Consider the following 57,167-nt stretch of genomic DNA (forward strand, 5'->3'; position numbering starts at 1 on the left):
CGGCGACGAGGCGTTCGAGCTGCTTCCAGCCGACGTCGTCGACGGCGGCGTCGAGCTGGCGGTCCACGAACTCGGCCGCCTCGGGACAGAGGGGGTGGGTGAGGTCGGCGATGCGCTGGGCCTTCCACGTGTCCACCCGCCCGGCGACGACGGCCTTGTAGAGGCGGGGCAGTCGCCAGGCGCACTCGATCACCTGGCCGACGTAGGCACGACCGCCGACGGGTGAGCGGCCGAGGACGGCGATGAGCTCCATCAACGCGAACTCGGACACGAGGGGTGCACCGGGGCCAGCGATGGGCACGCCGGTGTCGACGACCCCGTCGAGCAACGTGGCCGCACCTTCAGGGGAGTCGAGGACGTTCTGGTCGGCCCAGGCGACGATCGCGGTCCACTCGTCGATCCAGAGGTTCTTGCGGGCGTCGACTCGTGAGCGGATCTCGCCGAGGAGCTCGGGGACGGAACGGCCGTCATACTGGCCGATCGATGTGTTGGTTCCGAGATCCATGACTGGATTCTTCCAGAGACCACCGACACTTTGATTGGCCGGAAACCCGCCTGTGGACTGGGGATTCTCCCGATTCTCCATCCACAGTCCGCCTTGGAGGCCCGGTGGTTTCGAGGCTCCTCGCTGGCGCTCGTCGCACCTCAACCACCGGGAGCTAGCCACTCCGCCTACGGAACCGCGAGCCGACAGGCGGACCCGACCACCTCCCCAGTCCTCTCGTCGCTGCCTTTCGCAGCTGTACCGGCTACGTCACCGCAGCCCGGCGGGGACCAACCACGCCCTACCTACGCAACCGCAAGCCGATAGCCGGACCCAGCCGACCGCCGTACGCCCTCGTCGCCGCCCGTCTGCACCGCCTCTACGCCTCCCTGGCCGCAGCAGCAGCCCGCTCGACCCACCTCGGCACGTCGCCGTACCGCTGCGGCGGGACGAGCTCGCCGGCGGCGGAGCACTCGACCAGCTGGGTCATGCGGCGGTCGCGGGTGGACTCCTGCTTGGCACTGAGCACCCAGTTGGTGCAGAAGCGGCGGTAGGTGCGGGTGGCCTCGCCCCAGAAGGCGGTGGCGGCGGGGGAGGCGGCGAGCTGGGCGGCGTAGGGGTCGGGCAGGACGAGCTCGCCGTCGACCTCGTGCGTGTACGGCGCCGGGGTCGGTCGACGGGCCTCCCAGATCGCGAGGCCGCTGGGCTGCATGCGGCCCTCGGCGCGCAGCTTCTCGACGAGGTCGAGGTTGACCTGGCTCCAGTTGCTGGTCTTCTTGCGCGGCGTCCAGCGCTGGCGCCTGGAGTCCTCGTCGATGCGTTGCGCGACGGAGTCGATCCAGCCCCAGCACAGGGCTTCGGGGACGGCCTCGGCCCAGGTGAGGCCGCGGTCGGGGACGTGCTTCTTGTGCAGCCCCATCCACAGCTCGGTGGCCGTGTCGTGGTTGCGGGCGAGCCACGCGCCGAACTCCGCGGCGTCCGTGAAGAAGCGGGCCGGTCGCTCCGCCGTGCCGCCCATCCGTCCGGGCTCGTCGTCCTTCGCCATGCACCCCAGCCTGCCACCGGGCGCCGACACCGGCCGGGCGACAGGGATGATGGGCCGCATGCCCACGCCCACAGTCGCCATCGGTGCGCTCGGCGGCACCATCGCCTCGACGTCCAGCACCGCGGCCGGGGGCGAGGTCGTCCCGACGCTGACGGCGGAGCTGCTGGTGGCGGCGGTGCCGGGCCTCGACGCGGTCGCGTCGATCGAGGCCGAGACCCTTGCCCGGCTGCCCAGCCCGTCCCTCGACGAGCCGACGATCGTGCGCACCCTGCGCTGGGCGCAGCGCGCGGTCGACGCGGGGGCGCGGGGCGTGGTGGTCACGCAGGGCACCGACACCCTCGAGGAGTCGGCCTACCTGCTCGACCTGTTCTGGGACCGCCCGGAGCCACTCGTGGTCACCGGAGCGATGCGCTCCGCGGAGGCCCCCGGTGCCGACGGGCCCGCCAACATCCTCACCGCGGTCCGCTGTGCCGTGGCGCCCGCTTCCCGTGAGCGCGGCGTGCTCGTCGCGTTCGGCGACGAGGTGCACGAGGCGCGGTGGGTGGCGAAGACCGACTCGGTGTCGGCGGGGGCCTTCCGCTCGCCGGCGTTCGGACCGGCTGGCCGCTGCGTCGAGGGCGAGGTCGTGTACGGCGCCCCGCCGCACCGCGTCGCACCGCTGGACCTGCCGGCCGACGAGCGTGACCTACGGGTGCCGCTGCTGGCGACCTGGCTGGGTGACGACGGGTTCGTCCTCGACGCGATCCGTCCCGACGAGGTGGCTGGTGTGGTCGTCGCGGGGTTCGGGGCCGGGCACGTGTCGGCGGCGATGGCCGAGGCGGTCGGTCGGATGGCTGCCCACGTGCCGGTGGTCTTCGCGACGCGCACCGGCTCCGGCCCGACGGGGCGCGCGATGTACGGCTACCCGGGCGCGGAGATCGACCTCGTGGCGCGTGGCGCGGTCGGGGCCGGCTGGTTGTCGCCGGTGAAGGCGCGGCTGCTGCTGTGGGCGCTCGCGCTGCGCGGTCCGGTGGACCGTGACCTCCTCGCTGCCGAGCTCGCGGTGCGCGGCACCCCCTGATCCCGGCCCGACCCATCGGTCGGACGCCGGCTCAGGCCAGGTCCGACGTCGAGTCCGGCGGCCGCTTCGGCAGCACGTTCTCGACGTAGTCCTGCGCGGCGTCGTAGATGTCGACCTCGTGGCTGGCCTCCTCCGACATCGCCCACCGGTGCTCCATCACCTCGGCGAACAGCTGGGGTGAGGCGATCCGCCCCCGCAGCTCGTCGGGCACCAGGGAGACGATCGGCGTGTAGACGGTCGAGAGCCAGCGCCGTGCCACGACGGCGCGGTCCTCGTCCTCGTAGCCGAAGTGCGCGGTGAACGCCGCGAGGTCGTTGAGCAGTGCGCGGGCCTGCTTGTTCTCGGCCCGGATCCCGGTCAGGTCGTGCAGCTCGCGCCGGTGGTGGCCCGCCTCGACGACCTTCGGCTGGATCCGGACCCGGTCCGACTCCGCCTGCACGTCGAGCTCGTCGACGTCGAAGCCGAGGTCGTTGAGCCGCGCGATCCGCTGCTCGACCCGGGACCACTCGTCGGTGCCGAACTCCTCGGCGGCGGTGAGCTCCTCCCACAGCGAGTGGTACTGCTCGCCCAGGTGCGCGACCACGCCCATGGCGTCGACCTCGACGTCGGTGTCACCGCTGGCCTGCAGGTCCATCAGCTCGGCGAAGATGTTCTCGCAGCCGACCGTGACGTCGTGCTCGCGCATCGCGTCGGAGACCTTGTCGCGCAGCTCGCCGGTCTCGGCGTCGACGAGGAAGGCCGTGAAGCCCCCGGCGGAGCGGCGGAAGAGCGCGTTCGACAGCGACACGTCACCCCAGAAGAAGCCGGCCAGGTGGAGCCGGACCAGCAGCACGACGAGCGCGTCGACCAGGCCGTGCACCTGCTCCGGGCGCAGACCGTGCTGGAAGACGGTGCGATAGGGGAGCGAGTAGTGCAGGTGCTCGGTCAGCAGCGCGGCGGGCAGCGGGTTCCCGTCGAGGTCGGTGCGGCCGGTGACCACGCCGCGCGGCTTGACGCACGGCTGGTCCATCCGCTGCAGCTCGCGGAGCAGGTTGTACTCCCGCAGCGCGATCGCCTCCTCGGTCTCCTTCACCGCGAGGAACTGCCGGTTCACCTGCACCACCCGCACGACGTGCCGGGACAGGCCGAGGGGCAGCGGCACGACGTACCAGTCGTCCCACTCGGCCAGCGGGCGCGACCACGGGAGCTGGAAGAGCGCCGGGTCGGTACGCGCGGCGACGACGTGGAGCGCCATGGCGGAAACCTACGACGTCTGCAATCCGTCGTCACGGGCACTTGGCTCTCGCGGACTCCTGAAAGGACGACTGTGGACAAGTCAACCGTGGACAAGACACCCGTTCCTGCGGTAGACCGTGTGACGCGGGCCACACTCTTGGAGGGGTGATCTGGACGATGAAGTCGAGATGGGGAAGGCCACGACGCGTGGCGGCCGCGGCCGTCACAGGTGTCCTGGCCAGCGCCGCGCTAGCGGCATGCGGGGGGTCCGACAAACCGGTCCTCAACTGGTACGTCAACCCGGACGGCGTGCCGATCTTCGAGAAGTACGCCGAGCAGTGCAGCACGGACGACTACGACATCGAGGTCCAGCAGCTGCCCAACTCGGCGACCGACCAGCGCACGCAGCTGGCCCGTCGCCTGGCGGCCAAGGACTCCTCGACCGACCTGATGAACCTCGACCCCGTGTTCGTGGCCGAGTTCGCGAACGCAGGCTGGTTGAAGGAGGTCACCGGCTCGATCGCCGACGACGTGACCCAGAGCGTCGAGGGTGAGGGCAAGTACCTCTCCGGGGCCGCGGAGACGGTGACCTGGGACGACAAGGTCTACGCGATCCCGCTGTGGGCCAACACGCAGGTGCTCTGGTACCGCAAGTCCCTCGCCGAGGCAGCGGGCCTCGACATGACCAAGCCGGTCACGTGGGACCAGGTCATCGACGCGGCCGCCTCCGAGGGCGGCACCGTCGGCGTGCAGGCGAACAAGTACGAGGGCTACGTCGTCTGGATCAACGCGATGATCCAGGGCGCCGGCGGCAACATCGTCACCGACACCGAGGCCGGGCGCGACGCCACGGTGGAGGTCGACAGCGACGCCGGCCGCAAGGTCGCCGAGATCATCCAGAAGCTCGCCGACTCGACCGCCGCGCAGCCGGACCTGACCGTCTCCAACGAGGGCACCAGCCTGGGCCAGATGTTCCCGGAGGGTGGGCCTGGCGAGTTCATGGTCAACTGGACGTTCGTCTACAAGAACTACGAGCCCGGTGACGGCAAGCCGACCACCGAGGAGCAGTTCAAGGACCTCGGCTGGGCGCGCTACCCGGCCTCCGTGGAGGGCGAGCCGTCCAAGCCCCCGGTCGGCGGCATCGACATCGGGGTCGGCGCCTACACCGAGAACACCGACTGGGCGTTCGAGGCGGCCGAGTGCATCACCTCGGTCGAGGCGCAGGTCGACCTCGCGCTCGAGGGGGGCCTGATGCCGTCGACCAACGCGGCGTACGACGAGGTGGCGGCCAGCGGCCAGTACCCCGAGGACCTCATCGAGCTGTTCCGCACCAGCGTCGACGAGGGCGGGCCCCGGCCCAAGAGCGCCTTCTACTCGATGATCTCCAACGCGCTCCAGTCGCGGTGGCACTCACCGAACTCCGTGAACCCCAAGAGCACTCCTGAGGAGTCCGCGAAGTTCCTGAAGGACGTCCTGGAAGGGAAGGCGCTGCTATGAGTGCCGTCACCGCTCCCGCACCCGGCAAGGCGGGCAAGGCAGCCGTGAGCGACCGCGCGAAGGCGGAGACGCGGCTGGGGCAGAAGCTGGTCGCCCCGGCGATCATCCTGATGCTGCTCGTCACCGCGTTCCCGATGCTGCGGGCGATCTACCTGTCCGTCTTCGACTACGCGCTGACCGCCCCGGACGACCGGAACTTCATCGGCCTCAACAACTACCTCACCGCGCTGAGCGACCCGCTCTTCTGGAAGACCACCGCGATCACGGTGCTCTACATGGTCGTCACCGTCGCGGTCGAGCTGGTCATCGGCTTCATCTTCGCGATGGTGATGCACCGGGTGATCTTCGCCCGGGGCGTCATCCGGACCTCGATCCTGGTGCCCTACGGCATCATCACCGTCGTCTCCGGCTTCGCCTGGCAGTTCGCGTTCTCCTACCAGAACGGCTTCGTCAACGGCTGGCTGCCGTTCATCGGTGACGACTTCAACTGGTTCGGCGAGTCGACGCCGGCGATCATCGCGATCATGGTCTCCGAGATCTGGAAGACCACCCCGTTCATGTCGTTGCTGCTGCTCGCCGGGCTCGCCCAGGTGAGCGAGGACATGATCGAGGCCGCGAAGGTCGACGGCGCCACCTGGTGGCAACGGTTGACCAGGGTGATCCTGCCGAACATGCGGGCGGCGATCATGGTCGCCGTCCTGTTCCGGGCGCTCGACGCCTACCGGATCTTCGACAACATCTTCGTGATGACCTTCGGCGCCCAGAACACGGAGTCGATCAGCTTCCTGACCTACCGGCAGACGATCGAGCAATTCCAGCTGGGGATGGGTTCAGCCCTCTCGGTGCTGCTCTTCCTCTCGGTGCTCCTGGTGGCCTTCCTGATCGTCAAGCTCTTCCGCGTCGACCTGGCGCAGGCACGGCAGGAGTCCTGACATGAAGAACCGCATCGGAACCATCATCGGTTGCCTGCTGATCCTCGTCTGGTGCCTGCTGCCGGTCGTCTGGATCATCTCGCTGTCCTTCAAGTCGGAGGCCGCGATCACCAACGGCAGCCCCGGCTTCTTCCCGTCCGACGGCGGCGGCGCCGGCTGGGCGAACTACCAGGCGGTCTGGGACAACGAGCAGTTCCGCCGGGCGATCCTCAACTCGATCGGGATCAGCCTCATCGCGACCCTGCTGTCGGTCATCGTGGCCACGCTGGCGGCGTACGCCATCGCCCGCCTCGAGTTCCGCGGCAAGAAGCTCGTCCTGACCGTCTCGCTGGCCATCGCGATGTTCCCGGTGGTATCGCTGGTCGGGCCGCTGTTCGACATGTGGCGGGCGGTGGGGCTCTACGACACCTGGCCGGGCCTGATCATCCCGTACATGTCGTTCACGCTGCCGCTGGCGATCTGGACGCTCTCCGCGTTCTTCCGCGAGATCCCGTGGGAGATGGAGCAGGCGGCGCAGGTCGACGGGGCGACGTCGTGGCAGGCGTTCCGCAAGGTGATCGTCCCGCTCGCGGCGCCCGGTGTGTTCACCGCCGCGATCCTGACCTTCTTCTTCGCGTGGAACGACTTCGTCTTCGGCATCACGCTCACGTCCACCGAGAACGCCCGACCGATCCCGGCGTCGCTGTCGTTCTTCGTCGGCGCCGACCCGTTCAACCGGCCGGCGTCCCTGCTGGCCGCGGGAGCGGTCATCGCGACCATTCCGATCATCGTCATCGTCCTGATTTTCCAGCGCAAGATCGTCGCCGGCCTCACCTCCGGCGCGGTGAAGGGGTAGGGGTCCTGTCATGGCAGCCATCACGATGAACAACATCGTCAAGAAGTACGGCGACGGCTTCCCTGCCGTGAACGACGTCTCGATCGACGTCGCCGACGGGGAGTTCATGATCCTCGTCGGGCCTTCCGGGTGCGGGAAGTCGACGCTGCTGCGGATGATCGTCGGCCTGGAGGACATCACCTCCGGCGACATGATCATCGGCGACCGCCGCGTCAACGACCTCGCCCCGCGCGAGCGCAACCTGGCGATGGTGTTCCAGAACTACGCGCTCTACCCGCACCTGACCGTCTACGAGAACATCGCCTTCCCGCTGCGCCTGGCCAAGACCCCCGACGAGGAGGTCGACAAGCTGGTCCGCGACGCGGCGGAGACGCTGGAGCTCAACGAGCACCTCGAGCGCAAGCCCGGCAACCTGTCGGGTGGCCAGCGCCAGCGCGTCGCGATGGGTCGGGCGATCGTCCGGCAGGCCGACGCCTTCCTCTTCGACGAGCCGCTGTCGAACCTCGATGCCAAGCTGCGCGGGCAGATGCGCACGGAGATCGCGCGGCTGCAGAAGCGCCTGGGCATCACCACCGTCTACGTCACGCACGACCAGACGGAGGCGATGACGCTCGGTGACCGCGTCGCGGTCCTCAAGCGCGGCGTGCTGCAACAGCTGGCCACCCCGCGGGAGCTCTACGAGAACCCGGGCAACCTCTTCGTCGCCGGCTTCATCGGCTCCCCGCCGATGAACTTCCTGCCCGCGACCGTCGAGGGGAGCTCGGTGAAGCTGCCGTTCGGCTCGGTCGAGATCCCGGCGGAGAAGGCCGAGCGCGCCAGCGGCAAGGGCCTGCTCATCGCCGGCATCCGCCCGGAGCACTTCGAGGACGCGTCGCTGGCCTCCGCCGACAACCGGTCGGGCTCGACGTTCACCGCCGCGGTCGACGCCGTGGAGTGGCTGGGCAACGAGACCTACGCCTACATCCCGTTCGAGGCGCCGCCCGAGGTCGCCGAGCAGCTCAAGCAGCTCGAGAAGGACCTCGACGGCGAGGCGATGCGCACCCAGCTCGTCGTCTCCCTCGACGGCGCGAGCCGGATCAAGGAGGGCGAGGAGGCCGAGATCTGGGTCGACGGCCGCCGCATCCACCTCTTCGACCCGTCGACCGGCGAGAACCTCACCGTCGACCACGAGAACGCCGGCCGCATCGGCGGCGCCGCGCAGCAGACGCCCGCCTGAGCAGCCGTCCGCCTGACCGAGCGCCGGCCGCGCCTCAGGAGGCGCGGTCGGCGTTCCGGCGGATCTCGCGGGTGAGGGTCGCGAAGAGCGGTTCCGGCAGGTCGTGGCCCCAGCCGTCGACGTAGACGACGCGCGCGCCGGGGACCGCGGCCGCGGTGGCGCGGCCGCCCGAGACGTGCACCATCTTGTCGGCCAGGCCGTGCATGACCAGGGTCGGCACGGTGAGCCGGCCGAGGGCGGCGGTGCGGTCCGGCTGGGTGAGCACGGCCATCATCTGGCGCAGCACGCCGGCCTCGTCGATGCCGCGGTCGTAGGTGTCGCCGGCCCGCTCGCGCAGCTCCTGCTCGTCGCTGGGGAAGCCGGGGGAGCCGATGATCCGCCACACCATCAGGCTGCGGCGGATGTAGGCCTCGCGGTCCGGGCCGCGCGGGGCGAGGAGCGTCGGGATGAGGGTCGGGCTCTGCCAGCCGACGGCGCGCCGGCCCGTGCTGGACATGATGCTGCCGAGGCTGCGCACCCGCTCCGGCGCCTCGAGCGCCATCGTCTGCGCGATCATGCCGCCCATCGAGATCCCCGCGACGTGCGCCGCCGGGAGCCCGAGGTGGTCGAGGAGGCCGAAGGCGTCACCGGCCAGGTCGCCGATGGAGTACGGCGCGCGCACCCGGCTCCGGCCACCCGCGAACGCGCGCACGAGGTGTCGCGTCGTCACCCGTCCGGACATCCGCGTCGAGCGGCCGGTGTCGCGGTTGTCGTAGCGGATGACGTGGAAGCCGGACGCCGCCAGCGAGCGGCACAGGTCCTCGGGCCACCAGGTCATCGGCCCGCCCAGGCCCATCACCAGCAGCAACGGCTCGTCGTCGGGGTCGCCGAACGTCTGGTAGCAGATCTCGACGCCCGAGGTCAGCGGGGCGAGCAGCTCTGCCGAGGTGGTCACTTCGGACCATTCCGTGCCGTCCTGTCGCATCGACATGCCATGAGTGTGCCAAGTCCCGTGTAGTAGCCACGTCAACCGGGTAACTTCTGTGATGTGAACAACACGTTGGCGCCCTGGCTCCTGCCGGACGGCTACGGCCGCCCCGCACTGGCCGCGCTCCTGCGCGAGGGCAGTCTGGTGACCGAAGCCGGTCGTTTCGCCGTGCGACGCGGCGCGAGCATCCGGGTCCGCCGCAGCACGCCGTACGCCGCCCGGGCCGCTGCCCGGGCCGCCGAGCCCGTGCTCCTCATCCCCGGCTTCCTCGCCGGGGACTGGACGCTCAAGGCCATGGCCGCCGAGCTCCGCGGGCGCGGGTTCCGCACCTACCGCTCGCACATCCTCGCCAACATCGGGTGCACGATGACCTCGGCGCTCGCGCTGGAGGCGCGGATCGAGCAGATCGCCGAGCGCCGCGACTCGCGGGTCCAGCTGGTCGGGCACAGCCTCGGCGGCATGATCTCCCGCGGGCTGGCCGTGCGCCGCCCGGACCTGGTCTCCGGCATCGTCACGATGGGCAGCCCGATGCGGGCGCCGGCAGCGCACCACGCGGTGCTCACCCGCGGCGTCCGCGTGCTCAACCGGCTCTCCGACGCCGGCCTCACCGCCCTGATGTCGACCGACTGCGTCGCGGGTGAGTGCGCCCACCTGTCGTTCTCCGAGTCGCAGGAGCCGCTGCGGCCCGAGGTGCAGATGACCAACATCTACTCCCGTCGCGACGGCATCGTCGACTGGCGGGCGTGCACGGACCCGCAGGGCGAGGCCGTCGAGGTGCGGGCCTCCCACATCGGCATGGCGGTCGACCCGCGGGTCATCGACGAGGTCACCTCGGCGCTGCTGCGCCAGAGCGACTCCGTCGCGGCGTCGCTGAGCGTGGTCGAGACGGCCTAGGCGAGATTCCGCGAAACCGGGACGGGCTGCTCCTGCCCGTGCCATGGTCGCTGCGTTCGTCGGCGTCCATGGGGAGGAGGCGGCTGTGCTCCTGCGCGCGTTCCTGGCGTCGGTGCTGGCACTCGGCGTGCTCGGTGCTGCCCCGACCGTGGCGCAGCCCGCCGCCCCTCTGCGCGTGATGGTGGTCGGTGACTCGATCTCGCAGGGCTTCGGCGGCGACGCCACGTGGCGGTACTGGTTCTGGCGAGAGGCGTCGCGCCAGGGCAGGGCGATCGACCTCGTCGGCCCCCGGCGCGGCTTCCGGGTCGGCTACGGCACCAGGTACGAGTCGCCAGGCCTCCGCTTCGACGCCGACCACGCCGCGTGGGGCGGCTCGACGGTCAACTTCCACCTCGGGGTGATCGACGGGCTGATGGACGACTACTCGCCGGACGTGGTGGTGGTCCAGCTCGGGGTCAACGACGCACTGCGAGGCGTCTCCGGGCGGACCATCGCCGGCGAGGTCCAGGCGTTGGTCCGCAAGATCCTGTCCGCTTCCTTCCGTACGCGCGTCGTGCTGGCCGAGGTCCCGCTCCACCCCACCCGGGCGGACACTGCCGAGGCGGCAGCAGACGCGAACGGGTGGCTGGTCGCGCTCTACCGCTGGAACCCGCGGGTCACGGTCGCACGCAACGTGAGCGACGAGCGGGTGCCCTGGCGAGCGGCGAACTTCACCTTCGACGGCCTGCACCCCAACGCCACCGGCCAGACATTGATCGCGCAGCGGTTCGCCGAGGCATTCCACGGGGCCGGGTACCTGCCGGACAGCCCTGCGATCTACCGTTCGCGGACGTGGAACCCCCGGGTGGTGCCGCGGGTCAGGCAGTCGCGGGGAGTGGTCACCTTCGACTGGTCGAAGGCCGCGACCGAGGTCCGGATGGCCTCCGTACGGGTGAGCATCCGCCGTGCCGGATCGACGACCTGGCGCAGCACGCCGTGGTTCCGCGTCAAGCAGCACCGGGCGACCCGCCGGCTCGCCAAGGGCACGTACGCCGTGCGGCTGGTCCCGCGCCGCGGGACGATGGTCGCGCGGCCGGGCCCCCTGTCGTGGTCCGCGTGCGCTGAGCGTCAGTCGAAGTCGATCGAGCTGAAGCCGCGCAGCTTCGAGAGCTGGTGCTCGGAGGTGATCGTGCGGATCGTGCCGCTGCGCGAGCGCATGACCAGCGACTGGGTGACCGCGCCGCCGCCGCGGTAGCGCACGCCGCGGACCAGCTCGCCGTCGGTGATGCCGGTGGCGACGAAGAAGCAGTCGTCACCGGTGACCAGGGTGTCGGTGGTCAGCACGTGGTCGGGGTCGAGGTTGTGGCCGGCGTCGATGGCGCGCTGGCGCTCCTCGTCGTCGGTCGGCCACAGCCGGCCCTGGATGGTGCCACCCATGGCCTTCATCGCGCAGGCCGCGATGATGCCCTCCGGGGTGCCGCCGATGCCCATCAGCAGGTCGATGCCGGTGTCCGGGCGCGCCGCCATGATTGCGCCGGCGACGTCGCCGTCGGTGATGAACTTGATCCGGGCGCCGGTCGCGCGGATCTCCTCGACCAGCTTGTCGTGGCGGGGGCGGTCGAGCAGCACGACGGTGACGTCGGAGGTGTTGGAGCCCTTGGCCTTGGCGACCTGGTGGATGTTCTCCGCGACGGGGTAGCGGATGTCGACGACGTCGGCCGCCTCCGGGCCGGTCACCAGCTTCTCCATGTAGAAGACGGCGGACGGGTCGTACATGCTGCCCCGCGGCGCGACGGCGAGCACCGCGACGGCGTTCGCCATGCCCTTGGCCGTCAGCGTGGTGCCGTCGATCGGGTCGACCGCGACGTCGCACTCCGGGCCGGTGCCGTCGCCGACCTGCTCGCCGTTGTAGAGCATCGGGGCGTTGTCCTTCTCGCCCTCGCCGATGACGACGGTGCCGTTCATGCTGACCGTCGAGATCATCACGCGCATGGCCTGCACGGCCACGCCGTCGGCGCCGTTCTTGTCGCCCCGGCCGACCCAGCGGCCCGCTGCCATGGCCGCGGCCTCGGTGACGCGCACCAGCTCGAGGGCGAGGTTGCGGTCGGGGGCGGGCGGCTCCACGGCGAGGGCGTTCATGGGGCGAACCTTATCGGTCCGGGCCCGCCCCACGGGAGTCAGCCGACGCCCGGCGGACAGCCCGGCGGACGGGTCAGCGGGCGTAGAGGTCGACCTCGGTGGCCTTCACGACGAAGCTGACCTCCTGCCCGGGCGCGAGCCCGAGCTCGGCGACCGCCGACACCGTGACGTCGGCAGCCAGCTCGCCGGCGCGGACCCGGACGACGTCGCCGAGGGGCTCGAGCTCGTCCACCCGGACCGGCAGCACGTTGCGGGGGCTGCCGCCCGGTGGCACCCGGTGCACCGCCACGGCCGACGGCCGGAACACCGCGACGGCGTCGCTGCCCGTGGCGGGTGCCGGGTCGCCGGCGGTGCCGTGCAGGACCGTGCCGTCCGGACGACGCAGCCCGTCGGCCGTCGCGGTGCCGGCCACCAGGTTGAGCCCCGCGAAGCGGGCGGCGAAGGCGCTGCGCGGTCGCGACAGCACCGCACCCGCCGGTCCCTGCTCCACGACGCGGCCACCCTCGAGGACGACCACCCGGTCGGCCAGCAGCAGGGCGTCGAGGACGTGGTGCGTGACCACCACCGCGGTCCGCTCCGCGAGGACACCGCGGAGCAGCTGGCGCAGCACCGGTGCGACGGAGACGTCGAGCGCCGCCATCGGCTCGTCGAGGAGCAGCACGCGGGGGTCGGCTGCGAGCGCCCGGGCGACCGCGACCCGCTGGGCCTGCCCGCCGGAGAGCCGCGCCGGGCGCCGGTCGGCCAGGTCCGTCGCACCGACCTCGGCCAGCCAGCGCCGGGCCGCCTCCCGGGCGCCCGCCCGGCCCGCCCCGCGGCTGCGCGGGCCGAAGGCGACGTTCTCCAGCACGCTCAGGTGCGGGAAGAGCAGCGGGTCCTGGGCGAGGAGCGCAGTACGACGGGCGTGCGGCGCCACCCAGCGGCCGGCCCCGGTCAGCACCTCGCCTTCGAGCACGACCCGGCCACCGTCGGGACGCAGCAGGCCACCGACCACGTCGAGGGTCGTGGACTTCCCCGCCCCGTTGGGACCGAGGAGTGCGACGGTCTCGCCGGCCGCCACCTCGAAGGACACGTCGACGTCGCGGTCCGCGACCTGCACGTCGACGACGAGGCTCACACCGCACCTCGCGGCCGGACCAGGCCGATCACCACGACGGCGACGGCGACGAGCAGCAGGGACATCGCGACCGCGGCGTCGGCGTCGGTGACGCGGAGGTTGTAGATCAGCAGCGGCAGGGTCCGGGTCGTGCCCTCGAGGCTGCCCGCGAAGGTGACCGTCGCGCCGAACTCCCCGAGCGAGCGGGCGAAGGCGAGCACCGCGCCCGAGGCCAGGCCGGGCAGCACGAGCGGGAGCGTGACCCGGCGCAGCACCGTCGTCGGCGCCGCGCCGAGCGAGGCCGCCACGACGTCGTACCGCTCGCCGGCGGTGCGCAGCGCGCCCTCGAGGCTGACGACGAGGAAGGGCAGGGACACGAAGGTCTGCGCCAGCACGACCGCGATCGTCGAGAAGGCGACCTGCACGCCCAGCGCGTCGAGGTGCTCGCCGAGCAGGCCGCGTCGGCCGAAGGCCGCGAGCAGCGCGATGCCGCAGACGACCGGCGGGAGCACGAGGGGCAGCAGGACCAGCGAGCGCAGGGGGCCGAGCCAGCGCGCACCGCTGCGTGCGAGCACCACGGCCAGCGGGACGCCGAGCACCAGGCACAGTGCCGTGCTGGCCGCCGAGGTGCGCAGGCTGAGCCCGAGCGCGGTCAGCGCCGCGTCGGACGTGACGAGGGAAGGGAAGTCGGCCCACGAGATCCGGGTGGCGAGCGCGGCGACCGGCAGCACGACGAAGGCGCCCGCCAGCAGGGCGGGCACCAGCAGCCAGCGGGGGACGCCGACGTGGCGGGTGCGGCTCACCGGCTCATCCGCCCGGCGGCCCGAAGCCGGCCTCGGCGAGCACGGGCAGGCCTTCGTCGAGCAGGAAGTCGACCCACGCGCGGGCGAGCGCCGGCTGCAGGGCGTCCTCGAGCACCGCGACCGGGTAGTGGTTGACCACGCGGGCGGCCTCGGGCACCGGGACCGACTCGACGCCGTCGCCCGCGGCGACGGCGTCGGTGACGTAGACGAGTCCGGCATCCGCCTCTCCGGACTCGACCTTGCCGAGCACGTCGGTGACCGACTGCTCCTCGCTGTCGCGAGCCAGCGAGACGCCGGCCTCCTCCGCGAGCAGGGCGGCCGCGTTGCCGCAGGGCACCTCCAGCGCGCAGACCACGACCCGGAGGTCCTCCCGGGCGAGGTCGGCGAGGCCCTCGACGTTGCCGGGGTTGCCCGGCGGCACGACCACCACCATCGTGTTGGTGGCGAGCTCGACCGGGTCACCGTCGACCAGGCCCGCGTCGACGAGGAGGTCCATCGTGATCGGGTCGGCCGTGGCGACGACGTCGGCCGTGGCGCCCTCGGCGACCTGGGTGACGAGATCCGCGGAGCCGCCGAAGGAGAGCTGCACGGTGACGTCGTGCTCGGCCTCGAAGTCCTCGGCGAGCTCCTCGAGGACCGAGGTCAGCGAGGCCGCGGCGAGGACGGTGAGCGTCGGCCGGTCGTCGGCGTCCTCGCCGCACCCCGCAAGGGCAGGCACGAGGAGCGCCGCTGCCACCGCGAGCGCGACGCGGCGGGTCACGACCGCCTCCCGGGGACGGGGCGCTCGACGACGACGTTGGTCGACTTCACCGACGCGATCGCGCGCGCCCCCGGCBCGAGGCCGAGCTCGGCCGCCGCCTCGGCACTCATCAGCGACACGACGCGGTAGGGACCGCACACCATCTCCACCTGGGCCATCACGGTGTCGGCCACGACGCGGGTGACGATGCCGGTCATCCGGTTGCGGGCGCTGACCTGCCCGGCCCGGGTGCGCTCCTTCTCCGCGTCGTCCACCAGTGACGCCGCGAGCCCGGCGAGGTCGGTGCCGGCGATCGTGGTGCGCCCCTCGTCGGTCGAGGCAGCCACCCGCCCGCCGTCGATCCAGCGCCGGACGGTGTCGGTGGAGACGCCGAGCAGCTCGGCGGCCTCGGCGACGCGATAGGTGGTGCTCACGCAGTCACTCTGCCGCAGGTGCGACACAATTGCACGGGATATCGACGCAGATGAGACCACCCGGGCCCGGATGCTGGGGCGTCGGCGCCGGGCTGGGACACTGGGGGCGTCATGAGCACCGAGCAGGCACCCAGCACCGGCCCCTCCCGCAGCGGCAGCCCCGGGCGCTACCAGCGCTCGGCCGCCGGACTGGTCATCTCCCTCGTCGTCACCGTCGCGGCGATCGGCGCGCTGCTCTACTTCATGGGCGTCTTCCGCCCCGACTTCGAGACCAAGCCGACGGCGATCGACTATCTCGAGACGGTCGAGGGCATGCAGCTCGCCGACCAGGAGCCGGTCTACCCGGCCGAGCTGCCGGAGGGCTGGATCGCGACGTCGGTCAACGTGCCGACCGACAAGGCGCCGTACTTCATGGTCGGCATGCTCACCGACGACAACCGCTTCGTGGCGGTCCGCCAGGAGGACACCTCCTTCGGCGCGATGCTCTCGGCGTCCGTCGACAAGGAGACCACGCCGACCGACGACTACACCGTCCCGGCCGACGTACGACGCCCGGTCGCCCGCGAGTGGGAGGGCCACACCGACGAGGGTGGCGACACGGCCTACCTCGCCGAGGTCGGCGAGCAGAGCGTCATGGTCTACGGCTCCGCGCCGGCGAAGGACCTGCGGGCGATCATCGACAGCCTCACCGTCGCCGAGCTGCGCTGAGGGGGAACCGGACGGGCCCGCAGGACGTCGAGTCAGCATGGCCCGCCTCGCCCTGCTGCCCGCCGTCGCCCTCGGCCTGACCCTGCTGGCCGGGTGCGGCGAACAACCCGCCGAGGCCGGCGCGGTCCGCTGGGAGCGCCTGCCGGACCTCCCGCTCGCCGAGCGCGAGGGACCGGTCGTGGCGTGGACCGGTGAGGTCGTGCTGGCCGTGGGCGGCGACACCGGCGAGGAGTGCCCTCCGACGGCCGACTGCGAGCAGCCGAACGCCGCGGCCACCGACGGCGCCGCGCTCGACCCCGCCACGGGCACGTGGCGCGCGATCGCCGACGCGCCGCGGCCGGTGCCGGCGTACTCCTCCAGCGCGCTGGTCGGCGACGAGCTCTTCGTCCACGTCGACCGTGCCCTGCTCGTCTACGACACCGTGCGAGACCGCTGGCGGGTGCTGCCCCGCCGCGTAGACGGCTGGTACCGCCCCGTCGCGGACGGGGACCGGCTCGTGCTCGTCCACGGCAGCGACGAGCAACGCTCCCGCCCCGACCTGGTCCTCGACCCCGCGACCGGGCGCTGGGCGAGGCTGCCCGACGACCCGCTCGGGCCGTCCTTCGACCGCACCGTCGTCAGCACGCCCCCCGGACTGCTGCTCGGCGCGCACGACCTCGTGGACAGCCCCGGCGCCGGCGCGGACCCGTCCTACCTGCGGGCGGCGCTGCTCGACCGGGAGACAGGGGAGTGGCGCACCTTCGGGCCCAGCGGCCAGCTGGGTGCGCCGGTCTGGGCGGCGGTCGGTGACCGCGTCGTCGGGCTCAGCCTGGAGACGAGCGACGGCGGCGGGCCCGAGCCCGGTGACTACGGGCGGGACGTGCCCCTCGGTGGCCGGCTCGACCTGGTGTCGGGGAAGTGGTCGGCGCTGCCGTCGGCGCCCGACCCGGAGTCCGGCGGGTGGCCGGTCCTGGCGGCGGGCGAGCACCTCGTCGCCGCCTCCGGCTTCGTGTACGACGACGCGTCGGCCGCGTGGACCACGCTGCCCCGCCCGGACGGCGCGGCCGACGTGGCCGGTCCAGCGGTGTGGGCGGATGAGCGGCTCGTGGTCGTCACCGGCCGCGACCGCGGCGACACCCACGCGGAGACCCGCAGCAACGAGGTGTGGATCGCGACCGTGGGGTGAGCGGGCCGCTCAGTCCTCGGCGTCGTCGGCGTCGTCGGCCTCGTCGGACTCCGCCAGCACGGCCTCGAGCCGCTCGCGGGCGCCGTCGATCCAGTCCTGGCACACGGTGGCCAGCCGCTCGCCGCGCTCCCACAGCGCGAGGGACTCCTCGAGCGTCGTACCCCCGGCCTCGAGCTGGCGGACCACCTCGACGAGCTCGGCCCGCGCCTCCTCGTAGGACGGCTTCTCGCTGGTCGCGTCAGTCATGGCTCTCCTCGGTCGAGGTGGTGGTCACGTGGATGCGTCCGTCGGCGACCCGGACGGACAGGGCGGCGCCGGTGGCGACGTCGTGGACGCTGGTGACGACGTGGCCGTCGGCGTCCTGGAGGACGGAGTAGCCGCGCTGGAGGGTCGCGAGCGGCGACAGCGCCTGCACCCGCGCACGGTGGTGGCTGACGTCGTCGGCGGCGCGGTCGAGCTGCCAGCCGAGCTGGCGGCGGATCCGGGCGCGCCACTCGTCGAGCTCCCCGGCGCGGGCGTCGAGCAGCGACGTCGGGTCGGCCATCGACGGCCGGGAGCGGAGCGCGTCGAGGCCGGCCTGCTCGCGGTCGAGGCGGGCGACGACCAGGTGCCGCAGCCGGGCGCGGGTCTCCAGCACGCGCCGGCGCTCGTCGGCCATGTCGGGCACCACGGTCTTGGCGGCGTCGGTCGGGGTCGAGGCGCGGCGGTCGGCGACGAGGTCGAGCAGGGGCGAGTCCGGCTCGTGGCCGATGGCCGAGACGACCGGGGTGCGCGCGGCGGCGACGGCGCGGATCAGGCCCTCGTCGGAGAACGGCAGCAGGAGGTCCTCGACCGAGCCGCCGCCACGGGCGATGACGATGACGTCGACCTCGGGGTGTGCGTCGAGGCGGCGGACGGCCTCGATCACCTCGGGGGCGCACCGCTGGCCCTGCATCGCGGCGTAGGCGACCTCGAACCGGACGGCGGGCCAGCGGCGGGTCGCGTTCTCGACGACGTCGCGCTCGGCGGCGGACCTCGGCGCGGTGACCAGCCCGACCCGGGTGGGCAGGAACGGCAGCGGCCGCTTCAGCTCCTGAGCGAAGAGGCCCTCGGCAGCGAGCAGCTGGCGACGCTGCTCGAGGCGGGCGAGGAGCTCGCCGAGGCCGACCAGCCGGATGTCGCGCGCCTGCAGCGACATCGACCCGCGGTTGGCGTAGTAGGAGGGCTTGGCGTGGATGACGATGCTCGCGCCCTCCTGCAGCGGCGTCGGCAGGCCGTCGAAGAGGACGCGGGAGCAGGTCACCGGCACGGAGATGTCGGCGACCGAGTCGCGCAGGGTGAGGAACACCGTCTGCAGGCCGGGACGTCGGTTGATCTGGGTCACCTGGCCCTCGACCCAGACCGCGCCGAGCCGGTCGATCCAGCCGGAGATCGCGTTCGCGATCGCCCGGACCGGTGCCGGCTTCTCGGGGGAGGTCTCCAGGGCCACGGCGGCGACTCTATTTCATGCCCGGGACAGAACCACGCCGCGATGCCTCTTAGGCTTCTCGGGTGCGCCTGCGGATCGACCTCGCCTACGACGGCGGTGACTTCCGTGGCTGGGCGGCCCAGCCCGGGCTGCGGACCGTGCAGGGCGAGCTCACCGCCGCCCTGACGACGGTGCTGCGGCTGCCGGAGGGCTCGCTGCTGGTCACCTGTGCCGGCCGCACCGACTCCGGCGTCCACGCCCGCGGCCAGGTCGCGCACGTGGACGTGCCCGACGACCACCCGGCCCTCGCCCGCCTCGACGTGCTCGCGCGTCGGGTCAACGGCGTGCTCGACCGCGACGTCCGGGTGCACCGGATCGGCGTCGCGCCCGACGGCTTCGACGCCCGCTTCGCTGCGCTGTGGCGCCGCTACGCCTACCGGATCTGCGACGACCCCGCCCGGGTCGACCCACTGACCCGCAACCACGTCCTCGCCCACCCCCGGCCTCTCGACGTCGCCGCGATGGACCAGGCCGCCGCGTCGCTCGTCGGGCTCCACGACTTCGCCGCCTTCTGCAAGCACCGCGAGGGCGCCACGACCATCCGCACCCTGCTCGCGTTCGGCTGGACGCGCGGCGAGGACGGCGTGCTGACCGGCCACGTGCAGGCCGACGCCTTCTGCCACTCGATGGTCCGCGCGCTGGTCGGCTGCATGATCGCCGTGGGCGAGGGGCGCAAGGACCCCGCCTGGGCGAAGGAGATCCTCACCGGCCGCCGCCGCGACCCGGGCGTGGTGGTCGTCCACGCGCACGGCCTCACCCTCGAGGAGGTCGCCTACCCGCCCGACCACGAGCTGGCAGCCCGGGTGCAGCAGACCTCTGCTCGTCGTACCGCCGAGGAGGCGGGACGGTGAACGACGAGCACTACTTCTCCGCCGACCCCTCGGTCGTCTTCCAGCGCACCGAGGTGGAGACCGAGGTCTGGGGTCACGAGCTGCGCCTGACGAGCGGCTCCGGCGTCTTCGCGCAGGGTCGGCTCGACGTCGGCACGTCCGTGCTGTTCCGCGAGACCGAGCCGCCCACCGGCGGCCGGATCCTCGACCTCGGCTGCGGGTACGGCGTGATCGGGCTCGCCTGCGCCGTCGCCGCCCGGAACGCGGTGGTGACCGCCGTCGACGTCAACCAGCGCGCGGTGCTCCTCGCCAACGAGAACGCCGAGGCGCTGGGCGTCGCCGACCGGTTCACCGCGTCCGTGCCCGAGGCCGTGCCGGCCGACGCGGAGTTCGACGAGATCTGGTCGAACCCGCCGATCCGCATCGGCAAGGCCGCGCTGCACGAGCTGCTCCTCACCTGGCTGCCGCGCCTCGCGCCGGGCGGCCGCGCGGTGATGGTCGTCGGCAAGAACCTCGGCGCCGACTCGCTCCAGCGCTGGCTCGGCGAGCAGGGTTTCCCGACCGAGCGGCTCGCCAGCGCGAAGGGCTTCCGGGTCCTCAAGACCCGCCGCGCCTGACCTGCGGGCTCCTACAGTGGGCGCATGCCCACCGAGCTCACCGTGCGCGGGTCGCACACCGCCTTCCAGCGTCCCGAGCGTGGCACCGTGCACGTGACCCTGTCCCTCCAGGGGCCGAAGCCGCAGCCGGTCTACGACCGCGTGGTCGCGGACCTCGAGGCGGTCACGGCGTCGGTGAAGCAGCTGCACGACCCCGAGCGCGGCCCGGTCACCTGGTGGTCGACCAAGCACGTGCGCACGTGGGCCGAGCGGCCGTGGAACCAGGACGGCAAGCAGCTGCCGCTCGTCCACCACGCCGCCGTCGGCGTCGAGGTGAAGTTCCGCGACTTCGCCGCCCTCGGCCGCTGGGTGAGCCAGCACGTCGCCGTGACCCCCGGCTTCACCCTCGACGGCGTCGTGTGGGCGCTCACCGCCGCCAACCGCCAGGACCTCGAGCGCGCCGTGCGCACCCGTGCCGTGCAAGACGCGGCCCGCCGGGCCCAGGAGTACGCCGACGCCCTCGGTCTCGGCACCGTCCGTCCGGTCGCGGTCGCCGACGCCGGGATGCTCGGCAACGGCCTGCACGCCGCCGGCGGGAGCGGTCCGGCGCCGTACCTGCGGATGGCGGCGGCCAAGGAGGGCGGCGGCAGCACCGAGCTGGAGCTCGCGCCCGAGGACATCGAGGTGTCGGCGCAGGTCGACGCCCGCTTCGTGGCGGAGTGATGGCCGCCCCCACCCTCTCCGACGTCGCCCGCCTCCTCGACCGCCGCGGCGAGCTCACCCACGAGCGCGCCGCCGTCCTGCAGCTCGCCAGCGCCACCGAGCGTCCCGAGGCCTACAAGTGCGTGCACCCCGAGCTCGGCGGCGCCGGCTGGTCGCACCCGTGGCCGGACGAGGAGATGTACCCCCACGCCTGCTGCCGCGAGCACGAGCACTGCCCACCGGAGTGGGTACGGGGCTGAGGCCTGCTTGGTGCTGCTGCGGTGCCCATGGCGTCGTGGGGCGCGTCGCACCTCAACCAGGGTCGGTTGGTCTCTGTCGTAGTTGGTGTCGGCGGCCGCGCACCGTAGCCGMCGTCTTCGTGAGGAGGTCATACGGCTCGTGGGCTCAAGGCCACGGATCGTATGACGTCCCCGGGTGTCTTCTCCCGGTGGTTGAGGTGCGACGAGCGCTAGCGAGGAGCCTCGAAACCTACGGGCCTGCATGGCGGGCCGTTGGGGCCAGAGTCCGGTGCAACGGGGCCGGTCTGGCGACGTGGCTGGTCCGGCGGCCGCGCAACGTAGCCGACCGGCCCCCGCCGTCAAGGACGTCGCTGCGCTCCGCCGCTMCGCGGTCGCTTCGCGATCCTTGACCCCGGGGCCCTGCCGGTCGGCTATCCGGCGCGGTTGCCGGCACGGACTTCGTCCGCGCCGCCGCTGCGCGGCCGCCGTCCTCGGGACGTCATGCGGATCGTGGGCTCAAGGCCACGGAACGTATGACGTCCCCGGGTGTCCTCTCCCGGTGGTTGAGGTGCGAGGCCGCCCGCGGCCGAGCCTCGAAACCTCCGGGCCTGCATGGCGGGTTGTGCCCGGCATAGTCCGGTGGACGGGAGCCGGAGGTTTCGAGGCTCGGCGCTGGGGCGCCCCGCACCTCAACCACCGGCGGGTCGGTCGGCGCTGGGGCGCCTCGCACCTCAACCACCGGGTTCGCGACCTCCGGGCATGGTGATGACCCCGCCGGGTGGCGGGGTGTGGGGCGGGGTCAAGGTCGTTCGGGTTCGGGGGMGTCGATCGGGTCGATCACGTCCGTTCCTGCCGGTGTGACGAGGAAACGGGCGCCGGTGGGGCTGGTCCACACGTAGTGGCCGGGGCGGAGCACGCGGTAGCCCCAGGTGCTGTGGGTCTTGGCGCGGTGGTGTCGGCGGCAGAGGGGGACGAGGTTGCAGGGGCAGGTGGGGCCGCCCTTGTTGTGYTCGRTCGCGTGGTCGAGGTCGCACCTGGTGGCGGGGGTGGTGCAGCTGGGGAAGCGGCAGGTGTGGTCGCGCAGCTGCACGCGCACCCGGTGGCGGTCGGGGATCTCGTAGGAGTCCACCGGCGTGCAGTCCGCCAGGTCGATGACCGGGCGGACGATGATCGTCGAGCCCGGGAGGGAGAGCCACTCCCTGATCTGTCCCGCGAGGACCGGTCCCCGGGTTTCCTCGCACCGCCCGACCGGGTTCTCACCCGTCAGGGTGGTGTCGGTGATGTGGAGGTTGAGCACGCTGCGGCGGCCCGGGGACTTGGCGAGGACTTCGCCGGTGTCGGGATCACTCAGGATGAGGTCGAGCGACAGGTCCTGGCGGGCGAGCTCGCCGGCGGCCTTGGACCTGCGGACGTCGAGGGAGTCGGTGTCGCCGAGCTGGGCCAGCAGGAGCGCTCGGCGGGTGATGGTCTGGTTGAGGTCGTGGCCGTCGGCTGCGTCCATCAACGCGTCGACGTAGACGAGACCGTTGTCGTCGACTTCGGAGATGGTGAACCTGCGGCGGTCGGCGGCCTCCTGTCGTTCCAGCTCCGCCCGCTCCGGGTCGAACCGGGCAATCGCCTCCGCAACCAAGCGGTCGATCTGTGCCCAGGTCACGGACTCGACGGCGATGGCGAGCTGGTGGTCCACCCAGGCTGCTGCCCGCTGGGYCAGCGGGTGGGTGAGCTCGGCGATCCGCAGCGCCCGCCACGGAGCCAGGCGCCCGTCCAGGACCGCGGCGTAGAGCTCCGGCAACCGCGAGGCGCACTCGAGGATCTTGCCGACGTAGAGCCGGCCGCCATCGGGGGTGCGGCCGAGGACGGCGATGAGCTCCATCAGCGCGAACTCCGACACCAGCGGCGCGCCGGGTCCGGCGATGGGGATGCCGGTGTCGAGGAACCCGTCCCGCACGGTTGCGGCTTCGTTGGTGCGGTCGACGGTGTTGGCCTCGGCCCAGGCGACGATGTTGCGCCACTCGCTGACCTCGAGCTGGTTGCGMGCCTCGGACTCATCAGCGATCCGCGACAGCAGTGATGCTGTCGACGGGGTGCTGGTTCCGAGCTCCATGACTGGATTCTTCCAGAGACCACCGACACYTTGATTCGCCGGAAACCCGCCTGTGGACTGGAGATTCTCCGTCCACGGACCGGCTTGAAGGCCCGGTGGTTTCGAGGCTCTCAACCACCGGGAGACCACCGGCGCCCGGCACGACCAACCCAACCCAGTTACGCGACCGCAGGCCGACATGCGGACCCGACCACCCGCCGTACTTCCTCGTCGCTGCCTTTCGGAGCTGTACCGGCTACGCGATCCGAAGGTCGCGGGCACCCGCCACGAAGCTGCCGGACTGCAACCCGACCGCCGGACCCAGCCACCCGCCGTACTCCCTCGTCGCTGCGGTTGAGAACTGCACCGGCTACGAGACCGCAGCTTCTGGAGATGCCCCGGCCTGCAGGCGCCGGAGCCGACGTCGACGACAAGACCCCCGTAGGAGAATTCACTCGCACAGAACCCGCCGAGGCCGGACAATCGACGGTTGTGGGTCACGTAGAGGTTGCCGGCGTCCGGTACGAGCTCCCCGACGGTCGGGTGCTCCTCGACGACGTCTCCTTCCGGGTCGGGGAGGGGGCGAAGGTGGCGCTGGTGGGGGCCAACGGGGCAGGCAAGACGACGCTGTTCCGGATCATCACCGGCGAGCTGACGCCGCACGCGGGGACCGTGGTGCGCTCGGGCGGGCTGGGGGTGATGCGGCAGATGGTCGACCGCGAGCTGGGGGAGCGGCCGACGGTCGCGGACCTGCTGCTCGCGCTGGCGCCGGAGCGGGTGCGCCGGGCGGCCGCGGGGGTCGACCGGTGCGAGCTGGCGCTGATGGACACCGACGACGAGCGGACCCAGATCGCCTACGCAACGGCGCTGGCGGAGTACGCCGACGCGGGTGGGTACGACGTCGAGGTGGTCTGGGACGTGTGCAGCGTCAAGGCGCTGGGCGTGCCCTTCGACCGCTCGAAGTACCGCGAGCTCAGGACGCTCTCGGGTGGGGAGCAGAAGCGGCTGGTGCTGGAGTACCTGCTGGCCGGTCCCGAGGAGGTGCTGCTCCTCGACGAGCCGGACAACTTCCTCGACGTGCCCGGAAAGATCTGGCTGGAGCAGCGGATCGCCGGCTCGGAGAAGACGATCCTGTTCATCAGCCACGACCGCGAGCTGCTCGCCAACTGCGCCACGCACGTGGTCACCGTCGAGCTCGGTGCGGGCGGTGGCGGCAACAGCGCCTGGACGCACGCGGGCGGGTTCACGTCGTACCACGAGGCCCGCAGGGATCGCTTCGCCCGCTTCGCGGAGCTGCGGCGGCGCTGGGACGAGGAGCACGCGAAGCTCAAGGCGCTGGTGCTGCGGCTGAAGGTGAAGGCGGAGTACAACGACGGCATGTCGTCGCAGTACCGCGCGGCACAGACCCGGCTCCGCAAGTTCGAGGAGGCCGGGCCGCCGACGGAGCAGCCGCGCGAGCAGCAGGTGACGATGCGGCTGTCCGGTGCGCGCACCGGCAAACGGGCGGTCGTCTGCGAGGACCTCGAGCTCACCGGGTTGATGAAGCCGTTCGACCTCGAGGTCTGGTACGGCGACCGGCTGGCCGTGCTGGGCTCCAACGGCTCGGGCAAGTCCCACTTCCTGCGGCTGCTCGCCGCGGGCGGGAGCGACCCCGACGTGGAGCACCGGCCGGTGGGTGACGTGGAGATCGCGCCCGTGCGGCACTCCGGACGGGCACGGCTCGGGGCGCGCGTGCGGCCGGGCTGGTTCGTGCAGACCCACGAGCACCCGGAGCTCGTCGGCCGCACGCTGCTGGAGATCCTGCACCGCGGCGACGGCACCCCCAACGGACGCCAGGGCATGCCGCGCGAGCAGGCCAGCCGCGTGCTGGACCGCTACGAGCTGGCGGCGAGCGCGGAGCAACGCTTCGAGTCGCTCTCCGGTGGCCAGCAGGCGCGCTTCCAGATCCTCCTGCTCGAGCTGTCCGGAGCCACGCTGCTGCTGCTCGACGAGCCCACCGACAACCTCGACGTGCAGTCGGCCGAGGCGCTCGAGGAGGGGCTCGAGGCGTTCGAGGGCACGGTCGTCGCGGTGACCCACGACCGCTGGTTCGCCCGCGGGTTCGACCGGTTCTGCGTGTTCGGCTCGGACGGATCGGTCTACGAGTCCGACGCGCCTGTGTGGGACGAGGGCCGCGTGGAGCGGGTCCGATGAGTGCCGGGGGGACGGTGGACGTCGTCGAGCTGACCGCGGCCGACGCCGACGCCCTGCGTGACTGGGCGGCGGTCACCGCGGAGTCGGCACGCCACGAGGTCGGCGACCACGCGACGGCGTGGGCCTACGAGGAGCTCCTCGCCGTGCTGCAGAACCCCTCACGGGCGCGACGCGAGCAGTTCTTCGTCGCGCGCCGCGACGGCGAGGTCGTCGGGACGACCTGGCTGGCCATGCCGCTGCTCGACAACCTCGACTCGGCGCAGGTCGACGTCCACGTCCGGCCCGACCAGCGCCGCCGCGGCACCGGGTCGGTGCTGCTGCGCCACGCCGAGCACGTCGCAGCCGCGGCGGGCCGCACCCGGCTCGACGCGGAGGCGCAGTGGCCGCACACCGGTCCCGCCGACGGAGCGGGTACGCCGGGCGTGGAGCTCCTCCGGGCCCACGGCTACGCGTTCGGGATCGGCGACGTGCAGCGGGAGCTGCCGCTCCCGGTCGACGACGCACTGCTGGCCGAGCTGGCCGGGGAGACCGCACCGCACCACCGCGACTACCGCCTGGAGTCGTGGGCGGGGCCGGTGCCCGACGACCTCGTCGAGGGCTGGCTCGCGGTGGTCAACACGCTGATGACCGAGGCGCCGACCGGCGGGATGGAGCGCGAGGAGGAGGCCGTCGACGTCGCCGCCTTCCGGGCGTCCGAGGCGCTCCTCGCGGCCCAGGGCCGCACCGCGTGGCGCACCGCCGCCCTCGACCGCGACGGGACGGTCGTCGCCTACACCGAGATGATCCTGCCGTCGTACGAGACGCGCTTCGTCTACCAGTGGGGCACCCTCGTGCGCCGCGACCACCGCGGCCACCGGCTCGGCACGGCGGTGAAGGTCGCCAACCACCGGGCGCTCCAGGCCGGCGCCGACGTCGCGGGACGTCGCGTCGTCACGTGGAACGCCGAGGTCAACGACCACATGATCGGCATCAACGAGCGGCTCGGGTTCGTCGTGACCTGCCGCGCGGGGGAGCTGCAGAAGAGGCTCACCGGGTAATTCGCTTGGTTCTGGCCGACGCGGGTGCGACGGTGGTCGTGGTCACCGAAGTGCGACGGAAGGACGGCCCATGGCTGCCAGCAACGCGAACGACGACCTCAAGGCCAAGATGCGCGAGGCCCTGGACCGCAAGAACCAGAAGGAGCAGGGCGTCCACGAGGACGGCCCGGTGCGCGAGAAGGCGCACGGCTCCGAGGTGGTGGGCGGTGCCCCGAAGATGCACCGTCGCAAGGCGGGTGGCGGCGGGTCCTGACGCAGGACCGTCCGGCTCAGCCGTCCGAGCCGAGCTCCAGCTCGGTCGTCCCCTCCTCGCCCCCGCGGACGTAGGTCACCTCGACGGTGTCCCCGGGGCGGTAGGAGCGCACGGTCGCGATCAGGGCCTCCGTGTCGTCGATGCGGTGGTCGTCGATCGCGATGATCACGTCACCGTCGCGCAGGCCGGCGTCCGCGGCAGCCGAGTCGYCATCGATCCGCTCGATCCGGGCGCCGCGCACCGACGGGTCGCTCGATCCCGCCTGGCCCGCGGCGTCGGAGACCTGGATGCCGAGCCGGGCGTGGGTCGGCGCCTCGCCGGCGCGGATCTGCTCGATGATCGGCAACACCTCGTCGATCGGGATCGCGAAGCCCAGGCCGATGGAGCCGGCCTCGCTGCCGAACGCCGACCCGGTCGAGCGGATCGAGGCGTTGATGCCGACGAGCTGGCCGTCCATGTTGACCAGCGGGCCGCCGCTGTTGCCGGGGTTGATCGCGGCGTCGGTCTGGATGGCGGGGTACGCCGTCACGTTGCCCTGCTGGTCGCGGCCGACCTCGACGGGGCGGTCCAGGGCGCTGACGATGCCGCTGGTGACGGTCGCGTCGAGCCCGAAGGGTGACCCGATCGCGACGACCTGCTCGCCGACGTCGAGGTTGCCCGACTTGCCGATGGTGACGGGCGTGAGGTCCTCGACGCCGTCGACCTTCACCAGGGCGGTGTCGGTGAGCGGGTCGGTGCCGATCACCTTCGCGCTGGTCCGGGTGCCGTCGCTGAAGGCCGCGGTGATCCGGGCCTGGTCGGCGGGGATCGCGCCGCCGAGCGTCACCACGTGGTCGTTGGTGAGGATCGTCCCGTCCGAGTCGATCACGACACCCGACCCGCCGCCGCTCCCCCCGGGCGCCGAGACCTCCAGCGCGACGACGGACGGCAGGACCGTCGCCGCGACGGACTCGACGCTGCCGTCGGCGGCAGGTCGGTCGCCGTTGTCGGCCACCTGGAGCGGTGCGCCGGGCCCGCTCGCGGGGACCGCGTCGTCGTTCAGCGCGTCGTAGAGCGCCGCTCCGCCGACCCCGGCCCCGCCCCCGACCAGGAGCGCACCCGTCAGCACCAGCGCCGCGAACCCCGAGCGCCGCGGCCGTCGCGTGGCGTACGACGGCGGCGGGCCGCTCGGGGGGAGGAAGGGTGGTGCGGGCGGTGTCGTCGGGCCCGTCGACGGCGTCGGCGGGAGCTCCTGCGTGGACGAAGTCGAAGGCGGGACCTGGGTCATGCCTCCAGTGTGCGTCGGTCGGCTGTGATCCCCCTGAGACGCCGGTGAGGGTTCGCTCAGACCTCGGGAGGTGTCCGCGCTGCGTGCCTAGTGCACAAAGTCGCGTAAGACACTGTACATTTGCCGTCATGTCCACCACCCACGTGCAGACGACGACGCACGGCGTGCGCCGATGGGCCGGCCTCGCCGTCAGCCTGGGCGTGCTCGTCGCGGTGTGGTGGCTGGTCGCTGCCGCGGACCTCGTCGAGCCCGGCTACCTGACGCCCACCCCGAAGGAGGTGTGGGACGCCTTCGTCCGAGCGAACACCTACCACCCGATCGGCGGGGGAGTGGACCGCGTCGTGCGCGGCGAGGAGCACTACTTCCTCTGGGAGCACCTGCTCGTCAGCCTGCGCCGCATCGGGCTCGGCCTGCTGCTCGGCGCGGCGGTCGGCGTACCCCTCGGCCTGGTCATGGGCACGGTGCGCTGGGTCGGTGACCTCGTCGGGCCGTACGTCGACTTCCTGCGCTCGCTGCCGCCGCTGGCCTACATCGGCTTCCTCGTGGCGTGGTTCGGCATCTACGACACCTCGAAGGTGTGGCTGCTCGTGCTCGCGGCGTTCCCGCCGATCACGCTCGCGACGATCAACGGGGTGCGAGGTGTGCGCGAGGACCAGCTCAACGCCGCCCGCAGCCTCGGCGCCTCGGGGCTGCAGCTGACCACCCAGGTGGTCCTCCCCGCGGCGCTGCCGGACATCCTGTCCGGCCTCCGCGTGGCCGTCGGCTTCGCGTGGACCACGGTCGTGGCCGCGGAGCTCGTCAACGGCCTGCCGGGCATCGGTGGCCTGGCCTACCTCTCGGGAACGCAGAACAAGATCGCGCTGTCGGTCGCCTGCATCCTCGTCATCGGCCTCACCGCGATCGCCCTTGACGCCGTCATCCGCACCATCGAGAAGCTCGTCGTCCCCTGGCGAGGAAAGGCCTGACCATGAAGACCTCCCGCACCGTCCTGCGCCGCACCGGCGCCGCCGCCCTCCTCGCGGCCGTCCTCCCGCTCGCTGCCTGCAGCCTCGGGGAGGACAGCGAGGCCGCGTCGGCCAGCGACTGCCCCTTCACCGCCGACGAGTCGGTCGAGGGCACGATCCGCATCGGCTACCAGAAGATCCCGAACGGCGACGTCGTCGTGAAGGACCAGGGCATCCTCGAGGCCTGTCTGCCGAACGCCACGATCGAGTGGAACAACTTCGCCTCCGGCGGTGACGTGGTGCAGGCCTTCGGCGCCGGCAGCATCGACCTCGGCCTGGCCGGCTCGTCGCCCTCCACCAAGGCGCTCTCCGAGCCGCTCAGCCTGCCGGTCAAGGTGGTCTGGATCCACGACGTCATCGGCGAGGCCGAGTCGCTGATCGTCCGCGACGGCATCGCCACCGACATCAAGGGACTCAAGGGCGGCACGATCGCCACGCCGTTCGGCTCGACCGCCCACTACTCGCTGCTGCAGGCGATCGCCGACGCCGGCGAGGACCCGGCCGACTACAAGCTGGTCAACAGCGAGCCGGAGCAGATCGCGCCCGCCTGGGGCAAGGGCGACGTCGACGCTGCGTGGGTGTGGGACCCGACCCTGTCCGAGCTGGAGAAGCAGGGCGGCACCGTCATCCTGTCCAGCAAGGACACCGCCGAGGCCGGCAAGCCGACGTACGACCTCGGCCTGGCGAGCGCCAGCTTCATCGAGGAGAACGCCGCGGCGCTGGCGGTCTGGGTGAAGGCGCAGGACTTCGCCGTCGAGCAGATCCTGACCGACCCCGAGAAGGCTGCGGAGAGCGTCGCGGTCGAGGTCGGCGTCAGCACCGACGAGGCCCGGGCGCAGTTCGGCGGCCTGACCTACCTGCGCGCCTCGGAGCAGGCCGGCGACGACTGGCTCGGCAAGAAGCTCGGCGAGGACCTCCTCGCGACCGCGACCTTCCTGCTCGGCCAGGACGGCATCTCCGCCGTCGCCCCGGCCGCGACCTACAGCGACGGCGTCCACGCGGCCGCCGCCGCCTCCGTGAAGTGACCGCATGAGCAAGGGCATCGACGTCGCGGGCCTGGCGCACCAGTTCCGGGCCCGCGGCGGCGCGGTCCCCGCGCTCGACCGGATCGACCTCGAGATCGAGCCCGGCGAGCTGGTGACGCTCGCCGGGCCGTCCGGATGCGGGAAGACCACGCTGCTGCGGATGATCGCGGGCTTCGTCGCCCCTTCACAGGGATCGATCGTCGTCGGCGGTACCCCGGTGCGCGGCCCCGGACCCGACCGCGGGGTGGTGTTCCAGCAGCCGACGCTCTACCCGTGGCTCGACGTGCGTCGCAACGTCGCGCTCGGCCCGAGGCTGCGTGGCATCGGCAAGGCCGAACGGCTGGGGATCGCCGACCGCTACCTCGCCCTCGTGGGGCTGGCCGATGCCGCGGATCGCCGTCCCTACGAGCTCTCCGGCGGCATGCAGCAGCGTGCCCAGATCGCCCGCGTGCTGGCAGGCGACCCCGAGGTGGTCCTGATGGACGAGCCGTACGGGGCGCTGGACGCCCTGACCAGGGAGCGGCTGCAGAACGAGCTGCTCACCCTGTGGCGCGAGACCGGCAAGACCATCCTGTTCATCACCCACAGCGTCGACGAGGCCGTCTTCCTCGGTTCACGGGTGCTCGTGATGAGCCCTCGCCCCGGGCGCATCGTGCTCGACGAGCAGGTCCCGTTCTCGTCCGATGCCTCCCTGGCTCCGGACGAGGTCCGGGCCCTGCCCGCCTTCGCCGAGACCACCGCGCGGGTCCGCGTGGCGATCGCTCACTAGTCCCGCGCTAGACCTGCCGGTTCCGCTCGTCCCAGTAGGGCTTGCGCAGGTCGCGCTTGAGGATCTTGCCCGTCGGGTTGCGGGGGAGGGCGGGCACGACGTCGACGGACTTGGGTGCCTTGAAGTGGGCCAGCCGCTCGCGGGTCCACTCGATGAGCTCGACCTCGCTGGTGTCGGACCCCTCCTTCAGTGCGACCACGGCCTTGACCGCCTCGCCCCAGCGCTCGTCGGGGACACCGATGACCGCGACCTCGAGGACGGCCGGGTGCTCGGACAGCACCCGCTCGACCTCGGGGGAGTACACGTTCTCGCCGCCCGTGATGATCATGTCCTTGAGCCGGTCGGAGACGAACACGAAGCCGTCCTCGTCGACGTGGCCCATGTCGCCGGTGCGGAACCAGCCGTCGGCGGTGACCACCTCGGCGGTCGCCTCGGGCTTGTTGAGGAAGCCCTTCATCAGCTGCGGCGTGCGCAGCCAGATCTCGCCGTGCTCACCGGTCGGCACCTCCGCCAGCGTGGCCGGGTCGACGATGCGCACCTCGCACTCGGGCACCGGCTTGCCGGCCGAGAGCAGCCGCTCCGGGTGGCCGTCGGCCTCGGCGGTGCGGTGGTCCTCCGGCATGAGGTGGGTGGCGACGCCGGCGACCTCGGTGAGGCCGTAGACCTGGATGAAGTCGGTGTCCGGCCACGCCTCCATCGCGGCCCGCAGCAGCGGCGGCGGCATCGGCGCGGCGCCGTACGTGTAGGTCTTGAGGGCGCCGAACAGCTTGATCGCGTCCGGGCCCGCCTGCAGCACCTGCGCCAGCACGGCGGGCACGAGGAAGGTGCGGTTGGCACCCGCGAGGATCGCGCCGGCCAGGGACGCGGCGTCGGGCTCACGGGTCATCACGCTGGGCACGCCGTCGTGGAGGCCGAAGAGCACGTACGACGACCCGCCGACGTGGAACAGCGGCATCGCGACCATCGACTTGTCACCGGGCTCGAAGCCCCAGCCGTCGTGGGCGTTGATGGTGTGCCGGACCATGTTGCGGTGCGTGAGCATCACGCCCTTGGGGCGGCCCGTGGTGCCCGAGGAGTACATGACCAGGCACACGTCGTCCTCGACGACGTCGGGGCCGTCGGCGCACGGCGTGGCCGCGGCCAGGAACTGCTCGTACTCGTCGTCGTCACCGCCGTCGGGGGTGACCTCGATGATCCGCTGCACGTCTGGCAGCCGGTCGCGGATCGCCTCGATGGTCGGCATCAGCTCGCGGCCGACGAAGAGCACCTTCGCGCCGGAGTCGTTGACGGCGTAGTCGATCTCGTCGCCGGCGGAGCGCCAGTTGATGATCGCGTTCGCGGCGCCGATCGAGCCGGCGGCGAGGCTGATCTCCACGCAGGCCGGGTGGTTCTTGTCCAGGAAGGACACGACGTCGCCCCGGGCGATGCCGAGGTCACGCAGGCCGCCGGCCGCACGGCGCACCCGGTCGTGCCACTGGGCCCACGTCCACGTGCGACCGAGGTAGGTCATCGCCTCGCCGTCGGGTGTCGCCTCGGCCCAGTGCCCGAGCCGGTCCTGGACGTACGTCGGCTCCGGCGGTGTGGCGGGCGGCCAGGCCTGGCGGCCGGTGGCGTCGGGGGCAGCTTCGGGGGCAGCTTCAGGGGCAGTGTCGGGGGACTCCGTCGTCGCACTCACCCGGCCGATTGTGTCCCACATCACAAGGGCAGACAACGACAACGGCCGTGGCCCGCCCCGGAACTTCCGGGGCCGGCCACGGCCGTGTGCCGTGCAGGGGCGTGGGTCAGGCCCAGCGCTCCTCGGCCGGGACGAAGTCGAGCGTCCGCGGGCCGGTGTAGATCTGCTTCGGGCGAGCGATCTTCTGCTCCTTGTCCTGCACGAGCTCCAGCCACTGCGCGAGCCAGCCGGGGGTGCGGCCGATCGCGAACAGCACGGTGAACATCTCGGGCGGGAACTCCAGGGCCTCGTAGATCAGGCCGGAGTAGAAGTCCACGTTCGGGTAGAGGCGGCGCTTGACGAAGTACTCGTCCTCGAGCGCGATCTTCTCGAGCTCCTGGGCGACCTCGAGGAGCGGGTTGACCCCGGTGACCTCGAAGACGTCGTCGCAGGCCTTCTTGATGATCTTGGCGCGCGGGTCGTAGTTCTTGTAGACGCGGTGGCCGAAGCCCATCAGCCGCTCGTCGCCGTTCTTCACGCCCTCGATGAAGGCGGGGATGTTCTCCTTGGTGCCGATGCGGCGCAGCATCTTCAGCACGGCCTCGTTGGCGCCGCCGTGCAGCGGGCCGAAGAGGGCGCCGATGCCGGCGGCGACGGCGGAGTACGGGTCGACCTGCGAGGAGCCCACCGAGCGGACCGCGTTGGTCGAGCAGTTCTGCTCGTGGTCGGCGTGCAGGATGAAGAGCACGTCGAGCGCCTTGACGATGCGCGGGTCGCCGGCGTACTTCGTCTCGCTCATCTTGAAGAGCATCGAGAGGAAGTTCTCGGCGTAGGACAGCTCGTTGTCCGGGTAGACGTACGGCTTGCCCTGCGCGTGGCGGAACGCCCACGCGCCGAGGGTCGGCATCTTGGCGATCATCCGGACGATCTGGATGTGGCGGTTGCCGGGGTCGTCGATGCGACCGGACTCCGGGTAGAACGTCGACAGGGCCCCCACCGACGCCATCAGCATCCCCATCGGGTGCGCGTCGTACCGGAAGCCCTGCATGAAGCTCTTGACGTTCTCGTGCACGAACGTGTGGAACGTGATCTCGTGCACCCAGGCGTCGTACTGCTCCTTGGTGGGCAGGTCGCCGTGGATGAGCAGGTACGCCACCTCGAGGAAGTTCGACTTCTCGGCGAGCTGCTCGATGGGGTACCCGCGGTACTCGAGGATGCCCTTGTCGCCATCGATGTAGGTGATGGCGCTCCGACAGGAAGCGGTGTTGACGAATCCGGGGTCGTAGGTGGCGAGGCCCGGCTCGTCGTCGTTGAGCTTGATCTGCCCGAGGTCGGCGGCCTTGATGGTGCCGTCGACGATCGGGATCTCGTACTCCGCGCCGGTGCGGTTGTCGCGAACGGTGAGAGAGTCAGTCACCCTTGCAACCTAGTCGCCCGGGTCACATCGCCGGTAGGCGGTGTCCCGATCCGTGGTTGGCGGGCCGCTCGTGCGGAGGCGCGGGCCGGTGATGGTGTACGGCGGCGTTTTGACCCCCTCCGTGGCCCGACCGTAATCTGGTTGGTCGCGTCACCTGCCGCTCCGGCGTCCTCGGCCCAGCCGAACCCGGGGCAGTCCCGGATCGCTCATGGATCGTCGTGAGACGAGCATGCGTGGGCCGGGCTGAGTTCGTCAGATGACGTCGGCCTCGCGAGAGGCACAGGCTGCCAGCGCCCGCTGGTGGTTACGAACTAGTGAGAGGGAACGCATCCATGCGTACCTACGCTCCCAAGCCCGGCGACGTCGAGCGCGCCTGGCTCGTGATCGATGCGACTGACGTCGTCCTCGGCAAGCTCGCGGTGACTGCCGCCAACCTGCTGCGCGGCAAGCACAAGCCGATCTTCGCGCCGAACACCGACACCGGTGACTACGTCATCGTCGTCAACGCCGAGAAGGTCGCCCTGTCGGGCAACAAGCGCGACAACAAGATGGTCTACCGCCACTCCGGCTTCCCGGGCGGTCTCACCGCCACGCCGATCGGCGAGGTCCTCGACAAGGACGCCCGCAAGGCCGTCGAGAAGGCCGTCTGGGGCATGCTCCCCAAGAACCGCCTCGGCCGCCAGATGATCAAGAAGCTGAAGGTCTACAACGGACCGGCCCACCCGCACCAGGCCCAGAAGGCCGTTCCCTACGAGATCTCCCAGATCTCCCAGTGACCTCTCGACTGATCTGAACGGACTGAGGATTTCAAGTGACTGAGAACACCAACGAGGTCGAGGAGACCTTCCAGACCGACGAGCAGGGTGTCGCCTACACCAGCGAGACCTCTCCGTCGGCCGCCACCGACGCGCGCCCGGCGACCATCGCCCCCGGCGCCGCCACCGGTCGCCGCAAGGAGGCCGTCGCCCGCGTCCGCCTCGTGCCCGGCACCGGCAGCTGGACCATCAACGGCCGCACGATCGAGGACTACTTCCCGAACAAGCTGCACCAGCAGGTCGTCAACGAGCCGTTCGCGGCTCTCGGCCTCGAGGGCCGCTTCGACGTGATCGCCCGCATCCACGGCGGCGGCATCACCGGCCAGGCCGGCGCGCTGCGCCTGGGCGTGGCCCGCTCGCTCAACGCGATCGACGTCGAGGCCAACCGCCCGACCCTGAAGAAGGCTGGTCTGCTGACCCGCGACGCCCGTGCGACCGAGCGCAAGAAGGCCGGTCTCAAGAAGGCCCGCAAGGCTCCGCAGTACTCGAAGCGCTGATCTCCGCAAGGCGATCACCACGACGGGGCCACGCACCGCTGCTGCGGTCCGTGGCCCCGTCGCCCGTTTTGCGGCCATGCTGTGCCGGGAACGGGCGACCACCAGCACCACCGCCGTACGCACGCCACCAGGACTAGCCACCAGGACAAGGGAGAACACGTGACCCGCATCTTCGGGACCGACGGGGTCCGCGGCCTGGCCAACGACAAGCTGACCGCCGAGCTGGCGCTGGACCTCGGCGTCGCCGCCGCCCGTGTGCTCGTCGAGCACGGTGACTTCGACCGCCCGCGCCCGCTGGCCGTGGTCGGGCGGGACACCCGCATCTCCGGGCAGTTCCTCGAGCACGCCGTCGTCGCCGGCCTCGCGGCGGCCGGGGTCGACGTGCTCCGGCTGCGGGTCCTCCCGACGCCCGGCGTCGCCTACTTCACCGACGCGCTCGGCGCCGACGTCGGCGTCGTCATCAGCGCCTCGCACAACCCGATGCCCGACAACGGCATCAAGTTCCTCGCCCGCGGCGGCGTGAAGCTCGACGACGCGCTCGAGCGGGAGATCGAGGAGCACCTCGGCCAGGAGTGGGACCGCCCCACCGGCGGTGCCGTCGGCCGGGTCACCCCCTACGGCCCCACCGTCGAGGAGTACGCCGCCCACCTGGTCGGCACGCTCGACGCCCCCGACTCCCGCCCGCTCGAGGGGCTGACCGTCGTCCTCGACTGCGCGCACGGTGCGGCCAGCAAGGTCGGCCCGCACGCGCTGCGCCTCGCCGGCGCCACCGTGATCACGATCGGTGCCGAGCCGGACGGCCTCAACATCAACGACGGCTGCGGCTCCACGCACCTCGACCCGCTGCGCAAGGCGGTCCTCGAGCACGGCGCCGACGCCGGCTTCGCGGTCGACGGTGACGCCGACCGCTGCCTGGCGGTCGACCACACCGGGGAGGTCGTCGACGGCGACCAGATCATGGCGATCCTCGCCCTCGCGCTCCAGGCCTCCGGGCGGCTGGCCGACGACACGCTCGTCGCGACCGTGATGAGCAACCTCGGCCTGGTGCAGGCGATGGCGGCGGCCGGCGTCACCGTGCGCCAGACCGCCGTCGGGGACCGCTACGTGCTCGAGGACATGCGCGCCGGCGGCTACTCGCTCGGCGGCGAGCAGTCCGGCCATGTCATCCTCCGTGACCACGCCACGACCGGCGACGGCCTGCTGACCGCGCTGCACGTGCTGCAGCGGATGGTCGCGACCGGCTCCACCCTGCAGGGGCTCGCCAGCGTGATGACCCGTCTCCCGCAGGTGCTCGTCAACGTCGGCGGCGTCGACCGCACCCGCACCGACGACGAGGCACTGCTCGCCGCCGTCGCCGAGGCGGAGGCCGAGCTCGGCGCGTCCGGGAGGGTGCTGCTGAGGCCGTCGGGCACCGAGCCGCTCGTCCGGGTCATGGTCGAGGCGCCGACCGCCGAGCAGGCGAGCGGCGTCGCCAACCGGCTCGCCGACGTGGTGCGCGAGCGGTTGGCGGTCGAGACGGCGTAGGGCCGGGGTCCGCCGCGGTCCTAGCATCGGGCCCATGAGCAACGAGCACGTCGACCACGCCGACCAGCGCCGGTCCCGCATCCGGACCGTCCTCGACGTCGACCAGACGATCACCAAGCTCGACGCGACCGCGGACCGGCTCAACCAGACCCTCGACACCTTCGGTGCGCTGCTGGTCGACTTCACCGCCGCGCTGCAGGACTTCAACGCCTCGGTCGCCGGGTTCAACGGCACGGTCGGGGAGTTCCACCAGGTCGTCGAGAAGGCCGATGGCCTGCTCGGCCGCGCCGACAAGCTGCTCGCGCCCCTCGCTGCCACGCAGCAGGTGGGCGACCAGCTCAAGGTCGCCAGCCAGCTCGCGGGCCAGGTCGCCGGCCAGGTGGCGTCGGCGGCCGTGAAGAAGGGCGTCGCGGCGGCCAAGGTTGCCCGTACCCAGGTGCCCGGCTGACCCTTTCGTGCGCAACCGGCGCCGGTTCACCGATCCGGTCGCCCGCGCCGCCCGGGAGACCTAGAGTCTCTGCATGGGCGTGATGCCGGGGCCGGGGGAGTCCTTCGGGCGGTACCGGGTCGTCGAGCGCCTCGGCCAGGGTGGGATGGGCGTGGTCCTGACCGCGGTGCACGAGGACCTCGGCCGCCGGGTCGCGCTCAAGCTGCTCGCGCCGCAGCTCGTCGGGTCGCCCGACATGGTGGCGCGCTTCCGCCGCGAGGCGCAGGCGCTGGCCCGGCTGGACTCGCCCCACGTGGTGCAGGTCTACGACACCGGCGAGCACGACGGCTGGCTCTACATCTCCACCCAGCTGATCCCCGACGGGGACCTCACCCAGCTGGTGAACGCGCGCGGCCCGCTGTCGCCTGCCGAGGCGCTGGAGCTGCTCGACCACGTGCTGGCGGGGCTCGCGGACGCGCATGCCGTCGGGCTGCTGCACCGCGACGTGAAGCCCAGCAACGTGCTGCTGCGGCGCGAGGCGTCCGGCCTGCGCGCCTACCTCTGCGACTTCGGGATCGCCCAGGCGACCGACGTCGTCAACACCGAGCAGACCGCCGGCGTCATCGGCACCTGGGCCTACCTGGCGCCCGAGCGCTTCGACGGCCACCCGGCCACGGTCCGCACCGACCTGTACGCCGCGGGCTGCGTCCTGTGGTTCCTGGTCACGGGCCGGCTGCCCTACGAGGGAACGATGGTGCAGCTGGCGCTGGCCCACCAGAGCGCGCCGATCCCACAGCTGCCCGGCACCGACCCGTGGAGCCACGCAGTCAACCAGCTGCTGCGCCGCTCGATGGCCAAGGACCCGGCCGACCGCTTCTCCAGCGCGCAGGAGATGCAGGCGTTCCTGCGGTCGGTGCGCAGCGTGGCCACGAACGGTCCGTCCAGGCCGGCCGCGCCGACGGTGATGTCGTCGGCCCGGACCGGGGGTGGCCGCACGCTGCAGTCGACCCACGACCGCGACGCACCGCAGGGACGGCCGCCGCCGCCGGCCATCCCCGCCGGCCCGGGACCGGCCACGCCGGTGCCGCCGCGCCGCCGTTCCCGCCTCGTGGTCGCCGGCGTCGTGCTCGCCGTGCTGCTCGTCGCCGGTGGCACGGCCGCAGCACTGGCCCTGGGTGGGGTGTTCTCCGACGACATTGGCGGGCCGACGGCCGGGACCACCGCCGACCCCGGCAGCGAGCCGGTCAGTGAGCCGGTCAGCGAGCCGGTGAGCGAGGGTGGCAGCGCGGGTGAGGTCGGCCCCCGGTGCTGGAACGCACCCGAGCGGGTCGTCGCCTCCCTCGACGAGTGCAGCGAGGCGTTCGGCCTGCCCGGCCTGTTCTGGGCGTTCCCCGAGCTCACCCGCGACGAGCCCTGCTACGACGCCGGCGGCGCCGTACGACGGCCCGCGCTGTGGAAGTGCAACGTCAACCTGTCCGACGGCACTCCCGCGGAGGTCAACTACTCGCTGTGGGGCAGCGACGCGGGCGGGCTGCCGCACTACGTCGGGGAGTCGGGCACCGATCCCGAGACGGTCGAGGTGGACGGCGAGCCGGCGTACTACCGCTGGCGCTACCACGACGCCGCCAAGCAGCTCGAGAAGCTCGTGGTGCTCTACATCGACTACCGCTTCGGCTTCACGGTCTACGTCCCGGAGGGCAAGGACCCGCAGCAGGCCGTCGACGAGGGCAAGGTGCGCTTCCGCCCGCCGGACGAGATGCGTGGGGTGGTCTCGGGCGGCTAGCCGGCCCGGTCGTGCTGGCCCGTGCGATGAGTGAGCCGGGGGAGCCCGGTCGGTACGTGCAGCAGCCCCCGACCGGAGGGCGGACCCGAACAGGAGGACCCCATGACCTCGGTACGCACCCACCTGTGGTTCGGCAACGACAAGGCCGTCGAGGCCGCACACTTCTACGCCGAGCACATCCCCGGCTCGTCGGTCGACAAGGTGACCACCGCGCGCAGCGGCCCGGACGACCGGGTCGCCGACGTCGTCGAGTTCACCGTCGCCGGCCACCCGGTCGTCGGCCTCAACGCCGGCCCGCACTTCCACCTCGACGAGGCGTTCTCGTTCTACCTCAGCGTCGAGGACAGGCGGAGGTCGACCACTACTGGGACATCCTGACCGCCGACGGCGGCGAGCCCGGTGCCTGCGGCTGGTGCAAGGACAAGTACGGCGTCTCGTGGCAGGTCATCCCGCGCGAGCTCGAGGAGCTCTCCGGTGACTACTCGACCGACGGCAACCAGCGGGTGTGCGCAGCGATGCTGACGATGAAGAAGATCGACGTGGCCGCGCTGCAGGCCGCGTACGACGGCGACTGACGCAGCCGGCCGACGCCGCTGCCACCCGACCAGCGGCGTCTGAGAACCGGCCCGGCGGCAACCGGAGGAGCATGGGACGTCTGCTCACCGTCGGCCACGGCACCCTCGACCGGGACGGCCTCGCGGCACTGCTCGCCGGTGCCGACGTCGAGCTGCTGGTCGACGTACGCCGCTTCCCCGGCAGCCGGCGCAACCCGGACGTGGCCACGGACGCGCTGGCCCGATGGCTCCCCGAGGCCGGCATCGACTACCGCTGGGACGAGCGCCTGGGCGGCCGGCGCCGCCGCGGGCCCGACGACGACCCGGAGGGCGACCGCTGGTGGCGCGTCGAGGCGTTCCGTGCGTACGCCGCGCACACCCGCACCCCGGAGTTCCTGGCCGCGCTCGACGACCTCGCCGCGGACGCGGCAGGGCGGACGACGACGGCGATCATGTGCAGCGAGACCGTCTGGTGGCGGTGCCACCGCAGGCTGGTGGCCGACGCGGCGCTGCTGCTGCGCGGCATCGCCGTCGCCCACCTCGCCCACGACGGCCGGACGACGCCGCACGAGCCGTCGGAGGGTGCCGAGGTGCGCGGCGGCGAGCTCCACTACGACGCGGCGGGAGCGTGACCGCGGTGGACGAGGAGTACATCGAGGCGGTGCTCACGCTGGTCGAGCAGGTGCCGCCCGGTCGGGTCACGACGTACGGCGACCTCGCCCGAGCCGTCGGCTCGGCCGGTCCGCGACAGGTCGGCCGGGTGATGGCGCTGCACGGCGACGCCGTGCCGTGGTGGCGCGTGGTGCACGCGGACGGCCGGCCCGCGACCTGCCACGGCGGCACTGCCGTCGACCACCTCCGCGCCGAGGGTGTGGCGTTCGTCGACGGGCGCCGGGTGGACCTGACGGCGGCCCGGATCGGCTGACCCGGGCCACCGCTCGCCGTCACTTGCGGGCGACGACGATCCCGTCGATGCGCACGGGGCGCCTGGTGGTGGTGCGGATGGTGATGGTCGCGCCCTTCTTCAGTGGCGGGAGGTTGACCACGGCCTTGTGCTTGGTCGTGCCGTTGAGGGAGAAGCGCTTGACGACCTTGCCGGCGTAGCGGACCTCGAGGGCGCCGCTGCCCCTGGCCTTGGTGACGACGAGGGCGGCGCGGCCCTGGGGGACGCCCTTGAGAGTGAGGGTGCGGCCCTTCTGGTTGGTGGTGGTCGCGGTGCCGTAGAGGAACCTGGCGCCGGTGACTCGTTTCCAGCCCCTGGAGGCCTTCAGTGCCCGGTCGTCGAGGGGGAGGGTGGTGCAGCGCTCGGTGCTCCACGGGGAGGTGACGCCGTGGCCGTCGCGGGAGCGGGCCTGGTAGCAGACCTGTCCGCCGCGGGCGACGTTGAGGTTGCGGGTCGTGGTGGTGGTGTCGGCGAGCAGGGTGGTCCAGGCGCCGAGGTTCGCCTTCCAGGTGGCCTTGCGGTAGCGGACGTCGTAGCTGGCGATGCCGGGGATCGCGTCGGTCCCGGACCAGCCGAGCGTGACCGGTGACGTCATCGTGGTCGCCGGCAGGGGACTCGTGTGGACGGTCGGCGGGTCGACGCGATGGTCGATGTACGTGAACACCACGCGGGGCGTCCCGTCGCCGTGGGTGCGGGTTGGGGCGTCGGGCCCGAAGATGCTGAAGGAGGTGCCGCCTCCGCCGCCCGCACCGTTGCCGTCGCGACCGCCTCCGCCGCCACCTCCGCCACCGGGCCAGCCGGCGCCGCCGCCTCCGCCTCCGGAGTGGTACTGCGTGGTGTTGGGGTGGCTGATGGCCCAGCCGCCGTCGCCCCCACGTCCCCACCCTCCATCAGCTCCCGCTTCACCCTCGAAATCGCTGAGGTTCCAGCCGCCGATGCCGCCTGAGCCCGGTCCGGTGGGGCTTCCCGGTGCGCCAGGGGTCGCGGACACTGCGTTCTCGCCCTGGCCGCCGGCCTGGCCGCTGTCGCCGCCTGCGCCGCAACGTCGATCTTCGTGACAGAAGCCGCTACCGCCTCCTCCGCCCGGGGCGACGAACAGCACGGGGTCGGGGGCAGGGCCGAAGATCTCCGTGGCGCCGCCCCCGCTGCCAGCATTCTGGCCGCCCGCGCCACCGCCGTTGGCGCCACCGGGGACCGGCTCGCCGTACGTGCCGTTGCGGCCGTTGCCGCCCACCTCGAAGGTCAGGGTCTGGCCGGGTGCGAGCACCTGGTTGCCGCCCGCGCTGAACGGGACCGGCACCGTCTGGGTGAGGTGCGCGCCACGACCTCCGGCCGCTCCCTTGTACCCGGGCCAACCCGTGACGACGCCGTGGCCGCCGTCGCCGCCGACTGCCTCGATGGTCAGCTCGGTGACGTGGTCGGGGATGGTGAAGGTGCCGACCCCGGTCTCGGTGTAGGTGCAGGTGACGGTGATGCCTGCGGCGTCGCAGCCGTCCTGCAGGGTGGGTACGGCGTGGCCGGCGCCCGGCACGGCCGCGAGGCCCGCGGCCGAGAGGGCGGTGATCGCGCCGAGCGTGGCGGCGCGCCTGATGGTGCCCATGGAGGTCTCCTCCGAGATCGGTGGCCCGTCGTGCACGAAGAGGGAGAGGGCACGACGAGCAGGGTTGGTGTGGCCGTCAGCCTAGGAATGCCGGGTCGGCGCTCGGGGGCCTTTCAGCAAGGGAATGCAATGACCGGGGTCAGGTGGCGAAAACTCCGGGGTTGACGCGCAGGGGCCCCGGGGTGCGGAGGCCTTGACGCTCAGATCTTGCGCAGGCGCACCCAGTCGACCGAGTGGTCGGCGGACTTGCGCAGCACGAGGGTGGCGCGCGAGCGGGTGGGCAGCACGTTCTCCGACAGGTTCGGGCCGTTGATCGTGTCCCAGATCCGGCGGGCCTCGTCGACGGCCGAGTCGTGGCTCAGCGCGGCGTACTTGGCGAAGTAGGAGTCCGGGTCGCGGAAGGCGGTCTCGCGCAGCCGGAGGAAGCGGTCGACGTACCACTCGCGGATGTGGTTGGTGTTGGCGTCGACGTAGATGGAGAAGTCGAAGAAGTCCGAGAGGCCCAGGCCGGTCCGGCCGTCGCCGCGCACCCGCGCGGGCTGGAGGACGTTGAGGCCCTCGACGATGACGATGTCCGGCTTGCGGATGACGACCTTCTCGTCCGGGAGCACGTCGTAGACCAGGTGCGAGTAGACCGGCGCCTCGACCTCGTCCTTGCCGGACTTGATGTCGATCACGAAGCGCATCAGCGCCTTGCGGTCGTAGGACTCCGGGAAGCCCTTGCGCTCCAGCAGGCCGCGGCGGACCAGCTCGGCGTTCGGGTAGAGGAAGCCGTCGGTGGTGACCAGCGCCACGTGCGGGTGCTCGGGCCAGCGCGCGAGCATCTGCTGGAGCACGCGGGCGGCGGTCGACTTGCCGACCGCGACCGACCCGGCGAGGCCGATCACGAAGGGCGTGCGCGGGGGAGTGAGGCCGTGCAGGAACTCCTGCTGCTCGCGGTGCAGCGCCGACGCGGCCTTCACCCGCAGGCTGAGCAGGCGCGACAGCGGCAGGTAGACGTCCTGGATCTCCGCGAGGTCGAGCTGGTCGCCCAGGCCGCGCAGCCGGAGGATCTCCTCGCTGGTGAGCGGGCTCTCCGTCTCCGAGGCGAGCATCGCCCAGGTGGCGCGGTCGAGCTCGACGTACGGCGAGGTCTCCCGCGACGAGTCCTCGCCGTGGGTCCCCGGCGACTCCGCGGCCGTGACCATGGCGACGATTGTTCCAGCCGCGTCGTGTCGGTCTTACGGCGGCGTCGGAACTAGACTGCTGCCCCATGTGCGGGATCGTCGGATATGTCGGGCCCAGGTCGGCCACGGACACGGTCATCGACGGCCTGCGGCGCCTGGAGTACCGCGGCTACGACTCGGCCGGGGTCGCGGTCGTCGACGGCGGTGCCATCGCGCTCGAGAAACGGGCCGGCAAGCTCGCGAACCTGGAGAAGGCGCTCGACGAGTCGCCGCTCCCGGTCGCGCACACCGGGATCGGGCACACCCGCTGGGCCACCCACGGCCCGCCGAACGACGTCAACGCCCACCCGCACACCGGCGGCGCCCGCCGGGTCGCGCTGGTGCACAACGGCATCATCGAGAACTTCGTGGAGCTCCGCGAGCGGGTCGAGGCCGACGACCACGAGCTGCTCTCCGACACCGACACCGAGATCGTGGCCCACCTCGTGGAGCTGCAGGTCCAGTCGGGCATCGACCTGGCGACCGCCATGCAGCGCGTCTGCCAGCAGCTCGACGGCGCGTTCACCCTCGTCGCGATCGACGCCGCGGAGCCCGGCACGGTCGTCGCCGCCCGCCGCAACTCGCCGCTGGTCGTCGGCCTGGGCGAGGGGGAGAACTTCCTCGGCTCCGACGTCGCCGCGTTCATCGAGCACACCCGCGAGGCGCTCGAGCTCGGCCAGGACCAGATCGTCGTGATGACCCGCGACGAGGTGAAGGTCACCGACTTCCACGGCCGGCCGGTCGAGGCGAAGCAGTTCCACGTCGACTGGGACCTCTCCGCGGCGGAGAAGGACGGCCACGACTGGTTCATGCGCAAGGAGATCTTCGAGCAGCCGCGCGCCGTCGCGGACTCGCTGATCGGCCGTCGTACGGCGAAGGGGCAGCTGCAGCTCGACGAGATGCGCCTGGCCGACGAGGAGCTGCGCGACGTCGACAAGATCATCATCATCGCCTGCGGCACGTCCTTCTACGCCGGCATGGTCGCCAAGTACGCGATCGAGCACTGGACCCGCACGCCGGTCGAGGTCGAGCTCGCCTCCGAGTTCCGCTACCGCGACCCGATCATCGACTCGACCACGCTGATCGTGGCGATCAGCCAGTCCGGCGAGACCGCCGACACCCTGCAGGCGATCCGGCACGCGCGCTCGCAGCGCGCGAAGGTGCTGGCGATCTGCAACACCAATGGCTCGTCGATCCCGCGCGAGTCCGACGCGGTGATCTACACCCACGCCGGCCCCGAGATCGGCGTCGCGTCGACCAAGGGCTTCCTGACCCAGCTGGTCGCCTGCTACCTCCTCGCGCTCTACATGGCCCAGGTCAAGGGCACCCGCTTCGGCGACGAGATCGACGAGATCATGGAGCAGCTCGAGGCGATGCCCGGCCACATCGAGACCGTGCTCGGGGACGCCGAGGCCGTCTACGCGCTCGCCCGCGAGCACGCCGGCACCCGCTCGGTGCTCTTCCTGGGCCGCCACGCCGGCTACCCGGTGGCGCTCGAGGGTGCGCTCAAGCTCAAGGAGCTGGCCTACCTGCACGCCGAGGGCTTCGCCGCCGGCGAGCTCAAGCACGGCCCGATCGCCCTCGTCGAGGAGGGCCTGCCGGTGCTGTGCGTCGTGCCGCCCAAGGGGCGCGACTACCTGCACGGCAAGATGCTGAGCGGCATCCAGGAGGTCCGCGCGCGGGGTGCCCGGACGATCTGCCTCGCCGAGGCCGGCGACAGCTCGATCGAGCCGTACGCCGACCACCTGATCCGCCTGCCGAAGGTGCCGGTGCTGCTGCAGCCGCTCGTCGCGATCCTGCCGCTGCAGCTGTTCGCCTGCGAGCTCGCCACCGCGCTGGGCCACGACGTCGACCAGCCGCGCAACCTGGCCAAGTCGGTCACGGTCGAGTAGGCCCGGGACCAGCCGTGGCAGTCGTCGGGGTCGGCATCGACGTGTGCGAGATCGCCCGGTTCGACGAGTCGTGCCGGCGTACCCCCGCGCTGGTGGAGAAGCTCTTCGTCGAGGCCGAGCGCGACCGCCCGATCAGCTCGCTGGCCGCGCGCTTCGCCGCCAAGGAGGCGCTCGCCAAGGCGCTCGGCGCGCCGCGCGGGATGGCCTGGCACGACGCGGAGGTGGTCTCGGAGGACACCGGCCGGCCGCGCTTCGTGCTGCGCGGCACGGTCCTGGCCGAGGCCGAGGCGCAGGGCGTGCGCTCGGTCCACCTGTCCCTGACCCACGACGGCGGGATCGCGTCCGCGGTCGTCGTCCTCGAGGACTGAGCGGAGGCCCCATGCTGCGCGCGCACACGGTCGAGGAGGTCCGCGCCGCCGAGGCAGTGCTGATGGCCACCCTGCCCGAGGGCGCCCTGATGCAGCGTGCCGCCTCCGGCCTCGCCTACGCCGTCGTCGACCTGCTCGGCGGCGCCTACGGGCGTCGGGTGGTGCTGCTGGTGGGCTCCGGCGACAACGGCGGTGACGCGCTGTACGCCGGCGCGATGCTCGCTCGCCGTGGCGCGCTCGTCGAGGCGTGGCTGCTGTCCGCGACCGTGCACGAGGCCGGGCTCGCGGCCCTGCGCGGCGCGGGGGGCCGGGTCGGCACCCCGCGGCCCGGCACCGCCTTCGACGTCGTGGTCGACGGCATCGTCGGGATCGGCGGCCGCCCGGGGTTGCGCGACGACGCCCGTGACGCGCTCGAGGTGCTCGGCGGCGTCCCGGTCGTCGCGGTCGACACCCCCTCCGGGGTCGACGTCGACTCCGGAGCCGCGCCCGACGACCACGTGGTCGCCGACCTCACCGTCACCTTCGGCACGCACAAGGCCTGCCACCTGCTCGACCCCGCCTCCCTGGCCTGCGGCGCGGTCGAGCTGGTCGACATCGGGCTCGACCCCCACCTCCCGCCCGCCTCGGTAGAGGCGCTGCAGCCGGAGGACGTCGCAGCGATGCTGCCGGTGCCCGACCCCGAGGACCACAAGTACACCCGCGGCGTGGTCGGTGTCCGTGCCGGCTCCGCCGCCTACCCCGGCGCCGGGCTGCTCAGCGTCGCCGGCGCGGCCTGCGGGCTGGCCGGGATGGTGCGCTACGACGGCGACGAGTCCGTGCTCGCGCTCGTCCGCGCCGCGCACCCGGAGGTCGTCGGACCCGGACGCGTGCAGGCCTGGGTCGTCGGCTCCGGCAGCGACACCGGCGCCGAGCAGGCGCTGCGCGACGCCCTCGCCGACGACGTGCCCGTGGTGGTCGACGCCGACGCGCTCGCCTTCGCGGACCTCGCGCGGGGCACGGACGCGGTGCTCACCCCGCACGCCGGCGAGCTGTCCCGGATGCTCGGCGTCGACCGCGACGCCATCGAGGCGGAGCCGCTGGCCCACGCCCGCTCCGCGGCCCGGGAGTACGACGCCGTGGTGCTCCTCAAGGGCCGCCACACCGTCGTCGCCCGGCCCGATGGGCGGGTCCGGGTCACCACGACCGGGACCCAGTGGCTGGCGACCGCCGGCGCCGGCGACGTGCTCGGCGGCGTCATCGGGGCGCTGCTCGCGACCGGGCTCGACCCCTTCGACGCCGCGTCCGCCGGGTCGTGGCTGCACGGCGCCGCGGCGACCCTCGCAGCCCAGGACGGCCCGATCGTCGCGAGCGACGTGGCGGTGGCGCTGCCGGACCTGATCGCCGGGATGGGACGATAGGTCCCATGTCCCGCCCGCCGCTCGGCCCTGCCGAGGTCGTCGTCGACCTGGCGGCGATCCGCTCGAACGCCCGTGTGCTGCGCGAGCTGGCGGGCGTCCCGCTGGTCGCCGTGGTCAAGGCCGACGGCTACGGCCACGGCATGGTCGAGGTCGCCCGCGCGGCCCGCGAGGGCGGCGCCGACTGGCTGGCGACCGCCACCGTCGAGGAGGCGCTCACCCTGCGTGCCGCCGGCGTCGACGGACCGCTGCTGTGCTGGATCGCCGGTCCCGGCGCGGACCTCGCCGCGGCCGCCGCCGCGGGCATCGACCTGACCTTCTCCTCCGAGGAGCAGCTCGCCGACCTCGCCCGCGCCTTCGAGGGGCGCACCGACCCGGCCCGGATCCAGGTCAAGGTCGACACCGGCCTGTCCCGCGCCGGCGCGCCCCGTGCCGCGTGGGAGTCGCTCTTCGCCGCGGCACGCGCCGGCGAGGAGGCCGGCCGCTGGCGGGTCACCGGCATCTGGTCGCACCTCGCCTGCGCCGACGAGCCCGCCCACCCGGCCAACGACCGGCAGGAGCAGGTCTTCCGTGACGCCGAGGCAGCCGGCCTGCGCCCGGAGGTGCGCCACCTCGCCAACTCCGCCGCCACGATCCTGCGCCCGTCGGTGCGCTTCGACGCGGTCCGCTGCGGCATCGCGCTCTACGGCCTCGACCCGGCGCCGGGGGAGGCGACCGACGTCGGCCTGGTGCCCGCGATGACCGTCCGCGCCCCGCTGATGATGGTCAAGGACCTCGCCGTCGGCGACGCGGTCTCCTACGGCCAGAGCTGGACCGCCGAGCAGCCCACGACCGTGGGCCTGGTGCCGGTCGGCTACGGCGACGGCATCCCGCGCGCGGCCTTCCGCGCCGACGCGCCCGGCGCTGCTGCCCGGGTCGGCATCGCCGGCGCGCTGCGCCCGATCCGCGGCACCGTCTGCATGGACCAGGTCGTCGTCGACCTCGGCGGCGACCGGCCGCCGCTCGGCAGCGAGGTCGTCGTGCTCGGCCCGCCCGGCGCCGGCGGCCCGACCGCCCAGGACTGGGCCGAGGCCTGCGGCACCATCAACTACGAGATCGTGACCAGGATCGGGGGCCGGATGGGCCGCAGGTACGTCGACAGCGACGCTGCCGGGGGAGAGCGGTGAGCCGTCGCGGACGGGTCGTCGGCTCGCTCGCCGGCGCCCTCGGCCTCGCCGCCGGCACCGCCGCGGTCGGGATCCTGCGCCAGCAGCGGCAGATCAGCCGCCGCGCCGGCGACTCGGTGCCCTTCGGCTCCCTGCGGTCGGCACCGCTGACGGTCGTCGCGGAGGACGGCGTCACGCTGCACGTCGAGGTCGACGAGGTGGACGCGCCGGCACCGGGCAGCGCAGTCGACCGGCTGTTCCGTCGTACCAGCGCGGCGCCGGCGGTCACCGTCGTGTTCGTCCACGGCTACTGCCTCAACCTCGACTGCTGGCACTTCCAGCGCGCGGCCTACCGCGGCCTGGTGCGAGCGGTCTACTACGACCAGCGCTCCCACGGCCGCTCCGGCAACTCCGACCGCGCCCACTCGACCATCGAGCAGCTCGGCCGCGACCTGCACACCGTGCTCGAGCACGTCGTCCCGGAGGGGCCGGTCGTCCTGGTCGGCCACTCCATGGGCGGCATGTCGATCGTCGCGCTCGCCGAGCAGTTCCCCGAGCTGATCGGCGACCGCGTCGTCGGGGTCGGCCTGATCTCGACGACCGCGGGTGGCCTCGACCCGGGTCGGCTCCTCGTGCCTCTGCTGCCCGCGCGGCTCAGCGGCCCGCTGGCCAGCCGGGCCGTGCGCACCCTGCACCTGGGCCACAAGGCCATCGACGTGCTGCGCCGGGCCGGCTCGGCCGTCGCCTCGGTCGCCACCGACCGGTTCGCCTTCGGCGAGGAGGTGCCGCGCGGGTATGTCGAGTTCGTCGACGAGATGCTCGCCGCGACCCCCTTCGAGACGGTCGCGGACTTCTTCCCGAACTTCGCGAGCCTCGACAAGTTCCACGCCGTCGAGGTGCTCGGCGCCGTGCCGGTGTCGGTCATCTGCGGCACCGCCGACCGGCTCACGTCGATCGGCCACTCCCGCAAGCTGCAGTCGCGGATCCCCGGTGCGCGGCTGCTGGAGTGCGAGGGCGCGGGCCACATGGTCGTCATGGAGCGGCACGAGCTGGTCAACGCCGAGCTCGACCAGCTGATCACCGCCGCAGCGGAGAGGGCCGTCGCCCGGTGACCGCGATCGTGGAGGTCGGCCCCGAGCGCGCCGCCGACGTCCTGGCCGTCGTGCGCGCCGCCTTCGCGGCTCGACCCGTGCTCGACCCGCCCGCCGACGCGTTGTCCGAGACCGAGGAGACGATCGCGGCCAAGCTCGCCCCCGGCGGCGGGCTGCTCGTGCTCGACGGTGACCGGCCCGTCGGCGCCGTGGTCCTCGACCCCGTCGGCGACGCGATCGTGCTGCGGCGCTTCGGCGTCGACCCCGCCGCCCAGGGGCGCGGCATCGCCCGCGAGCTGGTGCGCGCCGCGCTCGCCGTCGCCGCCCGCCGCCCCGGGATCCGCCGGGTCGAGATCGTCGCTCGCGAGGAGCTGCCGCGTACGACGAAGTTCTGGCGCGACATGGGCTTCGTCGAGACCGGCCGCCACACGCCGTACATCGAGATGGCCCGGCCCGTGCCGCTCGTCGTCGAGGTGCCCTCGGCCGAGGAGATGCGCGCGCTCGGCGAGCGCCTCGCGGGCCTGCTGCGCCCCGGCGACGTCGTCGTGCTCTCCGGCGAGCTCGGCGCCGGCAAGACCACCTTCACCCAGGGCCTCGGCGCCGGCCTCGGCGTGCGCGGCGGGATCACCTCCCCGACCTTCGTCATCGCCCGGGTGCACCCGCCGCTCGGGGACGGCCCCGCGCTGGTGCACGTCGACGCCTACCGCCTGCACGGCCAGGCCGAGCTCGACGACCTCGACCTCGACACCGACCTCGACGAGGCCGTCACCGTCGTGGAGTGGGGCACCGGCCTCGCCGAGGGCCTCGCCGACGCCCGGCTGGAGGTGCGCATCGTGCGCGCCACGGCCGCCACGGACGTCGACCCCGAGGCCGACCCGCGTCTGGTCGAGGTCGACCCCGTCGGCCTGCGCTGGCTGGGCGTCGACCTCACCGCCTGACGACCTGGGCATAACCACCGGGAGGGGCCGCTCGCCGTACCTCAGCCATCGGGAGTGCGGCGAAGCGACCGGAGGCTTGCCGCCAGGCGGGCTGTACCGCCTCCCGGAGGCAACGGGGCGCGCTCGCGCCATTGAGGGTCCCGGGACGGAGGTCCCGGTCGACTAGCCACCCCGGGCGTCGAGGACGGCCCGTTCGCGGGTACGGCCGACCCCTCGATCTCTTTACCTTGGACGGTGGGAGCAAGTCTGGGGGAGGGATTCTGCGATGCGTGCACTCAGGTGCCTGCTCGCGCTGCTGGTGGCGGTCGGCCTGTGGGCCGGTGCACCGTCGGGCGCGGAGGCGAAGCGTGCCCCGGCGCCGGTGCTGGAGCGGCCAGCGACGTCGTCGAAGAACGTGGTCTTCAAGGGCCGGGCCAGGGCCCGCGCGGTCGTGAGGATCCAGGTCCGGACGACCCGCTGGGTCACCGTGCGCAAGGTCCGCGCCACCCGCGCCGGCCGCTACCGCGTCGTCGTGCCGCGCCCGGCCCGGACCCGCGCCTACCGGGCCGTGTCCGGCAACCGCACGAGCGGCGTACGCCGGGTCGCGGCGCGCCCCGCGCCGAGGCCTGCCCCGAAGCCGACCCCGACGCCCGAGCCCGCGCCGGCGCCGACCGACGCGTGCGGCGAGCGCCCGGCCCGCCCCGGCGGCGGCCACTACGAGTGCTCCCTCGTCGAGGACTTCACCGGGACCGAGCTCGACCCCACGCTGTGGCTGGGGCAGAACATGCTGGGCCAGGGCGACCGGTGCGTGGCCGCGAACCCGCAGACCGTGGCCGTCGCCGACGGCACCCTCCGGCTCAGCGTCGTCCCCGCGACCGAGGCGCACCCGTGCCCGCTGCGCGCTGACGGCACCCGCGGCACGTACGCCGCCGGGTGGATCTCCACGCACGGCCGGTGGAGCCAGCAGTACGGTCGGTTCGAGGCCCGGATGAAGGTGCAGGCCACCAGCCTGCCCGGCCTGCACGAGGCCTTCTGGCTCTGGCCCGACACCCGCTTCTCCTCCGACGCGGACTGGCCGCGCAGCGGCGAGATCGACATCGCCGAGACCTACTCGGTCTACCCGGACCTGGTCGTGCCCTTCCTCCACTACGAGGTCGGCGAGGTGCCGCAGCCCGGGGTCAACACCGCCTGGAACTGCAGCACCACTCGCGGCGAGTGGCACACCTACGCCCTCGAGTGGACGGCCGACCGGCTCGAGATCCTGGTCGACGGCAAGACCTGCCTGGTCAACACGAGCGCCGCGGCGACCTTCCGCAAGCCCTTCATCATCAACCTCAGCCAGCTCCTCGGCGCCGGCGCCAACCTGCCCGACGGCCGGCTCGCGCTGCCCGCGACCATGGAGGTCGACTGGGTCAAGGTCTGGGCGTAGCCGCCCGGTCCACAGCCGGCGGGCGCTAGCGTGACCCGCCGTGCGTCCCTCCCGCCCCGTGCTGCTGCTCCTCGTGGGGCTGGTGACGGTGCTCGCGGCCGCAGCGGCGTGGTGGGTCCAGCGCCCTGACGAGCCGCTGGGTCCCGACGGGCCGTGCGGTCCGCCGGTGCGCAAGGACGGCGGCGGGACCTGGGAGTGCACCTTCGCCGAGGACTTCGACGGCGACCGCCTCGACCCGGACACCTGGACGGCCACCCAGCTGGTCGGCTCCGACGACCTCTGCATGGTCGACCACCCGAGCACGGTCTCCGTCGCCGACGGCCGGCTCCGGCTCTCCGTCGTCGCGGCCGACGACACCACCCCCTGCCCGGTGCGCGCCGACGGCACCCGGGCGTCGTACGCCGGCGGCTGGGTCACGACGGACGGCCGGTGGAGCCAGCAGTACGGCCGCTTCGAGGCGCGGATCCGGGTGCAGGACGCCGACGGGCCGGGCCTGCACGAGGCGTTCTGGCTGTGGCCGGACACGCGCTACGGCGCTGACCGGCCGTGGCCGCAGTCGGGCGAGATCGACGTCATGGAGACCTACTCGCACCGGCCCGACCTCGTCATCCCGTTCCTGCACTACGCGGCGGGCGAGAAGCCCGTCAACGGCGTGAACACGGCCTGGGACTGCCGGACCACCCGCGGCGAGTGGCACACCTACACCCTCGAGTGGACGGCCGACCGGCTGGAGGTCCTCGTCGACGGCGACAGCTGCCTGGTGAACACCGAGGGCGCGCCCGCGTTGCGCAAGCGGTTCATCATCGCCCTCACGCAGTCGATGGGGACCGGCGAGAACGCCTACGACGGCTCGGTGCCGCTGCCGGTGACCATGGAGGTCGACTGGGTCCGCGCCTGGCGCTGAGCGCCGGACACCCGTCCAGCCGGTCGGCCCCGCGACCGTGGTCAGATCGGGCTACGCCGTTGACTCCCTTCCGACGGATCCGGTCCGGACCGCTGTCCCCGGACCGCCCGCCGGGGTTACCGTCACCCCAGGGAGCTCGTCTCGGGGTCTCAGCAACATCATGGGGGGATTTGTCATGCGTTCGATCCGTCGCGCCACCACGCTCGCGGCCGGCCTGCTCGCCGCCGCACTCGCCGTGCCGCTCGCACCACCATCGGTCGCGCCGGCGGTGTCCGCGCCGCCGTCGCAACCGGGCGGCCCGGCCAAGCCGGCCAAGCCCGACTGCGGTGCCCGCGTCGCCAAGCCGGGCGGCGGCAACTGGACCTGCACGCTCGCCGAGGAGTTCGCCGGCTCGGCCCTGGACGACGCCGTCTGGGCCGGGCACAACCTGCTCGGCTCCGGCGACATGTGCGTGCTGAGCACGCCCCGCACCGTGTCGGTGTCGGGCGGCGCGCTGCACCTGTCCGTCGTACCGGCCGACGCCACGACCCAGTGCCCGCGGCGCGCCGACGGTACGCGCGGCTCCTACGTGGCCGGCTGGGCGACGACCTACCACCGCTTCAGCCAGCAGTACGGCCGGTTCGAGGCCCGGATGCGGGTCCAGGCGGCGTCGGCGCCCGGCCTGCACGAGGCGTTCTGGCTGTGGCCCGACACCCGCTACGCCGCGGACTCGCCGTGGCCGGAGACGGGCGAGATCGACATCGTCGAGCTGCACTCCTCGCACCCGGACATGGCGGTGCCGTTCCTGCACTACAGCGACGACCGGCTCGGCCCGGTGCACGGGCTCAACACGTCGTGGACCTGTGCCACCACCCGCGGCGCGTGGCACACCTACACCCTCGAGTGGTTCGCCGACCGGGTGACGATCCTCGTCGACGGCAAGACCTGCCTGACCAACACTGCCGGCGCCAGCAGCTTCCAGAAGCCGTTCATCATCAACCTCACCCAGCTCCTGGGCAGCGGCACCAACGCCTACGACGGGCGGGTCCCGCTGCCGGCCACCATGGACGTCGACTACGTGAAGGTCTGGCGCTGACCGGCTGGGGCGGTACCGGAACCGGTGTCCGGGGCTGAGACGCAGAACTGGTACCTGTTCCACTTCCGCCCGGCGGCGGCTATCTTGACGGGCACCGGGGGAGCTCCACCCCCGCCTGCACCGAGCCGCCGAGGGACATGGGGATCCGATGCGCGCGTTGAAGTCCGCCCTGGCGGCCGTCTGCCTGCTGGCGACGGCGCTCGCCGTACCCCTCGCGCCGACGGCCCCGGCCCCCAGCGCTGGGGCCGCGGCCGACCCCTGCGGGGCACCGGTCTACCGGGCCACCGGCGGCCGGTGGACCTGCACGCTCGCCGAGCACTTCAACGGCTCCCGCCTCGACCCGAACCGCTGGGTCGCGCTCAACCAGGCCGGGAGCGGTGACCTGTGCGTGCTCAACAGCCCGCGGACCGTGGCGGTCAGCATGGGCAAGCTGCGGCTCAGCGCGGTGCGGACCGGACTGGCGTTGCGCTGCCCGCTGCGCGCGAACGGGACCCGGGCCACCTTCGCCGGCGCCACGGTGAGCAGCCACTACCGGTTCAGCCAGCAGTACGGCCGCTTCGAGGCCCGGATCAAGGTGCGCGGCGCGAGCCAGCCGGGCCTGCACGAGGCGTTCTGGCTGTGGCCGGACGCGCGCTACTCCTCGGACAAGAACTGGCCGACCAGCGGCGAGATCGACGTCATGGAGACCTACTCGTCCCAGCCGCAGCTCAACGTGCCCTTCCTGCACTACTGGGCCGACGCCTACGGCCCGATCGACGGCTTCAACACGTCGTGGAGCTGCAAGGCGCCCCGCGGGCTGTGGCACACCTACGTGCTGGAGTGGACGGCCAGCCAGCTGAGCATCAGCGTCGACGGCCGCACCTGCCTGACCAGCGTCCACGCGGCGCCGAGCTTCCGCAAGCGGATGATCCTCAACTTCAGCCAGTTCCTCGGCGGCGGCAACAACCTCTACACCGGCCGGGTGTCGCTCCCCGCGACCATGGAGGTCGACTGGGTGAAGGTCTGGCGCTGATCGCCAGCGGGTAGCCTCGATCCGTGCTGCTGGCCTTCGACACCGCGTCGCCGACGGTGACCGTCGCCCTCCACGACGGCTCGGACGTCGTCGCCTCGGCGACCGCGACGAGCGCGATGCGCCACGGCGAGCAGCTCGCGCCGCTGGTCGCGCAGGTGCTCGAGCAGGCCGGCGCGAAGCCCGCCGACCTCACCGCGATCGCCGTCGGTGTCGGTCCGGGCCCGTTCACCGGTCTGCGGGTCGGGCTGGTCACCGCCCGCACGATGGGCCACGTCCTCCAGGTCCCCGTGCACGGCGTCTGCTCGCTCGACGCCCTCGCGGTCGAGGCCGTCGAGACCGGGACCGTGGACGGGGACTTCGTGGTCGCGACCGACGCGCGGCGCAAGGAGGTCTACCTGGCGTCGTACGACCGCGAGGGGCGCAGGCACCACGACCCCGTCGTCGACCGCCCGGCCGTGCTCGCCACCGACCGACCGGTCGTGGGGGAGGGCGCCGCGCTCTACCCCGACGCGTTCCCCGCCGGCCGCGCGCCGCTGCGGCCCGACGCCGTGTGGCTGGCACGTGCCGTGGCGAGCCGCCGCGTCGACGTGCTCGAGCCCGAGCCGATGTACCTGCGCCGACCCGACGCGGAGGTCCCGCGCTCGCCCAAGGCCGTCCTCCCCGACGCCGTCCCGGGCCCGTGAGCGTCGTCGTCCGCGCCGCCGGCCGCAACGACGTCGCCGACATCGCCGCCCTGGAGGTGGAGGCGTTCCCCCTCGACCCGTGGTCGCCGGTCCTGCTCGAGCAGGCCGTCGACGGGACCGTCCCGACCGTCGGCATCCTCGTCGCGGAGCAGGACGGCGGGTTCGCCGGCTACGCCGTGGTCAGCGTCGTCGACGTCGACGCCGAGCTGCAGCGGATCGCCGTGCCCGAGGACCTGCGTCGCTCCGGCATCGCCCGCACCCTGCTCGTGGCCGTGCACCAGCACGCCGGGGAGCGCGGCGCGGAGCGGCTGCTGCTGGAGGTCCGCGAGGACAACATCGCTGCCCGGCTCTTCTACGAGCACCACGACTTCACCGAGCTCGGCCGCCGGCCGCGCTACTACCGCGACGGTGCCACGGCGCTCGTCCTCAGTGCATCAGTGAGAATGGCCCTGTGAAGAGCGAACCGCTGGTCCTCGGCATCGAGACGTCCTGCGACGAGACGGGGGTCGGCATCGTCCGCGGCCACACCCTGCTCGCCGACGCCGTCGCCAGCAGCGTCGACCAGCACGCCCGCTTCGGCGGCGTCGTGCCGGAGGTCGCCAGTCGTGCCCACCTCGAGGCGATGGTGCCGACGATCCAGCGCGCGTGCGAGACCGCCGGCGTGCAGCTGTCCGACGTCGACGCGATCGCGGTCACCCACGGCCCCGGCCTCGCCGGCGCGCTGCTCGTCGGTGTCGCCTCGGCGAAGGCGCTCGCGCTGTCCCTCGGCAAGCCGCTGTACGGCGTCAACCACCTCGCCGCCCACGTCGCCGTCGACCAGCTCGAGCACGGGCCGCTGCCCGAGCCCTGCCTGGCGCTGCTCGTGTCCGGCGGCCACTCCAGCCTCCTGCGGGTCACCGACGTGACCGGCCACGAGGGCGGCGTCGACCCGCTCGGCGCCACCATCGATGACGCGGCCGGCGAAGCCTTCGACAAGGTCGCCCGGCTGCTCGGCCTGCCCTTCCCCGGCGGGCCGCACATCGACCGTGCCGCCCGCGAGGGCAACCAGGTCGCGATCGACTTCCCGCGCGGCCTCACCAGCCGCCGCGACCTGGAGCGGCACCGCTTCGACTTCTCCTTTTCCGGCCTCAAGACCGCCGTCGCGCGCTGGGTCGAGGCGCGCCAGCGCTCCGGGGAGCCCGTGCCCGTCGCCGACGTCGCCGCGTCCTTCCAGGAGGCCGTGTGCGACGTGCTCGTGCGCAAGGCCCTCGACGCCGCCGCGGCCGAGGGCATCGAGGACCTCATGATCGGCGGCGGCGTCGCCGCGAACTCCCGGCTGCGCGCGCTGGCCGAGGAGCGCGCCGGCAAGCTCGGCATCCGGGTGCGGGTGCCGCGCCCGGGCCTGTGCACCGACAACGGTGCGATGGTCGCTGCGCTGGGCTCGACCATGGTCGCCCGCGGCCGCACCCCCTCGCCGCTGGACCTCCCCGCGGACTCCAGCCTGCCGGTCACCGACGTCCTCGCCGGTTGACCCGCCGCTCCGTCGTACCTCCCCACGGGTCGTGGCGGCTCGTGGCGGTCCTGTGGCTGGTCCTGTGGCTGGTCCTGTGGCTGGTCCTGCTGCCCCTGTAACACGTCGTTCGCGGGTGTTGCCGCCTTCCGGGCGCTGTCACACGCTGATCGCGGGTCTTCCCGCCTGTCGGCGTCTGTTCCAGCCCCACCCAGCGGGGGATCTCCGCGGTCACGGGGCGCCTGGGTCGGCGATCGACGTGTGACAGCGGCCGGTCGGCTGCCAGGGCCGCGAACCACGTGTGACAGCGGCCGGTCGGCTGCCAGGGCCGCGAACCACGTGTGACAGCGGCCGGTCGGCTGCCAGAGTAAGAGTCCCCAGGAGTGGTGGGCTTTGAGGAACCACGGCGAGGCTGCCTGACGTAGACGGCCATCGGCGGGATCTTCGGTGTGAAACGACCAAGAGACACACTGAAGGAGATCCACCGATGGCCTTGCCCCAGTCTGCCCTGTCCGAGCTGCTCGAGGCATTCCGTGCCGGTGATGGCGTCGATCTGATCCGTGATTCAGTCCGCGTCGCGCTGCAGGAGTTGATCGAGCTCGAAGCGACCGAGCGGATCGGCGCCGCCCCGTATGAGCG

The 57,167-nt window shown here is 72.6% G+C and carries 54 protein-coding genes and 4 pseudogenes; 41 read left to right on the plus strand and 17 right to left on the minus strand.

Annotated elements, in window-relative coordinates; genetic code table 11:
- Positions 1–505 (minus strand): annotated as a pseudogene (locus tag L615_RS08210) (hypothetical protein); the annotation flags it as partial.
- Positions 506–863: 358 nt separating this feature from the next.
- Entirely contained in the window at positions 864–1,529 is a 666-nt protein-coding gene (locus L615_RS08215) for a YdeI family protein (RefSeq protein WP_222430492.1), read from the minus strand.
- A 58-nt stretch (positions 1,530–1,587) separates the two neighbouring features.
- On the opposite strand from L615_RS08215, the gene L615_RS08220 reads away from it, so the two are divergent.
- Positions 1,588–2,589, plus strand: coding sequence for an asparaginase (locus L615_RS08220; RefSeq protein WP_222430493.1), 1,002 nt, complete (start codon positions 1,588–1,590; stop codon positions 2,587–2,589).
- A gap of 31 nt (positions 2,590–2,620) precedes the next feature.
- On the opposite strand, the gene L615_RS08225 is transcribed toward L615_RS08220, so the two are convergent.
- The gene (locus L615_RS08225) at positions 2,621–3,823 is read right to left on the minus strand and encodes a DUF4032 domain-containing protein (RefSeq protein WP_145724754.1); all 1,203 of its coding nucleotides are present in this window, start codon (positions 3,821–3,823) and stop codon (positions 2,621–2,623) included.
- Between the two features lie 290 nt (positions 3,824–4,113).
- Between L615_RS08225 and L615_RS08230 the strand changes: the two genes are divergently transcribed.
- Genes L615_RS08230 through L615_RS08245 form a run of 4 tightly spaced genes read left to right on the plus strand, consistent with a single transcriptional unit; the run spans position 4,114 to position 8,284 of the window.
- Positions 4,114–5,301: an extracellular solute-binding protein gene (locus L615_RS08230; RefSeq protein ID WP_186449781.1), complete on the plus strand. Its 1,188-nt coding sequence runs from the start codon at positions 4,114–4,116 to the stop codon at positions 5,299–5,301.
- On the plus strand, positions 5,298–6,233 hold the full coding sequence (locus L615_RS08235) for a carbohydrate ABC transporter permease (protein WP_028657130.1): 936 nt from the start codon (positions 5,298–5,300) through the stop codon (positions 6,231–6,233). The genes L615_RS08230 and L615_RS08235 overlap by 4 nt, the downstream gene beginning before the upstream one ends.
- Before the next feature lies 1 nt (position 6,234).
- On the plus strand, positions 6,235–7,068 hold the full coding sequence (locus tag L615_RS08240) for a carbohydrate ABC transporter permease (RefSeq protein WP_028657129.1): 834 nt from the start codon (positions 6,235–6,237) through the stop codon (positions 7,066–7,068).
- Between the two features lie 10 nt (positions 7,069–7,078).
- Positions 7,079–8,284 (plus strand): ABC transporter ATP-binding protein, encoded by a 1,206-nt coding sequence (locus L615_RS08245; protein ID WP_036519232.1) that lies wholly within the window; start codon positions 7,079–7,081, stop codon positions 8,282–8,284.
- A gap of 34 nt (positions 8,285–8,318) precedes the next feature.
- On the opposite strand, the gene L615_RS08250 is transcribed toward L615_RS08245, so the two are convergent.
- The gene (locus L615_RS08250) at positions 8,319–9,218 is read right to left on the minus strand and encodes an alpha/beta fold hydrolase (RefSeq protein ID WP_028657128.1); all 900 of its coding nucleotides are present in this window, start codon (positions 9,216–9,218) and stop codon (positions 8,319–8,321) included.
- Positions 9,219–9,311: 93 nt separating this feature from the next.
- Between L615_RS08250 and L615_RS08255 the strand changes: the two genes are divergently transcribed.
- A complete protein-coding gene (locus L615_RS08255) occupies positions 9,312–10,145 on the plus strand; it encodes an alpha/beta fold hydrolase (RefSeq protein WP_051486254.1) in 834 nt (277 codons plus the stop codon).
- Positions 10,146–10,323: 178 nt separating this feature from the next.
- Positions 10,324–10,902, plus strand: a pseudogene (locus tag L615_RS24115) (SGNH/GDSL hydrolase family protein); the annotation flags it as partial.
- A gap of 350 nt (positions 10,903–11,252) precedes the next feature.
- Here L615_RS24115 and glpX read toward each other — a convergent pair.
- From glpX to L615_RS08285, 5 genes are all read right to left on the minus strand, one after another.
- The gene (gene glpX, locus L615_RS08265; RefSeq protein ID WP_028657125.1) at positions 11,253–12,263 is read right to left on the minus strand and encodes a class II fructose-bisphosphatase; all 1,011 of its coding nucleotides are present in this window, start codon (positions 12,261–12,263) and stop codon (positions 11,253–11,255) included.
- A gap of 73 nt (positions 12,264–12,336) precedes the next feature.
- The gene (locus tag L615_RS08270) at positions 12,337–13,377 is read right to left on the minus strand and encodes a sulfate/molybdate ABC transporter ATP-binding protein (RefSeq protein ID WP_145724757.1); all 1,041 of its coding nucleotides are present in this window, start codon (positions 13,375–13,377) and stop codon (positions 12,337–12,339) included.
- A complete protein-coding gene (locus tag L615_RS08275; protein ID WP_028657123.1) occupies positions 13,374–14,159 on the minus strand; it encodes an ABC transporter permease in 786 nt (261 codons plus the stop codon). The genes L615_RS08270 and L615_RS08275 overlap by 4 nt, the downstream gene beginning before the upstream one ends.
- Before the next feature lie 4 nt (positions 14,160–14,163).
- Complete coding sequence (gene modA / locus L615_RS08280; protein WP_186449782.1) at positions 14,164–14,919, minus strand: molybdate ABC transporter substrate-binding protein; 756 nt, start codon at positions 14,917–14,919, stop codon at positions 14,164–14,166.
- A complete protein-coding gene (locus L615_RS08285; protein WP_145724759.1) occupies positions 14,916–15,332 on the minus strand; it encodes a molybdopterin-binding protein in 417 nt (138 codons plus the stop codon). The genes modA and L615_RS08285 overlap by 4 nt, the downstream gene beginning before the upstream one ends.
- Before the next feature lie 111 nt (positions 15,333–15,443).
- On the opposite strand from L615_RS08285, the gene L615_RS08290 reads away from it, so the two are divergent.
- Positions 15,444–16,040 (plus strand): DUF4245 domain-containing protein, encoded by a 597-nt coding sequence (locus L615_RS08290; RefSeq protein WP_028657120.1) that lies wholly within the window; start codon positions 15,444–15,446, stop codon positions 16,038–16,040.
- Between the two features lie 37 nt (positions 16,041–16,077).
- Positions 16,078–17,205, plus strand: a complete 1,128-nt coding sequence (locus L615_RS08295) for a hypothetical protein (protein ID WP_145724760.1) — start codon at positions 16,078–16,080, stop codon at positions 17,203–17,205.
- Between the two features lie 9 nt (positions 17,206–17,214).
- On the opposite strand, the gene L615_RS08300 is transcribed toward L615_RS08295, so the two are convergent.
- Both L615_RS08300 and xseA read right to left on the minus strand, forming a co-directional pair.
- Complete coding sequence (locus L615_RS08300) at positions 17,215–17,451, minus strand: exodeoxyribonuclease VII small subunit (RefSeq protein WP_145724761.1); 237 nt, start codon at positions 17,449–17,451, stop codon at positions 17,215–17,217.
- On the minus strand, positions 17,444–18,673 hold the full coding sequence (xseA, locus tag L615_RS08305) for an exodeoxyribonuclease VII large subunit (RefSeq protein WP_145724762.1): 1,230 nt from the start codon (positions 18,671–18,673) through the stop codon (positions 17,444–17,446). The genes L615_RS08300 and xseA overlap by 8 nt, the downstream gene beginning before the upstream one ends.
- A 62-nt stretch (positions 18,674–18,735) precedes the next feature.
- Between xseA and truA the strand changes: the two genes are divergently transcribed.
- Genes truA through L615_RS08325 form a run of 4 tightly spaced genes read left to right on the plus strand, consistent with a single transcriptional unit; the run spans position 18,736 to position 21,100 of the window.
- Positions 18,736–19,563: a tRNA pseudouridine(38-40) synthase TruA gene (truA, locus tag L615_RS08310; protein ID WP_028657116.1), complete on the plus strand. Its 828-nt coding sequence runs from the start codon at positions 18,736–18,738 to the stop codon at positions 19,561–19,563.
- Positions 19,560–20,159: a class I SAM-dependent methyltransferase gene (locus L615_RS08315; protein WP_145724763.1), complete on the plus strand. Its 600-nt coding sequence runs from the start codon at positions 19,560–19,562 to the stop codon at positions 20,157–20,159. The genes truA and L615_RS08315 overlap by 4 nt, the downstream gene beginning before the upstream one ends.
- A gap of 24 nt (positions 20,160–20,183) precedes the next feature.
- The gene (locus L615_RS08320) at positions 20,184–20,861 is read left to right on the plus strand and encodes an SIMPL domain-containing protein (protein WP_145724764.1); all 678 of its coding nucleotides are present in this window, start codon (positions 20,184–20,186) and stop codon (positions 20,859–20,861) included.
- Positions 20,861–21,100, plus strand: coding sequence for a hypothetical protein (locus L615_RS08325; protein WP_145724765.1), 240 nt, complete (start codon positions 20,861–20,863; stop codon positions 21,098–21,100). The genes L615_RS08320 and L615_RS08325 overlap by 1 nt, the downstream gene beginning before the upstream one ends.
- Positions 21,101–21,878: 778 nt before the next feature.
- Here the strand turns inward: L615_RS08325 and L615_RS08330 are convergent.
- Entirely contained in the window at positions 21,879–23,183 is a 1,305-nt protein-coding gene (locus tag L615_RS08330; RefSeq protein ID WP_145724766.1) for an HNH endonuclease signature motif containing protein, read from the minus strand.
- Between the two features lie 471 nt (positions 23,184–23,654).
- On the opposite strand from L615_RS08330, the gene L615_RS08335 reads away from it, so the two are divergent.
- The 3 genes from L615_RS08335 (at position 23,655) to L615_RS08345 (ending at position 26,645) form a co-directional block, all read left to right on the plus strand.
- Positions 23,655–25,355: an ABC-F family ATP-binding cassette domain-containing protein gene (locus tag L615_RS08335; protein ID WP_145724767.1), complete on the plus strand. Its 1,701-nt coding sequence runs from the start codon at positions 23,655–23,657 to the stop codon at positions 25,353–25,355.
- Positions 25,352–26,392, plus strand: a complete 1,041-nt coding sequence (locus tag L615_RS08340; protein WP_084254826.1) for a GNAT family N-acetyltransferase — start codon at positions 25,352–25,354, stop codon at positions 26,390–26,392. The genes L615_RS08335 and L615_RS08340 overlap by 4 nt, the downstream gene beginning before the upstream one ends.
- Positions 26,393–26,462: 70 nt before the next feature.
- Entirely contained in the window at positions 26,463–26,645 is a 183-nt protein-coding gene (locus L615_RS08345) for a DUF5302 domain-containing protein (protein WP_028653798.1), read from the plus strand.
- A 16-nt stretch (positions 26,646–26,661) separates the two neighbouring features.
- Here the strand turns inward: L615_RS08345 and L615_RS08350 are convergent, their stop codons facing one another.
- Positions 26,662–27,912, minus strand: a complete 1,251-nt coding sequence (locus L615_RS08350) for a S1C family serine protease (protein ID WP_145724768.1) — start codon at positions 27,910–27,912, stop codon at positions 26,662–26,664.
- 128 nt (positions 27,913–28,040) lie between these two features.
- On the opposite strand from L615_RS08350, the gene L615_RS08355 reads away from it, so the two are divergent.
- From L615_RS08355 to L615_RS08365, 3 genes are read left to right on the plus strand one after another with little or no spacing between them, the layout of a single operon-like run.
- Positions 28,041–28,877: an ABC transporter permease gene (locus tag L615_RS08355; RefSeq protein ID WP_145724769.1), complete on the plus strand. Its 837-nt coding sequence runs from the start codon at positions 28,041–28,043 to the stop codon at positions 28,875–28,877.
- A gap of 2 nt (positions 28,878–28,879) precedes the next feature.
- Positions 28,880–29,941, plus strand: coding sequence for an ABC transporter substrate-binding protein (locus L615_RS08360; protein WP_145724770.1), 1,062 nt, complete (start codon positions 28,880–28,882; stop codon positions 29,939–29,941).
- Positions 29,942–29,945: 4 nt separating this feature from the next.
- Positions 29,946–30,710, plus strand: coding sequence for an ABC transporter ATP-binding protein (locus L615_RS08365; RefSeq protein ID WP_145724771.1), 765 nt, complete (start codon positions 29,946–29,948; stop codon positions 30,708–30,710).
- Between the two features lie 7 nt (positions 30,711–30,717).
- Here the strand turns inward: L615_RS08365 and L615_RS08370 are convergent, their stop codons facing one another.
- Both L615_RS08370 and L615_RS08375 read right to left on the minus strand, forming a co-directional pair.
- A complete protein-coding gene (locus L615_RS08370; RefSeq protein WP_222430494.1) occupies positions 30,718–32,385 on the minus strand; it encodes a long-chain-fatty-acid--CoA ligase in 1,668 nt (555 codons plus the stop codon).
- A 106-nt stretch (positions 32,386–32,491) separates the two neighbouring features.
- On the minus strand, positions 32,492–33,781 hold the full coding sequence (locus L615_RS08375; protein WP_145724773.1) for a citrate synthase: 1,290 nt from the start codon (positions 33,779–33,781) through the stop codon (positions 32,492–32,494).
- Positions 33,782–34,113: 332 nt separating this feature from the next.
- Between L615_RS08375 and rplM the strand changes: the two genes are divergently transcribed.
- The 8 genes and pseudogenes from rplM (at position 34,114) to L615_RS08415 (ending at position 40,306) form a co-directional block, all read left to right on the plus strand.
- Complete coding sequence (rplM, locus tag L615_RS08380) at positions 34,114–34,557, plus strand: 50S ribosomal protein L13 (protein WP_028653802.1); 444 nt, start codon at positions 34,114–34,116, stop codon at positions 34,555–34,557.
- Positions 34,558–34,592: 35 nt separating this feature from the next.
- Positions 34,593–35,093, plus strand: coding sequence for a 30S ribosomal protein S9 (gene rpsI / locus L615_RS08385; RefSeq protein WP_028653803.1), 501 nt, complete (start codon positions 34,593–34,595; stop codon positions 35,091–35,093).
- A 159-nt stretch (positions 35,094–35,252) separates the two neighbouring features.
- Entirely contained in the window at positions 35,253–36,617 is a 1,365-nt protein-coding gene (gene glmM / locus L615_RS08390) for a phosphoglucosamine mutase (RefSeq protein WP_028653804.1), read from the plus strand.
- A gap of 34 nt (positions 36,618–36,651) precedes the next feature.
- Positions 36,652–37,065 (plus strand): hypothetical protein, encoded by a 414-nt coding sequence (locus L615_RS08395; protein WP_028653805.1) that lies wholly within the window; start codon positions 36,652–36,654, stop codon positions 37,063–37,065.
- 73 nt (positions 37,066–37,138) lie between these two features.
- Positions 37,139–38,827, plus strand: coding sequence for a serine/threonine-protein kinase (locus L615_RS08400; RefSeq protein WP_145724774.1), 1,689 nt, complete (start codon positions 37,139–37,141; stop codon positions 38,825–38,827).
- 102 nt (positions 38,828–38,929) lie between these two features.
- A pseudogene (locus tag L615_RS08405) lies at positions 38,930–39,402 on the plus strand (VOC family protein).
- Between the two features lie 71 nt (positions 39,403–39,473).
- Positions 39,474–40,013, plus strand: a complete 540-nt coding sequence (locus L615_RS08410; protein ID WP_145724775.1) for a DUF488 family protein — start codon at positions 39,474–39,476, stop codon at positions 40,011–40,013.
- A complete protein-coding gene (locus tag L615_RS08415; RefSeq protein WP_145724776.1) occupies positions 40,010–40,306 on the plus strand; it encodes an MGMT family protein in 297 nt (98 codons plus the stop codon). Before L615_RS08410 ends, L615_RS08415 begins: the two co-directional genes overlap by 4 nt.
- 19 nt (positions 40,307–40,325) lie before the next feature.
- Here the strand turns inward: L615_RS08415 and L615_RS23195 are convergent, their stop codons facing one another.
- Positions 40,326–41,924: a hypothetical protein gene (locus tag L615_RS23195; protein ID WP_186449783.1), complete on the minus strand. Its 1,599-nt coding sequence runs from the start codon at positions 41,922–41,924 to the stop codon at positions 40,326–40,328.
- A gap of 200 nt (positions 41,925–42,124) precedes the next feature.
- The gene (coaA, locus tag L615_RS08430; RefSeq protein WP_036516308.1) at positions 42,125–43,111 is read right to left on the minus strand and encodes a type I pantothenate kinase; all 987 of its coding nucleotides are present in this window, start codon (positions 43,109–43,111) and stop codon (positions 42,125–42,127) included.
- A gap of 65 nt (positions 43,112–43,176) precedes the next feature.
- Here coaA and glmS point away from each other — a divergent pair, with 65 nt between their 5' ends.
- The 14 genes and pseudogenes from glmS to L615_RS08500 all read left to right on the plus strand — a co-directional run.
- On the plus strand, positions 43,177–45,021 hold the full coding sequence (gene glmS / locus L615_RS08435; RefSeq protein ID WP_145724778.1) for a glutamine--fructose-6-phosphate transaminase (isomerizing): 1,845 nt from the start codon (positions 43,177–43,179) through the stop codon (positions 45,019–45,021).
- A gap of 14 nt (positions 45,022–45,035) precedes the next feature.
- On the plus strand, positions 45,036–45,389 hold the full coding sequence (locus L615_RS08440; protein ID WP_145724779.1) for a holo-ACP synthase: 354 nt from the start codon (positions 45,036–45,038) through the stop codon (positions 45,387–45,389).
- An 11-nt stretch (positions 45,390–45,400) separates the two neighbouring features.
- Positions 45,401–46,786 (plus strand): NAD(P)H-hydrate dehydratase, encoded by a 1,386-nt coding sequence (locus L615_RS08445; RefSeq protein ID WP_145724780.1) that lies wholly within the window; start codon positions 45,401–45,403, stop codon positions 46,784–46,786.
- 5 nt (positions 46,787–46,791) lie between these two features.
- Complete coding sequence (gene alr / locus L615_RS08450) at positions 46,792–47,949, plus strand: alanine racemase (RefSeq protein WP_145724781.1); 1,158 nt, start codon at positions 46,792–46,794, stop codon at positions 47,947–47,949.
- Complete coding sequence (locus L615_RS08455; protein ID WP_028653816.1) at positions 47,946–49,040, plus strand: alpha/beta fold hydrolase; 1,095 nt, start codon at positions 47,946–47,948, stop codon at positions 49,038–49,040. The genes alr and L615_RS08455 overlap by 4 nt, the downstream gene beginning before the upstream one ends.
- Positions 49,037–49,957 (plus strand): tRNA (adenosine(37)-N6)-threonylcarbamoyltransferase complex ATPase subunit type 1 TsaE, encoded by a 921-nt coding sequence (tsaE, locus tag L615_RS08460; protein WP_145724782.1) that lies wholly within the window; start codon positions 49,037–49,039, stop codon positions 49,955–49,957. The genes L615_RS08455 and tsaE overlap by 4 nt, the downstream gene beginning before the upstream one ends.
- Before the next feature lie 265 nt (positions 49,958–50,222).
- Complete coding sequence (locus L615_RS08465) at positions 50,223–51,365, plus strand: family 16 glycosylhydrolase (protein WP_028653818.1); 1,143 nt, start codon at positions 50,223–50,225, stop codon at positions 51,363–51,365.
- Positions 51,366–51,405: 40 nt separating this feature from the next.
- Entirely contained in the window at positions 51,406–52,269 is an 864-nt protein-coding gene (locus L615_RS08470) for a family 16 glycosylhydrolase (RefSeq protein ID WP_145724783.1), read from the plus strand.
- A gap of 175 nt (positions 52,270–52,444) precedes the next feature.
- A complete protein-coding gene (locus L615_RS08475) occupies positions 52,445–53,344 on the plus strand; it encodes a family 16 glycosylhydrolase (RefSeq protein WP_028653820.1) in 900 nt (299 codons plus the stop codon).
- A gap of 148 nt (positions 53,345–53,492) precedes the next feature.
- On the plus strand, positions 53,493–54,356 hold the full coding sequence (locus tag L615_RS08480) for a family 16 glycosylhydrolase (protein ID WP_028653821.1): 864 nt from the start codon (positions 53,493–53,495) through the stop codon (positions 54,354–54,356).
- Positions 54,357–54,379: 23 nt separating this feature from the next.
- Positions 54,380–55,039 carry a tRNA (adenosine(37)-N6)-threonylcarbamoyltransferase complex dimerization subunit type 1 TsaB gene (tsaB, locus tag L615_RS08485; RefSeq protein WP_028653822.1) on the plus strand — a complete coding sequence of 220 codons (660 nt, stop codon included), beginning with the start codon at positions 54,380–54,382 and terminating at the stop codon, positions 55,037–55,039.
- Positions 55,036–55,494, plus strand: a complete 459-nt coding sequence (rimI, locus tag L615_RS08490) for a ribosomal protein S18-alanine N-acetyltransferase (protein ID WP_028653823.1) — start codon at positions 55,036–55,038, stop codon at positions 55,492–55,494. Before tsaB ends, rimI begins: the two co-directional genes overlap by 4 nt.
- Complete coding sequence (tsaD, locus tag L615_RS08495) at positions 55,491–56,549, plus strand: tRNA (adenosine(37)-N6)-threonylcarbamoyltransferase complex transferase subunit TsaD (RefSeq protein ID WP_028653824.1); 1,059 nt, start codon at positions 55,491–55,493, stop codon at positions 56,547–56,549. Before rimI ends, tsaD begins: the two co-directional genes overlap by 4 nt.
- 466 nt (positions 56,550–57,015) lie before the next feature.
- Positions 57,016–57,167, plus strand: a pseudogene (locus L615_RS08500) (IS256 family transposase); the annotation flags it as partial.

Source organism: Nocardioides sp. J9 (genome assembly GCF_007829375.1).
Taxonomy (GTDB): domain Bacteria; phylum Actinomycetota; class Actinomycetes; order Propionibacteriales; family Nocardioidaceae; genus Nocardioides.

Coding starts and splice junctions, on each gene's coding strand:
- L615_RS08225 (WP_145724754.1), bottom strand. CDS start 3,823: ATGGCGCTCCACGTCGTCGCCGCGCGTACCGACCCGGCGCTCTTCCAG.
- L615_RS08340 (WP_084254826.1), top strand. CDS start 25,352: ATGAGTGCCGGGGGGACGGTGGACGTCGTCGAGCTGACCGCGGCCGAC.
- L615_RS08300 (WP_145724761.1), bottom strand. CDS start 17,451: ATGACTGACGCGACCAGCGAGAAGCCGTCCTACGAGGAGGCGCGGGCC.
- L615_RS08465 (WP_028653818.1), top strand. CDS start 50,223: ATGCGTGCACTCAGGTGCCTGCTCGCGCTGCTGGTGGCGGTCGGCCTG.
- L615_RS23195 (WP_186449783.1), bottom strand. CDS start 41,924: ATGGGCACCATCAGGCGCGCCGCCACGCTCGGCGCGATCACCGCCCTC.
- glmS (WP_145724778.1), top strand. CDS start 43,177: ATGTGCGGGATCGTCGGATATGTCGGGCCCAGGTCGGCCACGGACACG.
- L615_RS08355 (WP_145724769.1), top strand. CDS start 28,041: ATGTCCACCACCCACGTGCAGACGACGACGCACGGCGTGCGCCGATGG.
- L615_RS08475 (WP_028653820.1), top strand. CDS start 52,445: ATGCGTTCGATCCGTCGCGCCACCACGCTCGCGGCCGGCCTGCTCGCC.
- L615_RS08480 (WP_028653821.1), top strand. CDS start 53,493: ATGCGCGCGTTGAAGTCCGCCCTGGCGGCCGTCTGCCTGCTGGCGACG.
- L615_RS08245 (WP_036519232.1), top strand. CDS start 7,079: ATGGCAGCCATCACGATGAACAACATCGTCAAGAAGTACGGCGACGGC.
- L615_RS08220 (WP_222430493.1), top strand. CDS start 1,588: ATGCCCACGCCCACAGTCGCCATCGGTGCGCTCGGCGGCACCATCGCC.
- L615_RS08345 (WP_028653798.1), top strand. CDS start 26,463: ATGGCTGCCAGCAACGCGAACGACGACCTCAAGGCCAAGATGCGCGAG.
- glpX (WP_028657125.1), bottom strand. CDS start 12,263: ATGAACGCCCTCGCCGTGGAGCCGCCCGCCCCCGACCGCAACCTCGCC.
- L615_RS08290 (WP_028657120.1), top strand. CDS start 15,444: ATGAGCACCGAGCAGGCACCCAGCACCGGCCCCTCCCGCAGCGGCAGC.
- rplM (WP_028653802.1), top strand. CDS start 34,114: ATGCGTACCTACGCTCCCAAGCCCGGCGACGTCGAGCGCGCCTGGCTC.
- L615_RS08365 (WP_145724771.1), top strand. CDS start 29,946: ATGAGCAAGGGCATCGACGTCGCGGGCCTGGCGCACCAGTTCCGGGCC.
- L615_RS08215 (WP_222430492.1), bottom strand. CDS start 1,529: ATGGCGAAGGACGACGAGCCCGGACGGATGGGCGGCACGGCGGAGCGA.
- L615_RS08325 (WP_145724765.1), top strand. CDS start 20,861: ATGGCCGCCCCCACCCTCTCCGACGTCGCCCGCCTCCTCGACCGCCGC.
- L615_RS08240 (WP_028657129.1), top strand. CDS start 6,235: ATGAAGAACCGCATCGGAACCATCATCGGTTGCCTGCTGATCCTCGTC.
- L615_RS08400 (WP_145724774.1), top strand. CDS start 37,139: ATGGGCGTGATGCCGGGGCCGGGGGAGTCCTTCGGGCGGTACCGGGTC.
- L615_RS08410 (WP_145724775.1), top strand. CDS start 39,474: ATGGGACGTCTGCTCACCGTCGGCCACGGCACCCTCGACCGGGACGGC.
- coaA (WP_036516308.1), bottom strand. CDS start 43,111: ATGGTCACGGCCGCGGAGTCGCCGGGGACCCACGGCGAGGACTCGTCG.
- L615_RS08320 (WP_145724764.1), top strand. CDS start 20,184: ATGCCCACCGAGCTCACCGTGCGCGGGTCGCACACCGCCTTCCAGCGT.
- L615_RS08445 (WP_145724780.1), top strand. CDS start 45,401: ATGCTGCGCGCGCACACGGTCGAGGAGGTCCGCGCCGCCGAGGCAGTG.
- L615_RS08235 (WP_028657130.1), top strand. CDS start 5,298: ATGAGTGCCGTCACCGCTCCCGCACCCGGCAAGGCGGGCAAGGCAGCC.
- L615_RS08395 (WP_028653805.1), top strand. CDS start 36,652: ATGAGCAACGAGCACGTCGACCACGCCGACCAGCGCCGGTCCCGCATC.
- L615_RS08295 (WP_145724760.1), top strand. CDS start 16,078: ATGGCCCGCCTCGCCCTGCTGCCCGCCGTCGCCCTCGGCCTGACCCTG.
- L615_RS08360 (WP_145724770.1), top strand. CDS start 28,880: ATGAAGACCTCCCGCACCGTCCTGCGCCGCACCGGCGCCGCCGCCCTC.
- alr (WP_145724781.1), top strand. CDS start 46,792: ATGTCCCGCCCGCCGCTCGGCCCTGCCGAGGTCGTCGTCGACCTGGCG.